The organism is Phormidesmis sp. 146-33 (assembly GCF_052939515.1).
Window position 1 is genome coordinate 1 of sequence record NZ_JBJPHU010000052.1, and the last position, 43,962, is coordinate 43,962.

Genomic DNA, 43,962 nt, shown 5'->3' on the forward strand with positions numbered 1-43,962 from the left:
ACCAGTCCCAAGGTTACGGCCTGCTCACCCGTAAAGACGCGCCCATCAGCAAAGGTTCTCACCGTCTCGTTGGGTAGATTGCGCGACTCAGCCACCGTCTGCACAAATTGAGAATAGCTGATGTCAATCAAGTCTTGCAGAATGATTTTTTCGGGGTCGGTGAGTTCGCGATCGAACGCCAAAATATCTTTATAAGGCCCCGATTTGATCACCTTAAAGGAAACGCCAACCTTTTCTAGCAACCGTTCTAGATTGTTGCCCCGCAAAATTACGCCAATGCTGCCTGTGATCGTTCCTGGATTGGCCACGATATGTTGGGCACCCATGCCGATGTAGACCCCGCCAGACGCGGAAATATTGCCAAAGCTTGCAACGATTTTGACCTTTTCTTGCAACTTTCTCAGCGCACTATAAATCTCCTGCGAGTCGCCCACGGTTCCTCCTGGACTGTCAATTCTCAGCAGCAGGGCAGGAAACTTTCTTTCTTCAACGGTTTTGAGCGCTTCTAAAACACGCTTTCGAGTTGCGCCCGCGATCGCGCCGTTGATTTCAATTCGAGCAATTTGTTTACGAGACCGGGGCTTAAAGAGCCGAAGCATAGGAATTTGCACAATGTAGTGTGGATGACCAAATTCTAGTGTGCCTTATTTGGGGGTGAGGTGTGAGGGATGAGGGATGAGGGATGAGGGATGAGGGATGAGGGATGAGGCTGGTTGACGGCAAACTTCTAATTTTTGTCGCCAGGTTGCTGTCACGGACAGATTCGGCGGTGATGCTTCGCGAAGAGGCTATGAAATGATCAGAGATTTTTTAGCCAGTCCAGAAAGAACCCCTTCGTCAAGCGGAACGATCGCCCTTCAAACCCCAACATTTCTATTTCAGATGGGAGCGATCGTGTTCTGAACCGCAACATTTCTATTTCAAACAGGAACGATCGTGCTCTGAACAAGAAGATTTCAGGTTTGAAGCGGACTGATGGACAAAATTCTTAAAGCGCTGCCGCTCTGTGGTCAGTTCAAGGTGAGTTTAGCGATCACACTTTGCAGGGTTCTACAAAACTACGAGAAATTTGTCAGTCAATCAGCGTGTGGCGTGTGGGGTATTAACTTGAACCTCAAAAATGATTAAGTGCTTCATAGAACTACATAATTAAATACAATAAGCTCAACCCCCTCATCAGCAAATCCCATGCACTTGAAGATTACTGAATCTCGACTTCCCTTTGCGCCTTTGCTGCTGATCGCACCCTTCTTTCTTTGGGGCACGGCAATGGTCGCCATGAAAGGAGTGATTCCGCAGACGACTCCGTTCTTTTTAGCGGGAGTGAGGCTGGTGCCTGCGGGAGTGATGGTGCTGATAGCGGCCACCTGGATGGGACGACCTCAACCCAAAGGCTGGGCAGCGTGGCTGTGGATTTCGCTGTTTGCGATCGTCGATGGCGCACTTTTTCAAGGATTTCTCGCTCAAGGACTGATGAGAACCGGGGCAGGTCTGGGGTCAGTGATGATTGACTCTCAACCGCTGGCCGTTGCCTTGATGGCCCTGTGGCTATTTGGCGAAAAAATCGGCTTGTGGGGCTGGCTGGGGCTGACGATCGGCGTTCTCGGAATCAGTTTGCTGGGGCTACCGGAGGAATGGATTTCGTCAGCCGTGCAGTCGATCGCTCAGGGGCGGTGGGTTCTAGATAACTTCTCAGGAATGAATTTTGTCTTGAATCTATTTGATAACGGACAGTGGCTCATGCTGTTGGCGGCCCTGTCGATGGCAGTCGGAACCGTCTTAGTTCGCTACGTTTGTCGGTACGCCGACCCAGTGAGCGCGACGGGGTGGCACATGATTTTGGGAGGACTGCCGCTCTTTGGGCTATCGAGTCAGCTTGAGTCTGATCAGTGGATTCATTTGAGTAGTGCTAACTGGGCAGCGCTGGCTTATTCAACAATTTTTGGCAGCGCGATCGCCTACGGTTTATTTTTTTACTTTGCTTCTAGCGGCAGTCTGACCAGTTTGAGTTCGCTGACCTTTTTGACTCCCGTGTTTGCCCTGCTGTTTGGCAATCTATTTTTGTCTGAAGTGCTGAGTCCGCTTCAGTGGGTAGGCGTGAGTTTGACGCTGGTGAGCATTTATCTAATCAATCAGCGAGAAGTCTTGACTGAGAAATTAAAGCGATCGTTCTCCGAAGAAGTTTCTCCGGATCAATCAGACGCGCTCAAGAATAGTTCTCTGTCAGCACAACCAGAAACCAGTGAAATCGCGGGAGTACCGTTGGCCGTCGTCGAAACTGAACCCGAAAGATTGCCTTAAGCCTGTGTAGTTAAAATCCCGCAGGGCGTGTTGGGCAATGCGAAACGCACCACCAGTCTCAAAGAGCACCACCTGTAAACTTAATAACCCCAAAGATTACATAGGGTGCATTAAGCTGCTTAAAGCGTACCCTCAGACAGAATCGCTGCGTTTCGCATGACTCAACACACCCTACAGATGACGATTCTATTTAATTTGAGATCGTTGGCGGAAGACTGATCACTAGTTGACGGATTATCATTTCTGTGTAGGTGCCAAACTTTTTGAGGGCACTATATTGATCTGGCGGTTAGGATTGAGCTAGCTAAAAGAACTTCCCCCCCTTTGTTGATACGCTAGTCGCACCCCCCTTTTGGGTCAGCCTATGATTTCTCGTTGCCCTGGTTTTTTATTCATCGCTTGCGCCGTGTGTATGACGGTCGCCTCCAAACCAGCAGCCAGTTTTGCAGGTGAATTGACAACCCCAAAAAACGCGGTTGCCCAGATTTCCCCCAAAGCGCCCCAATTTGCTCAAGCCCCTTCTCAAGACGCTGGTCAGACAGAATTGACGATCGGCGCTCAAGGCCCCCAGGTGAGCAAGCTGCAAAAAACCCTCAAGCTCTTGGGCTACTTTGACGGCGAAATTACGGGCATCTACGAACAAAGTACGGCGGAGGCGGTCAGTAAGTTTCAAAAAGCGACGAGTCTGCCAGAGGCCAAGTTAGCCAAAGCGGATGAGCCTCAAAAATCAGAGAATGCACCAGGATGGATGATACCAGGCGCGATCGGGGGCGCGCTTTTGATGGGCGGAGTCGGCTTGTTAGCCTGGAGGCGCAGAAAACCAGTCGATCGACCTACCCAACCAGAACAGCCATTACCGGACGCTTTAGTTGAATCTTCTGAAGAATTGCACGATCGACCCAGTGAGTCTCCTGTAGACCACTCAGAAAATGGGGTAAGTGATTCGGCTGCGCTCAAGGGGCACTCTAATTCCAACGGTCACGGTCACACGACAGTCACCGTTTCGGAAACCCTTCCACAGCATACAGAACCACCCATGAGTTATGTCACAGAAACACCCAAGGTTTCAGAAACGACTCGGCTGGCGAAAATTAACATCGTCGATGAGTTGATTCGAGACCTTCGGACACCTGATCCGGCCAAACGGCAAAAGGTCATTTGGGAATTGGGTCAACGAGGAGACACGCGCGCAGTCCAGCCGATGGTTGATTTGATGCTTGACTCTGACTCAAAGCAGCGAAGTTTGATTCTCTCAGCGCTCTCAGAAATTGGAACTCGGACACTCAAACCGCTGAGTCGAGCGTTGGCGATTTCGCTCCAGGACGAGAATGCAGACGTTCGGAAAAATGCGATTCGCGACCTGACGCGAGTCTATGACATGGTGGCTCAAATCAGTCATCTGTTACACAAAGCGACCGACGATCCCGATCAAGAGGTTCAGGAGACAGCCCGTTGGGCCCTGGGGCAATTAAATCGAATTCGGACTGTACCAGGAATGGAGAGTCTGCCTGCGCTCAAAAATTCGGTGAGTCCGCCGGAGAGTTTGCCGTAAGAGAGGGATGAGGGATGAGGGATGAGGGATGAGGGATCGCTTCGAGTTACTGCAAGGGTGCGCTACATAGTGGGTTGATTTGAGGATAGGGTGTATCTGTGGGAGAGCTTTAAATCCGGTTAGTTTCATCCTTCATCCCTCATCCCTCATCCCTTCTTCTTATCCCTTCTTCTTGTGTCTCATTTTTTTCAAAAACCGCTCAAAATATTGTTGTTGTCTACCTCGGTTGGTGCGCTGGGGTCGGGGTTAGGTGGGGGTGTCGAGTTGACGCTCAAGAGTGTGGCTCAGGCGTTGGGTCAGCGAGGTCATTCTTTGACGATCGTCGCTCCACAAGGGTCAGTCCTAGAAGGCGTTTCTCTCGTGTCGATCGCTGGCACACTTCAAATCACGGCTCAAACTCAAGGACGCGATGCGCTGGTGACGATTCCTCAAAATTCTGTCCTGGGGAATATGTGGGACTATGCGCGTCAGGTACAGCACGAGTATGATCTCCTGTTTAATTTTGCTTACGATTGGCTGCCGTTTTATTTGACTCCGTTTTTTGAGCGCCCGATCGCTCATCTGGTGAGTATGGGTTCGCTAACGGAGACGATGGATCAGATTATTGAGAAAGTCGCGCTTGAATTTGAAGGAACGATCGGGGTTCACAGTTTGGCTCAGGCCGAGACGTTTCGATTCAAAAATCACTGTCGCAACTTGCAAAACGGCTTTGATTTGTCGCTTTATCAGTTTTGTTCTCAGCCCAAAAATCAGCTTGCCTGGGTCGGTCGGATTGCCTCCGAAAAAGGGCTAGAAGATGCGGTGGCGGCCGCTGAAAGGGTGGGAATTCCGCTCAAAATCTGGGGCGTGATCCAGGATGAAGACTACTGGCAAAAGATATTGATTGACCATCCAGGTGCGCCCGTTGAGTATGGGGGATTTCTCTCAACCCGTGAGCTACAGCAAGTTTTGGGAGAATCGAGAGCTTTGTTAATGACCCCGCGTTGGGTAGAGGCATTTGGCAATGTGGCGATCGAGTCCCTGGCTTGTGGCGTTCCGGTGATTGCCTATCGTCGCGGTGGCCCCTCAGAAATTGTGCGCGATGGTGAAACAGGCTGGCTCGTCGAACCCGATAGCGTGGATGGATTGGTGTCCGCCATCAAGAAAATCGATGCCTTCGATCGTACGCTCTGCCGCCAACAAGCCCAAGCCCACTATTCTCTCGAAGCCTTCGGCGATCGTCTAGAATCCTGGTTTGCCGACCTGATACGCTAAACCAAAAGCCATCCTACAGTCCTCCCTCCTCCCTCCTCCCTCTCCCCATGAAGCCTTGCCAAATTCCACCACCGCTCAAACCGGGTGATCTGCTGCGGGTGATTGCGCCGAGTGGTACGTTACGAGAATTTTCTGCTTTTGAGAAAGGGATTGAAGTGTGGCGCGATCGAGGCTATCAGATTCAATTAACCGATGGGTTTGACGATCGCTGGGGCTATCTCGCTGGCACTGACCAAGCCCGCCGCACTCAGCTAGAAACGGCCCTCAAAGATCCTGATTGTCGTGGCATTCTCTGCGCTAGAGGCGGATATGGTGGGGCGAGACTGCTCGAAAATTGGACGCTGCCGATCAGTAAACCCAAGTGGCTGATTGGCTTCTCAGACATTACAAGCTTGCTGTGGAGTTTCAGTCAGCAGGGAATTTCGGGCATTCATGCTCCCTTGTTGACGACGATCGCCACCGAGCCAGATTGGTCAACTCAACGATTATTTGATTGGCTTGAGAAGGCATGGTTACCCCCCATTCAAGGCACAGGTTGGGGAAACGGACAAGCGACCGGATTGTTGTTGCCCGCAAATTTGACCGTGGCGACCCATCTTTTGAATACGCCCTTACAGCCTGATTTGGCAGGTGTGATTTTAGCGCTAGAAGATGTGAGCGAAGCGCCCTATCGGATTGATCGAATGTTGACCCAGTGGCGATCGAGTGGTGCCTTTCACCAAATTCGCGGCATTGCATTAGGAAGATTTAGCCAATGTGACCCACCTGCTAGCGTTCCGAGCTTTAGCGTTGAAGAAGTGATGCGCGATCGATTAGGGGATTTGGAGATTCCGATCGTTTCCAATCTGCCCTTTGGTCACGATGGCGAAAATGCCGCGCTGCCCGTCGGAATCCCCGCTTTGTTGGATGGCGATCAAGGAATTCTCAGCTTCCCCAACGAAGGCTAAATTAACGTGAATTCCATGCAACTGTTCGCTCTGGTTATCATGCCAAAAATCCTATCTGTAAGTCATCTAACGCTCATTCTTATCACTCCAGATTGATGTATTGATAGGAGCGATCGCCTAACTTTAAGCAAGCAGGAGCTTTCCAACCTCTGTTCTAACCCTGTACTTCCATGAATGCTTGACTCTGGTCTCCCCAAACTGTTTCGGTCTTTTCTCAAGTTTCTCAAGTATGTACTAATTGCGCGTCGCAAATCCCTAATCCTGTTGCTGATTGGAGTCTTTTTGCCCCTGCAATTTTTTGGACAACTGGCAGAAGATGTTTGGGAGCATCAGGGCGGCTTTCCTTGGGATGTACCGATTCTTTTGGCGATTCACTCGACTAGCCAGCCACAACTCGATGCGATCGCGACCTTTCTCACCAAGTTGGGAGTCTTTTGGGGCGTGTTTCCGATTGCGATCGTCACAGGATTGATATTGCTAGTCAAACGACGATGGCACTCATTGGCTTATCTGGTCACGACGCTAACAGGAAGCATTCTGATCAATCGAACTGCAAAAGCACTGCTTCATCAAGTTCGTCCGCGCTTGTGGCAGTCGCCCGCTCCGGAGTTTGATTACGGGTTTCCTAGCGGACATGCGATGTCAAGTATGACGCTGGTTGCCACCCTGGTTATTTTGACCTGGAACACTCGCTGGCGATGGTGGGTGTTAATTGGGGGAGCCGGATTTGTGCTGACGATCGGATGGACTCGTCTCTATCTGGGTGTGCATTATCCCAGTGATGTTTTGGCTGGATGGCTGGTTTCGATCGCTTGGGCAATTGGCGTAAGTTTGTTGATCAGACCGCGATCGACTCAACCTCGACTAGAAGAAACACCTGACAAAGAAAGTACCCGTTAAAAGTGGACTCTGCTAGAAATATGGGATTGCTATAGGCCTACGTTGGTATATCATTTATCCGCAAATCTCTAGTCGCTAGTGATTGACTAAAAATAGTTATATATAAGCAACTAAAGATCTGTAATATTAGATCGCTTATTTAGGTTCAGCGAGGCAATAGAGAATGGTTGTTCCGGGAAGTTGTTCTCCGAGTGTGGCGGCTGGAATGGCTGCTCTGCAAGCTTTCTATAATCTCTCAACGGGGTTGTGGAATACAACAGGTTGGTGGAATTCGGCGAATGTCTTGGAGACGACGATCGACTACGTGGCAATCACTCAGACAATTCCTTATCGGGGCAATGTGTTCAATACCTTTGAGAAAAACAAGCACACTAACTTTCTCAATCCCTGGTTTTATGATGACGAAGGCTGGTGGGCGCTAACTTGGATTAGAGCCTACGATGTAACGGGTCAACGTCGCTATCTAGAGATGTCAAAAACCATCTTTGAGAATATGACCCAAGGCTGGGATGCAACCTGCGGCGGTGGAATCTGGTGGCACAAACGCCGACAATACAAAAATGCGATTACGAATGAATTGTTTTTGTCGATCGCAGCTAAACTCCATCGACGATCATCCAATCAATCCGAAGCAGCCTATTATCTAAACTGGGCACAACGGGAATGGGAATGGTTTAGAAACACCGGAATGATCAACTCTGACGACTTGGTGAATGATGGTTTAGATGATGCTTGCCGGAATAATGGTAAAACAATTTGGACATATAATCAGGGCGTGATTTTGGGTGGGTTAGTAGACTTGTATCACAGCACAAAAGATCCGACCTTGTTGGCTCAGGCAGAAGCGATCGCCGATGCTGCAATTCAAAAGCTGGCACCCAATGGCATCTTACAGGAACCCTGTGAAATCAATCGGGATTGTGGAGCTGATGGGCCGCAGTTTAAGGGGATTTTTATGCGAAATTTGTCTGACCTTTACCAGACGTTACCCAAGCCTGAGTACAAAGATTTTATAACGCAAAATGCGGCGGCGATCTGGTCACGGCGCGATCGTAGCAACCAATTTGGTTTAAGCTGGGCGGGCGAGTTTGATCAGGCGGATGCATCTCGACAAAGTTCTGCGATGGATGCTGTGAATGCGGCAATCTGGCTGGGAACCACGGGAATCTATCAGGCTGAGAATGCAATGTTGTCTGGAGCAAAGCAGGCAGCGATCGAGCCAGGATTTCGGGGGACTGGATATGTTAAAAGTACAGTTAACAACGATTCTGTGACCTTTAATGTCAAAGTTTCTTGTTCTGGAAAGTATGATCTTAAGTTTCGCTATGCGACGATTGAGGGGAATGCATCTCGATATGTTTATGCTAATGGTAAAAAGGTCGTAGATAATCAGATTTTTCCACAAGGTCAGACCTGGAACGAGACCACCGTTTCTAATGTCTGGCTGAATGCTGGCGAGAATACCGTGTCTATTATCTTTAATGCGCTCAAAGGCAGCCAAAATTCATTAACGTTAGATGAAATGCGAATTGAGCCACGATCGTAACGTTTGTTCAATTACCTGGATACTTTGATGTCTAATTCACCTGCACGATCGCTGGCTATTCGTGGTGCTTTTCTAGATTTTATCGATGATCCTTTTTATGTGAATGAGTCAGACTGTGTTCGCTACTTAGCCGATGGGCTGTTAGTTTTAGAAGATGGCTATGTGAAAGAACTGGGAGCTTATCAACAGCTTTGCGATCGCTATTTGGATATTGAAGTGGTTTCCTATGTCGATCGCTTGATTGTGCCTGGGTTTATTGATACTCATCTTCACTTTCCGCAGACCGAAATGATTGCGGCATATGGCGAACAGCTTTTAGGATGGTTAAATCAATATACCTTTCCAGTTGAAGGTAAGTTTAACAATAAGGCCTATGCTCAAAAAGTGGCAAGTTTCTTTTTAGATGAATTGTTGAAGAATGGAACAACAACGGCGCTTGTGTTTGCGGCTGTTTTCCCCGAATCGGTAGAGGCTTTTTTTGAAGAAGCCAGTCAGCGAAATCTGCGGATGATTGCAGGCAAAGTTATGATGGATCGCCATGCACCTGACTACCTGTGTGACACCGCCGAAACCTCTTATCAAGAAAGCAAACAACTGATCGAGAAATGGCACAAAAACGGCCGATTGCTCTACGCGATTACGCCCCGATTTGCGATTACCTCCAGTGATGAACAACTGCGTCTCGCAGGCAAACTGTTAGCAGAGTTTCCTGATGTTTATCTGCACACCCACTTGTCTGAAAATGTCGATGAAGTGGCCTGGGTAAAAGAACTTTTTCCCGATGCTGCGGGCTATCTGGATGTCTACGATCGCGCCGGATTAGTTCACGATCGCTCCGTCTTCGCCCACGGTGTACAGCTTACAGATGAAGAGTTTCGGCGGCTCTCAGAGACCGAAGCAGCGATCGCGTTTTGTCCTACTTCTAACTTATTTTTGGGGAGCGGACTGTTTAGAATTGAGCAAGCAAAATCCGTTGAACATCCGGTCAAGTTGGGGTTGGGCACAGATGTTGGCGGGGGGACTAGCTTTTCGATGCTGCAAACAGCAAATGAAGCTTACAAAATTGCTCAAATGCGCCAACAAAATCTTTCTCCCTTTAAGGCACTGTTTTTGATGACGTTGGGCGGAGCCAGGGCACTATCACTTGATGACAAAATCGGCAATTTTGAAGTTGGAAAAGAGGCAGATTTTACTGTATTGGATGCGCGATCGACTCCAGTTATGGCTTTCCGCAACCCGATCGCAACCGCGACTACACTGGATGAACTCGCCGATAAAGTGTTTAGTCTGGTAATAATGGGAGACGATCGGGCTGTCTGTGCGACCTATGTGGCAGGAGAGCTGGCCTACCAGCGCGTTTAATGCACTGACGGATAACTTTGCCAGTATTAAGAACGTCAATTACGATACGTTTGGAATTGATGCGCTGTAGATCAACACTGTAGATCAATACTGACCATTCATTGAATGTTTTACAAATGCTGCCACGCTTCATCCTCTTTAGGGGTCAGCTTTAGGGGTCAGCCAATCTTCCGCCAAACTGGATTCACTGAATAAGCTAATTTCTAATTGCTTTTGTTCAAGTTCTCTAGATTCGATAGACAGCAAAAAATGTAGTACTTCTTTAAGTGTAGAATCGGATGCTTTTCTATCTCTTTTAATTTTCTATCTCTTTTAATAGTTGCTCTTTGGGGCTGATGCGCATATTAGTTTTTCCAAATAACAATTCAAATATAAAATCAGGAAGACGAAACTATGATTTTAGCCCCACTGTAATGATTGAAGTTTTAACTCTCCAGCGTATCTCTAATTCTTAATCCCCGTGGCCGCCACCCCGCGAATCAGTTGCCGTTGACCTAACAAAAATAAGAGAACAACCGGAATCGTCGCAATCACGACCGCCGCCATCATCAGCGTCCAATTGTTCGTGAACTGTTCTTGAAAGCCCGCCAACGCAAGCTGCACTGTCCGGAGGCTCGATCGCGTCGTAAACACCAGCGGCTTAAACAGATCATTCCACTCGCCAATAAAGGTAAATAGAAATAGTGTCACCAACGCCGGACGAGACAACGGCAGCATAATTCTCCAAAGAATCTGAAACCGATTGGCTCCATCCAACATGGCCGCTTCTTCTAGCTCGATCGGAATCGTCTGAAAATATTGCCGCATCAAAAAGATCCCAAATCCATTTACCGCTGTCGGCAAAATCAAAGCGCCATACGTGTTAATCAAATGCCCCCATTTCAACACCAAAAAAATAGGAATCACCAGAATCTGAAACGGAATGACCAATGTCGTCAAAATGACCAGCAATAAAGCCTGTTTGCCTCGAAATTGCAGCCGCGCCAGCGCATAACCTGCTAACGCCGACGTAATCATCTGAATTGCCGTCACCGCCAGCGCCACAAAGGTCGAATTGGCAAACGTCAGCAAAAAGCCGCCCCGCTCCCACGCTTCTCGATAGTGGTCAAACGTCCAGCCGCCGCCCGTTTTGGTCAACGACATTCCCGCCATCACGCTCAAGGGCAACAGCACCAAGATCGCTCCCAAAACTAGCAGGAACAAACTGAGCCATTGCACACTCAAGGTATTTACACTGAAAGCGGCTCGATCGAAGGAACTTTCTCGCTGCATAAATTTCCTTTGATGGATCGATGAAACGGTTCTTGATAGAAAAATTAAGAAAAGTTCATCATCACAAGCTACACTTAACGCTTGGACGACCCAAATTCACCAGACTGGCATTTTAGCTCTCAACTGCACCATCAGAGCAGAATTTAACGATTCTCAGCCTCATCCCTAACCAGAGACGGTAAAGTGTAGAGTGGGAGCAGACTGGAGTTAAGAACCCCATTTTCCCTAACCCTTACAGTCCCAAAATCGGCTTACCCCGACTTATCCACGACCAGGAGACAATTGTTCTATGCCGCAACTTGAGGCGACCCCAGAGATTGACTTCCACAGCGAGCTTTACAAAGATGCCTACAGCCGCATCAACGCGATCGTCATTGAAGGCGAGCAAGAAGCCCACGAAAATTATCAGCGATTGGCGGACTTTCTGCCCGATGATAAAGATCAACTCTTCGGCTTGGCAAAAATGGAGAACCGCCACAAAAAAGGCTTTGAAGCCTGTGGACGCAACCTCAAAGTCACCCCAGACATGGAATTTGCCCGTCAGTTTTTCTCACAACTCCACGACAATTTTCAAACTGCGGCCGCCCAAGGAAACGTCGTCACCTGCCTGCTGATTCAGTCGTTGATCATTGAATGCTTTGCGATCGCCGCCTACAACATCTACATCCCCGTAGCCGACGACTTTGCCCGCAAAATCACTGAAGGCGTGGTCAAGGACGAATACACCCACCTTAACTATGGTGAAGAATGGCTAAAAGCAAATTTTGAAGCCTCCAAAGCAGAACTCGAAGCCGCCAACAAGCAAAACTTGCCGATCGTCTGGAAGATGCTCAACCAAGTCGAAACCGATGCCAAAGTTCTCGGCATGGAGCGCGAGGCACTTGTCGAAGACTTCATGATTCAATACGGCGAAGCCTTGAGCAACATTGGCTTTACCACCCGTGACATCATGAAAATGTCTGCCTACGGACTCGCAACCGTCTAAAAGAATTCACATGGGATGTGAGGATTGCGATCGCTTCCCTCATCCCTCCTCGCGAATGCAGGGCAAATCCCTCCCTCATCCCTTCCTACTCACCCATCTCAGCCATCCACGGGCTGCTACCATATCTGTCGATGTTTGGTCTAATTGGTCATCTCACAAGTCTAGAACACGCTCAATCGGTTGCAAGAGAGTTAGGGTATCCAGAATACGCTGACCAGGGGTTAGATTTTTGGTGCAGTGCCCCGCCCCAGATTGTTGACAACATTACGGTCACCAGTGCCACCGGACAAAAAATTGAGGGTCGATACGTCGAGTCTTGTTTCTTGCCCGAAATGTTGGCGACTCGTCGGATCAAAGCCGCGACGCGCAAAGTAATCAACGCAATGGCTCACGCCCAAAAGCACGGTATCGACATCACAGCCCTGGGGGGGTTCTCATCGATCATCTTTGAAAACTTCAATTTGCAGCAGATTCGACAAGTCCGCAACGTCATGCTGGAGTTCGATCGCTTCACGACGGGCAACACTCATACCGCCTATATTATCTGCCGTCAGGTCGAGCAAGCCGCCAAACAGCTTGGAATCAATCTATCTGAGGCGACGGTGGCCGTTTGCGGGGCGACGGGTGATATTGGCAGCGCAGTCTGTCGCTGGCTTGATGCTCGAACGGATGTCACTGAGTTGTTGCTGATCGCCCGTAACCAGGAGCGGTTGCAGGAATTGCAGGCCGAACTTGGCCGCGGCAAAATTGTCGGACTAGAAGAAGCTCTGCCCCAAGCGGACATCATCGTTTGGGTCGCCAGTATGCCCAAAGGTGTTGAAATTGATCCAACCGTTCTCAAACAGCCTTGCTTGCTGATCGACGGCGGCTACCCAAAAAATCTGGGCACCAAAATCCAGCATCCTGGCATTACCGTGTTGAATGGTGGCATTGTCGAACACTCCCTCGATATTGACTGGCGAATCATGAGCATTGTCAATATGGATGTGCCTGCTCGTCAACTGTTCGCCTGTTTTGCGGAATCAATGCTGCTGGAATTTGAGAAGTGGCACACTAACTTTTCTTGGGGAAGAAACCGGATCACGATCGAAAAGATGGAGCAAATCGGCGAAGCGTCGGTAAAACACGGGTTTCGACCGTTGTTAATCTAAGAATTACTCTACCCTCTAACAATCTTTTAAGTGAACGGGCGGATCTTGCATCCGTCTATTTTTTTGGTTAAAAGGGGAGAGTTTTAATATCGTCGATCGCTGTCTCCATCTCAAATTCTCTCGACCCTATAATGACTTCAAGAATTCGCAGGCAGAGAATTGATGAGAAAATCTTTGAAGAACCTTTCTGTTCATGAGGGGTGGCTGATCTTTTTGGCGTGTTTTCTTATCTATTTTCTTAGCGAGCGAACGATAACGACGGGTGATCCGGTGCCCAACACCTTGCTTGCCCTCAACTGGTTTATTTATTAAGCACACATTGACCTTTGATAACCTGAGAACCAGCCACTAGGGAATTGGCAAAGCTTAGTTTTCTTGTGGAGGCTTCCAATGGGCATTACACCTCAGCCTATTTGATCGAAACGACGATTCTCACGCTCCTTATTTATTGTGCTCTCTACTTAGTGCTTTGATGAATCAGATTGAGGTCAATGGCATCAACTCAAAGCGCATGAAGGTCACCGGACAGATGTTTGAGGATGCGTATGATCTAGCAATGACAGTGATCAAAAGCATAGAAGCACGAAGTAAAACAATGGGTTATGCTTTAGAACGTTTTGAGTTTAATTTCAGCTATAGCAATCCTAAATGAGTCATGAACAGATTTTTGTCGCTCCGTTCCAGTCCGCTACGCCCCCTAAATCCCCCATTCTGGGGGACTTTGAAACCTGATTGACTGACAGATCTTTTCCAGTAGGTTGGGCTGAACTCGGTGAAACCCAACGTGAGAGAGGCGACTGTTGGGTTTCGCGTTGCTCAACACCAACCTACAAAAAACGGGGGCTTCAGGAGTTTTGTCAGTCAACCAGCTTTGAAACTGGGGAATGGGTTTTGAAATCTAGGAAGTCTCTCGCCTCAAAGTCCCCCAAAGTTGGGAGATTTAGGGGCACGATCAAGTCTGCATTTCACGAGTGATTTGGGATTGCTAGAGCGACTTATTTTCTTTAAATAAACCTTGCAGCAGCAAAAAATATCGATAGAATCATTGCTCACTTGTGACCATTTTCTACTACTTACGAGGTCAGCTTAAAGATAATTATTGAGTCAGATAAAGCGATCGCTCCTTCAACTTTTGAATAGAAGCAGTTTAAAGCATGTCATCCAAAAAAAACGTTCTCCAAGTTTCAGGTACTTTTCTAGCACATGAAGGGTGGCTGATATTCGGTGCTTGCTTCATCATCTATTCTCTGAATGGACGAACTATTAGTGCAGGTGATACGATTCCTAACACCTTGCTTGCCTTCAATTGGTTGATCAACCACACGCTGAACTTTGAGAACTTTAGGAATACCTATTTATTTTTTGTTGCTAACCACTATTTCTTTGCTGAAAACATTCGAGGATCTTTGACGGCCTTTTATCCGATCGGAGCCGCAATTGTTACTTTTCCAATTTACGTTTGCTTCTATATCTACCTACTAATCTCTAAAGGATTTCAGTCAATTGATATTACGAGCGCTGCTTTTGAAGTCGATCGCTTGTTTTTTGAAAAGATGGCTGCTGTGATCGTCGCGTCCCTTTCGGTAGTCATCTTTTACTTAGCATCTAAGCTCAAGTTTGGTAAATCTGTAGCGATCGTTTCCACCTTTGTTTACGCCTTTGCAACAGGAACCTGGATGATTAGCTCTCAAGGACTCTGGCAACATGGGCCAACCAATCTAATAACGCTTGCCGCATTGCTCTGTTTACTAAAAGTAAACCATTCTAAAAAACGAGAAAAGATACTCTTACTCCTTGCAGGCAGTTTCTGCGGTCTTCTGCCTGGAATTCGCCCAACTAATATTGTCTTTCTGCTGGCAATTTTAACCTACGCTCTATTCACCTACCGTAAGCAAAGTTTCTTTCTATTTCTGGGCTTATCCTCTGTCTTGATCAGTGCTATTTGGAATTTTTACCAGTTTGGTAGTTTTGGCGGAGGTTATGGTGGAGCAGGCAGTCTTTATCTGTTTACTCTAAAGCGATTTGCTGAAGGATTTTCTGCACTTCTTGTAAGTCCTAGTAGAGGTCTCCTAGTTTTTTCTCCTATTGTTCTTTACGCAACTCCCGGTCTGGGACAAGTCTTAAAGCTTAAGTCAAACAGAGATGAGAAACTGCTTCTTTACCTTTTCTTAGCTGCACTTGTGCTCTTTATTCAGTACTGCTTCTTTGAAATCTGGTGGGCTGGCTATAGCTATGGCCCACGATTCTTGACGGATACTTTGCCGATCGTTTGCTTTTTAATTAACTATACGATCGTAGCTCACTTAAAATTGCTCAACGAGACTAAACGCAGTTTATTCAACATACAAACCTTCGTCTTCTTATCTGTGCTTTTATTTTCTCTTTTCGTTCAAGTAGTGGGAGCATTTGGGACATCCATGTGGGAGGCGATTCCAATCACAATTGATAGAAGCTACGCCCAATCACAAAGTACCTGGCGATTGTGGGAACTTCGGGATAGTCAAATCGAAAGACATGCTCAAACCTTATTTTTTAGAATTACTAAGCCTGCCAGAAATTTAGACTACATAGCAGGACTGAAAGGATCTATTCTACAAATTAGAGATGAGAAAAAGCAGCCGATTACGACTTCACTATCAGTCGCTCCTGGCACCACTCATGTATTGAAAGCAAAAGTTAAAAATACCGGAAAGTCCACATGGTTAGGTTATGAGACTGGAGCCGGGTTGGGCGAAGTCTATGTGAGGATTCGCTTTTTCGATCAGCAAGGTCAACTCATAAAATCGGGTCAGCTTTATGTCTCTGGAAGACCTCGAAGTCAGAAAACGGCCAACGCTTTGGGAGAAGTCACCTTTCCTCCACAGGCGGGTCTGTACAAAATGATTTTTGATTTAGTAATCACTGGAACAGGTGAAATGAATGACGTTGAAGGACGATCGCTACTAGAAATCCTTGCAAAAGTCGGCACCTAAAGCGCTGTGAGTCGTCAACCCCAAAATGGCTTTGAGCAGGTTAAGCTTTGCACTATCTGATATCCTGAGTATTTTGGAATGCTACTTTTTCAAAATTATGCCTGAAGCACTATTGGAGCCGTTGTTGCGGTGGTTGCGCTTACGAAAAGTAATTTCGCAAATCCCACCCGACGCAGAAATTTTAGATGTGGGTTGCGGTACCAAAGCGGCTTTTTTGAAGACGATCGCCCCTCGCATCAAGCAGGGTGTGGGCATTGATTTCAAAGTGCCTACTATGCAGTCAGGAAATCTTAAAACGGCTCAAATGATGTTGGGCGGCGTTCTACCTTTCGAGGATGCCAGCTTTGATGTAGTCACTATGCTGGCTGTTTTAGAGCATATTGAGCAAGAAAAACCAATTCTGCAAGAAATTCACAGAGTTTTGAGAGACAATGGCAAACTCGTGCTCACGGTTCCCTCAGTTTGGTCACAGCCTGTTTTAGAGTTTTTATCCTACAAACTAAAGATTATTAGTGAAGCAGAAATTAGAGATCACAAGCGATACTACGATCGCCAAAGGCTAAGAAAAGTCTTAGTAGACGACTCTAACTTCAAGGAATTTAAACATCAGTATTTTCAGTTTTGGATGAATAACTTTTGCACCGTTGTCAAGCGATCGTAATAGGTTGAGCAAGCTAAAAACTTAAAACTGGGTTGAGCGTCGGTACAGGTGTTTTTGGGAAGATCTATCACTATGAAACTGTCAGTCATCATTCCTTGTTTCAATGAGTTAGGCACCATTATGCAGGTCGTTGAAGCGGTCAAAGCTGCACCAATTAGAGACCTGGAAGTGATTATTGTGGATGACTTTTCCGCCGACGGTACACGAGAACTTTTGAAATCTCAAGTAGAATCTCAGGTTAATCAAGTGATCTACCATTCTAGAAACCGTGGCAAAGGGGCGGCTTTGAGGACAGGATTTGCAGCCGCAACAGGGGATATTGTCATCGTTCAAGATGCTGACCTTGAGTATGATCCTCAAGAGTTTTCGGTCATGATCCAGCCGATCGTAGAAGGGAAAGCGGATGTGGTGTTTGGTTCACGGTTTGTGGGCAGTCAGCCTCATCGGGTTGTTTACTATTGGCACATGGTTGGAAATCGATTTCTAACGACGCTTTCTAACATGATGACTAATATTAATCTCACTGATATGGAGACTTGCTACAAGGCTTTTCGACGAGAGGTCATCCAGGCGGTTCAAATTGAGGAAAATCGATTTGGGTTTGAGCCAGAAATCACCGCGAAAGTTGCAAAAATGGGTTGCCGAATCTACGAAGTTGGAATTTCTTATTACGGTCGCACCTATAAAGAAGGTAAGAAAATTACTTGGAAGGACGGCATTCGCGCGATCGTTTGTATCTTTAAATACAACTTGTTTTCCTCAAAGGTTTCTTCTATTCAGCAAGCCAGAAGCTTAAGCAGATTTTAGGGATGTTAGGCAAGAACTTACATACTGCCCCTCTTTCTGGGAACTCTATAGGTAATTTTCACACAGGAAATAGAGTGAGTTTCTATTGTGAAGAGACATGCAGAAAAATTCTTTCCTACTCAATAACTTCAGCGCTGCAACATGAAAGACTTTTCAGGAGAAACCGTCTCAGTTTTTAAACTCCAAAAAAGACTCCCTTTGTTTTGGGTCGCAGGTTTGTCCTACTCGATCGTGTGCTTGATTGGGGTTGTAATGTCGTTCTATCCCACGCTGTTCAGTGGGTTTTCTAGAATGCAGACCGATCCAGGGGATACCAGACTGGTTCAATACATTTTAGAACATTCTTTTCAAGTCGTTTTTAATCAGAATTATGCTGGGGAGCTATGGTCTCCTGCGTTTTTCTACCCGCTCAAAAACATGTTAGCCCTCTCCGAAAATATGTGGGGAACGGCTCCGCTCTATTGGTTGTTTCGAGGATTTTTATCTAGTGATATTGCTTATCAGATCTGGATGATCTGCGTGATGTCCCTTTGCTTTTTTTGCTTTGTTGTTCTGTTACGACATTTTCAAATTCATCCCACATTGTCTGCGTTTGGAGGCTTCTTGTTTGCGTTTGGAATGCCGAGAGCCGCCCAAATTGGACACCAGCAGCTACTTCCTCAATTTTTTACACCGCTTGCTTTTTTGTTCCTTTGGGGGTTTGTCAGAAGCCCAACAAATCGACGGTTTATCCTATTCTTATTCTTCACTTATCTTCAAATTCTCGCCAGTATTTATCTAGGCTGGATGTTTTTGTTTAGTGTGTTAATCTTTCTTCCAGTCGTCTTCTTTGTGAGCCAGAAGGCAAGAGTCAATGTATTTGCGTACTTTAAGTCTCATTACCGAACTGCGATCGCTACCCTTCTAATCTGGTTTACTTTACTTTTTCTATTGCTAAACCCTTATCTAAAGATGGGTAAAGTGATGGGAGATCGTCCCTTTTTCTCTGCTTCATTGATGTTGCCTAGGCTCAATTCCTGGATGACTCCTCCAGAAGGAAGCCCCTGGTTCAGGCTCCTGGCTCCTTTGTCCAGAAATCTGCCAAAAATTTCGGAACATCGTCTATTTATGGGCTTGACAATTATTTTATTGACAGGATTTGTTGTTTGTTTAATTTCTACAAAATCAAAGTTTTTAGAACCCGATCGTAGGCTGCTGATCCAATCCTGTTTAATCACAGCTCTGGCAATCTTTGTGCTTTCTCTCAGCTTATTTGACTACTCGCTTTGGGAGTTGGTTCATGCGCTAGTTCCCGGAGCAAAAGCAATGCGAGCCGTCGCCAGAATTTGCCTGCTCTTCTACTTTTATTTACTGATAGCAGTTCTGTTAGGGCTTGATTCTTTTTTGAGAATAGCGATCGCTTCAAAAAAGTCACGACTTGCCTTAATTTGTACGATTTGTTTATTCGGAATGTCAGAACAACTTATTATCAACCCCTACAGCTTTGAAAAAGCACCTTTGCTTCATCGAGAAGCAGAACTACAAGAACTGATGAGTCAAGGCTGTGAAGTTGCTTATGTTTATGATTCAGGCAAAAATCCTGACTGGATTGAGCAAACTTCTGCAATGTGGGCGGGCATGAAAACGAATGTTCCAGTGGTCAATGGCTATTCGGGTTGGAAGCCGCGATCGCACAACTATATGGTCGAAAGGAAAGGATTTCCCGGACTGATCAAATGGTTACAGGGTCGCTTTCAGGGGCAGTTGTGCTACATTTCTGAAACTATTGAACCGCGTCCTTCTGGATGGGTTATGCCCGATCGCCAAGCTGTTAGTTTTTCTAAAACTTTCAAACTGGGTGTGTTTCAACTTCCGCTCTCGCACTCGACTCAAAAATCGGGCTAAATCCCTAAAAGCAATCTCTTTGAGTTACCCGCAAGCAGTCGTTTATCGGGACAATAACTCGTATGATCTCTCGTATGATCTAAAAACCGTAACATTAGTCTTGTGGCTAAGTTCTGTGGCTAACGGTAATTCTGGTGACGAACAGCCTCAACCCCTTGAAGTGACCCCATTTGCAGCATGGCAAACTCCTCCGATCGCAGACCCATTCTTTTAGACTTTGAAAAGCCCCTCGCCGAGCTAGAATCGCGAATTACTCAGATTCGTGAACTTGCAGAAGAAAATGAAGTCGATGTATCTGGTGAGATTCGTCAACTTGAGGAAAGGGCTTTGCAGCTTCGGCAAGAAATCTTTAGCAGTCTGTCGCCTTTGCAGCGAATGCAAGTCGCACGGCACCCTCGTCGCCCTAGCACGCTGGACTACATTCAAGCCATCAGCGATGAATGGATGGAGCTACACGGCGATCGCGGTGGGCATGACGACCCGGCAGTGGTGGGAGGAGTCGCCCGCATCGAAGGCAGACCTGTGCTGATGTTAGGGCAGCAAAAAGGACGCGATACCAAAGACAACATCACCCGCAACTTTGGCATGGCCTCCCCTAGCGGCTATCGCAAAGCCATGCGCCTGATGGAACACGCCGATCGCTTTAAGATGCCAATCCTCACCTTCATCGACACACCTGGAGCTTACCCCGGTATAAGCGCCGAAGAATTGGGACAAGGAGAAGCGATCGCTTACAACCTGCGAGAAATGTTTCGGTTAGAGGTGCCGATCATTTGTACCGTGGTGGGAGAAGGCGGATCAGGTGGCGCGTTGGGGATTGGCGTGGGCGATCGCTTGTTAATGTTTGAGCATTCTGTCTACACCGTGGCTACGCCAGAAGCCTGCGCCGCGATTCTCTGGAAAGACGCTGCCAGAGCTAATCAAGCCGCCGAAGCGCTCAAAATCACCGCAGCCGATCTCAAGAATTTGGGCATTTTAGATGAGATTTTGGCAGAGCCGATCGGCGGGGCCCATTCTGACCCCCTGATGGCCGCTGCCACTCTCAAAGAGGCAATTCTCAGAAACCTGGACGAATTGGATCAACTCACTAACCAACAGCGTCGAGAACTTCGCTATCAAAAGTTTCGCAGCATCGGCGTGTTTGCAGAAACAACGGTCTAAAGAGGGAGTGGGCAACCAAAGACAGTCAAAATTTTGGCAGCTAGAGCTTTCCAATCTGCGCCAGTGATATAATTCACCTTAACAAAGGTTTACATTTCATTCATCTGGGAGGGTTGCTCGCAGTGACGTTTTCGTTTCATTGCGGATTATGATCAGTGAAGGCAGTCAGGTTTGACGCGATATAGAGCAATTTCCAGAGCAATTTCCCTTTGGGGCGATTGCTGCGATTTCCGGTTACTCAACATGCGGAGTTTTTTTAATTAGTGAACCACCCGTTTCTGCATTCCTGCAAACCCCTTGACGGTTGAGTTGTGCCCCTGAACTAGTTTGAGTCTTTAGTGCGCAAAGTCCAGACCCCGTTCAGTTCGCAAGTTCAAAGCCCAATCCTGCTGCGCTACTTGAGCAGATTGGCACTTCCCGGAATGTCTGACCCCGTTTGAGTTATCACGAGTTATCACAAGTATTTCATGACCCTCAATCTAGAACGACGCGCCCTAATTACTGGGGCAAGTAGTGGAATTGGCAAAGCAACTGCCCTGGCGTTTGCAAAAGCTGGCATTCATTTGGCTCTCGTCGGCCGCTCTCAATCGCGCTTAGACGCAGTAGCAGAGCAAGCAAGACAGCTTGGAGTCAAGGTGCAGGTCTACCCGATCGATCTGGCGCAGGTCGCTCAGGTGCGGTCGCAAGTTCAGACGATCTCAGACGAATTCACGCCGCTAGATATCCTCGTCAACAATGCTGGCATGGGCTATACAGGCAACCTGATGGACATGCCGCTGGACGATTGGCAACAGGTTCTCAATCTAAATGTGACCAGCGTTTTGCAGTGCATTCAGGGTGTGCTGCCGGGAATGCGTGAGCGACATCAAGGCACCATTATCAACGTGGCTTCGATCGCCGCGCATCAAACCTTTCCTGATTGGGGAGCCTACTGCGTCAGCAAATTTGGTCTGCTGGCTCTCTCCAAAACACTGGCTGCCGAAGAACGGGCCCACGGCATTCGCGTCGTCACGGTTTCTCCCGGCTCTGTCAATACGCCCATCTGGGATACCGACACGGTGCAGGCAGACTTTGATCGTGCTCAGATGCTAACCCCCGATGTGGTCGCTCAATCGATTCTGTATGCGGCTCTGGTTCCTCAAGAAGCGGTGATCGAAGAATTGATTCTGATGCCCAACGCTGGCACGTTTTAGAGTCCAATCTCTAGCCTCAATTGGATTTGATCTCGACGGCGATCGTGCCGTGACCCTATTTTCTCACAGATTTTTCACTGACCACCTTACCTGGATTCACTATGACTATTGCTTCTCCAAACGGCTCCAACGCTTCTAATTCACCCGCCTCCAAAGGCGTTAAAGGATTGGAACCGAGACCCGATCGCAACACGCTCAACGGACAAGAAGCCAAACTGCACCCGCCATCTGAGGTGAGTAACGACGAAATGATGGAAGCCGTGCGAACCATGCTGCTGGGCGTGGGCGAAGATCCAGAACGTGAAGGACTGCTCAAAACGCCTAAACGAGTAGCCGAAGCGATGCGCTTTCTCACCAGTGGCTATGATCAATCGCTCGAAGATCTGGTCAACGGTGCCATTTTTGATGAGGGGCACAATGAGATGGTGCTGGTGCGAGACATCAACTTTTTTAGCCTCTGTGAGCATCACATGCTGCCGTTTATGGGTCGGGCGCACGTTGCTTACATTCCCAACCAAAAGGTAGTTGGCTTGAGCAAGCTGGCCCGGATTGTAGAAATGTATTCTCGCCGTTTGCAGGTTCAAGAACGGCTAACGAGACAGGTGGCGGAGGCGATTCAAGAAGTTTTGGAGCCGAGAGGTGTGGCGGTTGTCATGGAGGCCACTCACATGTGTATGGTGATGCGTGGCGTTCAAAAACCAGGCTCTTGGACAGTAACCAGTGCGATGGTGGGTGCTTTTCAGGATGATCAAAAGACTCGTGAAGAGTATCTCAATCTGATTCGCCATCAGCCGTCTTTTTGGTAGTTTTTGGGTAGTTTCAGCCGTTTGCTCACGATCGTGGCTCAACGTGAACTTAAAGTCAGTTTTGAGCAACTTTTTCGCCTCGTTTGCAGATCCGGGAACGCCTCCTAAATCCCCCAGAATCAGCAGCTTGGGGGCAGAAGATCTGACCAACGCAGCGAGGGAGCTTAACCAAATTCACGCTGCTCTAAACGGATAGTCAAAAATTCACTCGGTTTTTTAGTTCACGATCGCAAACAAAATTTTGGCTACTGCTTGCGACTTTTTAGCCGATCGAATAGTTTTGCAACTTGCTCCAGGTTTTTATCGCCTGGGGCTTTTTCTATGCCGCTAGACAAGTCAATCCCATCGGGACGGGCGAGACTCAAGGCGTGGATCACATTATCGGGGGTGAGTCCGCCAGCCAGCAGCCAGGGACAACCAGGACGAAAGTTTTGCAGCGCTGACCAATCCAACGTTTCGCCTGTGCCGCCTGGCAGGTTGGGGTGGTAAGCATCCAGCAAGAGCGCATCGACCCAATTTTCATAAAAGTCTGCCTGACTCAAAGCTGCGGACGTTTTGACTCTTAGCGCTTTGATGATTTCGATCGCAGGCAAAGCCATCCGCAACTGATCGCAAAAAGCAGGCGACTCGGTGCCATGAAGCTGGACGCTGGTCAAACGAGCGATCGCAACAACGCTGCAAATTTCCTCAAGCGATGCATCCAAAAAGACTCCCACTCGATCGACCGATTTGCCCGTGACCGGATCGATCGGCAACTGATCCGCAATGGTGCAAATCTGCTCTGGCAAAACGTAGCGCGGGGTGCCCAAAACGCAGATAAACCCTAGCGAAGAAGCGCCCAGATTGGCGATCGCGCTCCCCTGGTCTGGCTGGGTGATGCCACAAATTTTGACTCGTAAACTCATTGAATCGCTCGTTAAGTATTTCTAAATGTTTCAGAGTATTTAAGTTTTGAATCCGGATCAACTTAAAACTCAAAACGCAAAAGTCGAACCCCTATAATCCTCTGTGTTCGTCCCAGTTTATCAATCAGGAGAGAACCTTTAATGAATACTGCTTTATTCGCCGTTGCAACCGCCCGTACGATCGAGTGGTCTCCCGCCGTCGGCATTACCATGAGTCTTTGCTGTTTGTTTGCGGTGGCGATCGGGCGCTATGCGATCCAAAATCGCGGAGTTGGCCCCAAATTACCCCTCAAAGAGCCTGCCCTATTTGAAGGCTTTGGACTCCCCGAACTTCTCGCCACTATGAGCTTTGGACACGTTTTGGGAGCAGGTGTCATTCTCGGCTTGAGCAACGCGGGCGTTCTTTAGAAGGGATGAGGGAGAACTTCGATGATCTGTTCCCCCTTTGGGGGTAATCCGCTGCGCAAGGAGGGAGAACTTCGTTCCGCTTCGCGAGGAGGGATGTAGCCATTCAAGGTGCTATTCATTTTGTGCAGAAATGATTTGTGCGGCAATTAGAGGATGTTTGAAAAGTGCGATCGTGGGTAGCAGACCCTGCGAAATCTCTCTAGATTTCCTGAGCAAAGGTAAGTTCAAACCTCGCGCACTTACAAATAGGTTGCGGCTGGATTTCCGACCGCTTGATCAAGATAAAACTCCTGAATTGATGTGCCAGATAGAACTGCTGTAGTGTTTACCGCCCCTCATCCCTCCTCCTTCCTCCCTCATCCCTTCCTCTCGTCATTTATGCTGGAGGTAGATACCCTACAGACGAGGCAGAGGACAGGTCATGCAGACTGGCAAGCGGGTCGGCACTCTTTTCGGCATTCCGCTTTTAATCGATACATCCTGGTTTTTTGTGCTGATCTTGTTCTCGACCGGATACGCACTGTCCTGGCAGTCTGAATATCCTGGTTGGCAGTCTACGATCGCCTGGGCAACCGGAATCAGTATGGCACTGCTATTTTTTGCTTCTGTGTTGCTGCATGAGTTGGGTCACAGTCTGGTCGCAAAGTCTCAAGGAATTCAAGTTAAGTCAATTACGTTATTCTTTTTTGGCGGGGTTGCCACGATCGAACAAGAACCCAAGACTCCTGGTAAAGCGTTTCAGGTGGCAATTGCTGGCCCGGCGGTCAGTTTAGCTCTCTTCTTACTTCTGAGCTTGCTGGTTTCTCAACTGCCTCAACTGGATAGTCCGCTGCGGGTTTTAGCCAATCAACTGGCAGGTGTCAATCTCGTTCTACTAATCTTCAACATGCTTCCTGGCTTGCCTTTAGATGGGGGTCAAGTTCTCAAAGCAGCGATTTGGAAGCTAACGGGCAGTCAGGCAAAAGGCACTCAATGGGCCGCAAAAGCAGGCAAAACGTTAGGCGGGTTGGCAATTACTCTGGGCGCGATCGAAGTCGCAGGACTCAGCGCTGCCCTCGGCTTACCTTCTCTAGGTGGACTGTGGCTGATTCTCATTGGCTGGTTTATTATTCAGAATGCTAGTTCCTACGATCGGTTGACGCACGTTCAAGAAGCTCTGCTCAAAATCAAAGCGCAAGAGGCGATGACACGAGAATTTCGAGTCGTAGATGCCAACTTAAAGCTGAGACAATTTGCAGATGACTACCTGTTGGAAACAAGTCGCGCTCCGGTCTACTTTGCCGCGTCTGACGGACGATATCGAGGACTGATCGCTGTCGATGCCCTGCAAACCGTCGAGCGTAGCCAATGGGAAACTCAGACGTTACTCAGTATTGTGCAGCCCCTAAACGAAGTGCCGACCGTTCAGGAAGCAACCTCGTTGATTGAGGTAATCCGCTTAATGGAAACGAGTGAGATTCCTCGAATTACCGTTTTGTCACCTGCGGGCGCGGTGTCGGGAGTCATCGATCGAGGTGACATCGTGCGATCCCTAGCTCAAAAAATGAATCTACCCATTTCTGATGCAGCGATCAAGCAGATCAAAGAAGAAGGCAGTTACCCACCCGGATTGCAGCTAGGGGCGATCGCTCAAGCGGCTGAGTTAAAGAAATAAAGCGCTCAAGAAAGTCTCAACCCCTCTAACCCCTAATTCCTAAGAGTTCCTATAATGGTCGGGCGATTGGCTTTCCAGGAGGTTCTAGTCATGCCCAATTCTCAGGTTTATCGGATTCTTTCTCTGAGTGGAGGGGGTGTCCGAGGGTTGATCACTGCTGTCTGGCTTAACCGTTTAGAGCAAAAACTGGGAAGGCCGATCGGACAGCTTTTTGATTTAATTGCAGGCACCTCAACCGGATCGCTGATTGCCTGTGCCTTATCAATGGGGATGAAAACTGAGACGATCGTTAAGATTTACCGCGATCGGGCCCAGGAGATTTTTCCAAATCCAGCGTCTCGCTTGTGGAGTCGGTTTGGTCGTACTTTTGACCAGGGGTTAGATGCTCCTCGCTATGAGAGCAAAGGGCTAGAACTGGTTTTAAGAAGCGTTTTTGGCGATGCTCGATTTGGCGATTTACGAGTGCCGACTTTGGTGACAAGCTACAATCTCGCCAGCCGTGAAGCGCTCGTGTTCAAAACGATTCCCAATGCTGGCTCACAGGTTTTAGCAGACACGTACCGAAAATATAATTCCTTTCCAGTTTGGGAGATTTGCAAAGCCTCCTCGTCTGCACCCGTGTACTTTCCGGCTCACATCACTCAGATTGACGGGCGATCGGTGCCTTTAGTTGACGGCGGCGTGGTGGCTAACAACCCAACTGCCTGTGCGATCGCAGAAGGCGTGAGAATTAATGATGCGCGATCAGGTGATCAAAGAATTTCGCTAGAAAATTTTGTGGTGGCCTCCTTTGGCACAGGTCAAAGCAGCCGTCCAATTACGATCCGAGAATCGCAGGAGTGGGGCGCTCTGGAGTGGGCAATTCCGCTGATCGATGTGCTGTTTGATGGGTCAGCAGACGCGGTTGACTATATTGCTCGTCAGATCTTGCCAGACAATAACTATTTCCGATTTCAAACTCCCCTCGATAAGGCCTACGACGACATTGATCGCGCTGACACCACCAACCTCAATGCCCTGATCGGTGTGGCTCAAGACTATCTCGATCGAGAGGGCGACGCACTCTTAGATAAGCTGATCGTTTCCCTCAATCCCTAGAGACTCTCGTTAGTCTGCCCGTTCGGGAACCCGTACAAGGGAGAAAGTTGCTTTGCGGGTCAACCTTCGGTAAATTAGCACTCAGGAGTCGAGAGTGCTAACTCAACGCTCAAAGTCATGTAGACTTGGATATAGGGAGGAAGAATGAGGGATGAGGGATGAAGTAGATTCGTCGCTCGTAGCTGAATGGCAGTGCAGAGCTAACCACAAGCGAATCAAGCAAAATTCGTAGCTCACTTGATATTATTCATCCCTCATCCCTCCTTGCGAAAGCGGGGCAAAGCCCTCCCTCATCCCTTAACTTGTTCCTCATTTAGATAGTTTGGAGAATTTATATGGCAGCCGTATCTCTGAGCGTGTCCACTGTCAAACCTTTGGGCGATCGCGTCTTCGTTAAGGTCAGTGCCGCAGAAGAAAAGACCGCAGGTGGCATCTTGTTGCCCGACAACGCAAAAGAAAAGCCCCAAGTCGGCGAGATCGTTGCTGTTGGCCCCGGCAAGCGCAGCGATGATGGATCTCGTCAAGAGCCAGAAGTCAAACTGGGTGACAAAGTTCTCTACTCAAAGTACGCCGGAACCGATATCAAACTCGGCACCGAAGAGTATGTTTTGTTGTCCGAAAAAGACATTTTGGCAGTCGTTGACTAGCTTTCGGCTGGTTTATCGCCTCAAAACGCTGACTACTCCCCAATCCCACCCACTCACGAGTAACTGAATCATGGCTAAACGCATTATCTACAACGAAAACGCTCGTCGTGCCCTCGAACGCGGAATGGACATCTTGGCCGAAGCGGTTGCTGTGACCCTTGGCCCCAAAGGCCGCAACGTCGTCCTCGAAAAGAAGTTTGGCGCACCCCAAATCGTTAATGACGGTGTGACGATCGCCAAAGAAATCGAACTCGAAGACCACGTTGAAAACACTGGCGTTGCGCTGATTCGTCAAGCCGCTTCTAAAACCAACGACGCAGCAGGCGATGGCACCACTACTGCAACCGTCTTGGCGCACGCAATGGTCAAAGAAGGGCTTCGCAACGTGGCAGCAGGTGCTAATGCGATCGCTCTCAAACGCGGCATCGACAAAGGAATTGGCTTTCTGGTTGAGCGAATTGCTGAACACGCTCGTCCGGTCGAAGACTCGAAGTCGATCGCTCAAGTCGGTGCCATCTCTGCCGGAAACGACGATGAAGTCGGTCAGATGATCGCCAACGCGATGGATAAAGTCGGCAAAGAGGGTGTAATCTCCCTTGAAGAAGGCAAATCGATGACCACCGAACTCGAAGTCACCGAAGGGATGCGCTTTGACAAAGGCTACATCTCTCCTTACTTTGCAACCGACACCGAACGGATGGAAGCCATTCTGGAAGAGCCTTACATCTTGATCACCGACAAGAAGATCAACCTGGTGCAAGATCTCGTTCCTATCCTGGAGCAAGTGGCTCGTTCCGGTCGTCCTCTCGTCATCATTGCAGAAGACATCGAGAAAGAAGCGCTGGCTACCTTAGTTGTGAACCGTCTACGCGGTGTATTGAACGTGGCTGCTGTCAAAGCTCCTGGGTTTGGCGATCGCCGTAAAGCGATGCTCGAAGACATTGCCGTTCTCACAGGTGGACAACTGATCACCGAAGATGCAGGTCTCAAACTCGATACCGCCAAGTTAGAAAGCCTGGGCAAAGCGCGTCGGATCACGATCACCAAGGATTCGACCACGATCGTTGCTGAAGGGAACGAAGCGCAAGTCAAGTCTCGCGTCGAGCAAATTCGTCGTCAGATGGAAGAAACCGATTCTTCCTATGACAAAGAAAAGCTGCAAGAGCGTCTGGCGAAACTCGCGGGTGGCGTTGCCGTGATCAAAGTGGGCGCAGCGACCGAAACCGAAATGAAGGATCGCAAACTGCGTCTCGAAGATGCGATCAACGCGACCAAAGCAGCCGTCGAAGAAGGCATCGTTCCGGGTGGTGGCACCACATTGGCTCACCTCTCTCCCGAACTCGAAACCTGGGCTAACACCAGCCTCAAGGACGAGGAACTCACAGGCGCGCTGATTGTGGCTCGTTCTCTCTCGGCTCCTCTCAAGCGGATTGCTGAAAACGCAGGTCAAAACGGTGCGGTGATTGCTGAGAAAGTGCGCGAGAAGGAATTCAACGTGGGCTTTAATGCAGCGACCAATGAGTATGTAGACATGTTTGAAGCGGGGATTGTTGACCCTGCAAAAGTGACTCGTTCTGCGTTGCAAAATGCGGCTTCGATCGCGGGCATGGTTCTCACAACTGAGTGCATTGTCGTTGACAAGCCTGAACCCAAAGATGGCGGTGGCGCAGGTGCTGGCGCTGGCATGGGCGGCGGTGGTGACTTCGACTACTAATCGACACCTCTGTTTGAATTGGATTCTAAATTGAGTTGAAAAGGGGCGATCGTTCTTGTGAAACAGGGCGATCGCTTTCTTTTTGGTCGTTTTTTGTTGCGAGTGAGTGCGATCGCTTTCTTTGTAGTCGTTTTTTGTTGTGGGTGGGTGCGATCGTTTATCCTGAAACCAAATACTCTCTTTTACAATCTGCTGATTATGTTGAAGTCACTGAAAATAGAAAACTTCCGAGGCTTTCGATCTTTTGAGCTTCAGCAACTCGGCCGGGTTAATTTGTTGGTTGGTACAAATAACAGTGGGAAAACCTTCATTTTAGAAGCGATTCAACTACTTTGTTTAAGGGCAAATCTCGAACCGCTTGAGAATGTCATGACCAGTCGAGGTGAGGCTTTTCCGATCGATACAAGTAGATCGAGTGGTCGAACAGTACAAAGTCGTGTTCTTGACATCCGCCATCTTTTTTACAACCGTGAAATTGATCTGGATAGCAAACTAGTCATTTCAGGTTTGCGAGATGGCAATGATGAAAACCTAAGTATGGTTATTAAGAGAAGACGCTTGCTTGATGGAAATGATGAGCGCATTAGTGATCGTTTAGAAACATTAGACGACGAACAGACTGAACTTGTTGTTCAATGGTTAAGTGAGCGAGAGAATGAGGAAATCGCAATTAAGAATCGATGGTTTCCACTTTCCACCGATTTGGGTCTGCCTACAGACAATATTCGGCGATCCTCCAAAGACAGTGGTAGTCCACCAATCAACACTCGATTTGTAACTCCTTTCTCACTTCCAGCCGATGAAATGATTGAGATGTTTGAGGATCACGTTGTTTTGAAGCCAGAGGAAGAGATTATCAATAAAGCCCTTAATAACATTGAGCCTAAAATCGAACGAATTGCACCGATAAGTTCTAGAAAAAACACATACTCCAGATTAAATTCGCGGGCTGGTTTTCTTGTAAAACTTTCGGGATCTGATCAGCGTGTACCGATCGGGAGCATGGGCGATGGAATGTGGCGAATGTTAGGACTTGCACTATCGGTTGTCTCTGCAAAAGGAGGCGTTTTACTAGTGGATGAGATCGACACTGGGCTGCATTTCACTGTTATGTCTGATATGTGGAAGCTCATATGGGAAACAGCTAAACGGCTCAACGTTCAAGTTTTTGCAACAACCCATAGTAGTGATTGCTGGACAAGCCTGGCTGAAATTGCAAAGTCCGAAGATGCCAGTGAGCAGGGAATTACAATCCATAGAATTGAACGAGAAAAATCAACCTCTGTTGTATTTGATGAACGTAAAATTGTGGTTGCCGCAAATCGGGAGATTGAGGTGCGTTAGGAATGGCAAGATTGCATAGAAACAAACTCTTGGTCGAAGGAGATCAAGATAAGCGTGTCATTCCTGAACTAATTGAACAAAATGGAATTCATTGGGGAAGTCGTGAAAACCCTACGGTTTACATTGAGGCATATGATGGATATACCCAATTGATTGATCCAATTGAAATATCTACCCAATTAGATTCCTCTGATCTGGTTGCTCTAGGAATTATTGTAGATGCTGATGAGGATGCTGCTCGACGCTGGCAGGCTTTAAGAAACGCTTGTTTTCCCAGTATTTCTGATCTTCCAGAAGAGTTGCCAGAAGCAGGTTTAATTCATCGAGCTTCAAATGGCGTGAATTTCGGAATCTGGATTATGCCAAACAATAGAATCAGCGGAATGTTAGAAACTTTTCTGGCTTTCATGATTCCAGACGATCGAGAAACGCTTTGGCAATATGCTCAAGAAGCTGCTACGGAAGCCAAAAAACGAGGAGCGCCCTACACAGAAACTCAATGTGATAAAGCAAACATTTACTCGTGGTTAGCGTGGCAAGATCCGCCTGGAAGACAACTCCACCAAGCAATTATGCAACGCATTTTGAACCCCAAAATTCTGATGTACAAGCTTTTGTGGAATGGTTTAGAACGTTGTACGGTTTGTAGCATTTTGGTCGAAGGCACGATCGCAGCCCTGACTATTCACGATCGCTTGAATTAAAATTCAAAGGGTCAAAAAGGGCGATCGTTCTTGTGAAAGAGGGCGATCGTCTTTTTTAGCGCCTTCTAGATAAAAGCTCTACCCTAATTCCCAATCTAGAGATTTATAACAGACAATTTTCAGCCCAATCACCTACATTAATGAAGTTAGATAGATCAAGTCAGTCTAAACATAAGTTAGGCGGCATTCACATCTACTCAATAACCACCATAAAGGAGCAACATGAAGAAGAAGCATATCGGTATCACCTCAACGGTCATCGCGGCGGCAAGCTTCATTCTGACGATTGCGTCCGCTCATGCTCAGCCCGATCAACCAAATCCGGCCACCGCCAGTTCTTACGGCATGACCCCCGGCCGACTCGTGGCCAGCTCGGCCGCCGTGCTGGGGCTGGTCGGCGTGGTCATCGGTGGGCTGGCTCTGGTTCGTCCCGCCGGTCGTTTCGGCACCGCCTCCGGGCGACTCGGAGTCATCGTCGCCCTCGCCGCGGGGCTGATCAGCATGGCCGTCGGTGGGCTAGTTGTGGCTACCTCTCCCGGCGGATTCGGTACCGGAGGCGGGCTAGCCGGGGCTATCGTGGCCGTGGTGGCCTGATCGCCACGGCCGTCGGAGGGCTGGCTCTGGCCCGATCCCGCCGCACCGGCTGACACGCCATGGTGCCGGGTCAGTGCCCGTGTTGTGGTTCCTAGGCGTGTTCCGACGGGCGAAGGGGCAGGGATCCGCCCGCGGCGGCTCGCTCGTGGATCGACACTGCCGCCTAACAAGTTGCAGCGGACGGCGCGTTATACTGCACACGATGGCGAGTTCTTTAAGAAGAGGAACAAAAACTATGGCCCACTCGATTCGCTGCAATTGTGGCAAACTCAAGGGCACTCTCCACCGCAATGACTATGTAAATAGATGCGTGTGTTACTGTGCTGATTGCCAAGCCTTCGCCCGTTTTCTAAAACGAGAGAATGAAATACTTGATGAAAGAGGTGGTACTAGCATTATTCAGACCATCCCCGCAAATATCGCATTTGACGAAGGCATTGAAAACCTGACATGTATGCGTCTTACTGCGAATGGCTTGCTGCGATGGTATGCTGTTTGTTGTAATACTCCGATCGGAAATACTCCTCCAAACCTCAGTACATCATTCGTTGGTTTAATTCATAACTGCTTGAGTTCAGACCAAAGTTCGTTAGATAGAGCGTTCGGCTCTGTGCGTATGCACGTAAGTACCAAATATGCCATCGGGGAAGATAAGCCAAAATCAACAGGACTTCTATCTAGCACCTTGCGCATCATTGGCATGGTGCTTAAAGCTCGTCTTGATGGTAGCTATAAACGTACACCATTCTTTGTTCTAGAGTCTGGTGCCCCTATAGTTACCCCGAAAGTGCTCAGCGATCAGGAGTTGAAGGTCGTAATGGATGCCGTGTAACAATCCGCTTGCACACCGATCGTATAGGGTTTCTTTGTTGAGTCCGAGAGTTTACTAGCGGCGGGTGAAGCGGAACGTTATGCGACACAAAGTGAGCTTGTATCATGTCTAAAGGGGAAACGCAGGCAAGAATTATCCATGAGTTTACGAGGATTCGCTTCGTTCATCAAAGAGAACTACTTATGACCACCTATTCAAAGCTCGTTCGCCTCGGTGCCATGGCTTGGATACTCGGCACTGTTCAGTTTTTCGTATTTCACATTGTTGTTGAACTTGCTTGGACTAAGCCATACAGTTGGGCGCATAACAATATCAGCGATCTTGGTAACGTCAATTGTGGAGCATGGGGTGATGACGGAAGATACGTTTGCTCGCCTCTACACGGTTGGATGAACGCCTCGTTTGTGATCCAGGGTGTCTTGCTCATAATCGGCTTGCTGTTGACAAGATCTCGTTGGCGTAGTTTCTTGACGAAAAGCTCTCTCATTTTTATTTTGCTGGCTGGACTTGGATGGGTTTTGGTGGGGATGGCACCAGCGGATTTGGACGAGAGCCTTCACATACTAGGGGCATTGCTCGTCTTCTTTTGTGGAAACCTCGGACTTATTTTCGCTGATAGCTTACTGAGAAAGAACATGTTGCCAACAGTCCGCACCTATTCCCGTCCTTTGGGAGCGATTGGGCTTGTTGCCACGGCTCTATTTCTGGGTCAAATTCACTTTGTTTTCGGGCAGGGCGGTATGGAAAGATTCGCTGTTTTTCCTCTACAAATTTGGAGCGCCTGGATCGGAGTTTACTTATGGCGAACCTTTGAAAAGGAAAATGCAGTTCATCCAAGCGACGATTTAAGGTAACTACTCAGGGTTAAATTGCTATAAGTCAAACAGCCGTCGCATAACAACTGCGTTGCAGCGGCAGAATAAAGAGGGTTGGTGGGAATTCAAGATTACTCACCGCCGCTGAACGCAACCTTTTTACTGCCATGTGCGGATGGGTGGCGTTGTCATACTTTCAGAATATGAAGTCATACATCATTGCTCAGGTTCATATGAGAGCAGAAGCCGATGGCGGGAGGCACTGTGAGTTTCTGGTTGGTTATGCACCGCATCTTGTTGTGCCACCTGATTCTACTTACCTCGGTGTTCGTGTTTTCGAGATTGAAGATTCTGACGGTTATAGAGTTGTTTACCCAGGTAGAACCGCAAAAATACTTTTCCAATTGATGTATTATCCAAGAGTTGATTACTCTGCCTTTGTCAAAGACGCTAAATTCAATATTCAGGAAGGGCCGCACATCGTAGGAACAGGTCGAGTACTCGAACGTAAATAGCAGCAGAACAGAGCGCTGTACCCGAATCTCACAACCTGTACTTCTTCGCTCGTGCCTCACTTGGTCTTGAGATCTTCTTGAAACTCAGCTACATTATAGTGGACACAGACGCTTCGATCGTCCAGGAGTTTTTGAAACTGCATTCCCATCAATTCGCTAGATTTTCCCAAACTGATTTTGTCTTGACGAAAAAGATAAGTACAATCTCCAAGGAACGATCGCGCTCAATTTTGTGGTTGAGAAGCTAATAGGGACTTAATTTTCTTCAACACCTTCTCTTGTTCGCTTTTAAGTTCTTCTAATTGCTCGATCGCATCTTTAAGCTGTTCTTTAGAAGTTTGTTTTCTGCCTTCTAACGATCGTATTGAGAAAGGTTTCAATATCAGTGTGCCCAGCCAGTAGATTAGTTTGATGGGTGCCTGAAGGACAATTAGCCAGAGCCGTTCGGTAAGACGAGCAATTAGATTCAGCAGTCCCCAAAATAGAAAAAATGCCAATACAACGAGTCCCAAGACCCAGAGGGGATGAGCAACCATCCAGGCAGTGATTGGATGAGCTTCGAGCCAGTTTTGAATAGAGAGACCGATCGAGTTTTGCAGGTTTGTCGCGATCGCATCACTTAAATTTGTCAGGGGTGAATTCATAACCTCAGAACTCCTGTTTTTGATGAAAATAGGCGATCGTTCAACACTCTAACTCATTAAACAGCTCACTCACACTTGAGGCAAATAGGAAAGACCTACAGCGCTCAATACCAAAGCGAAAAAACTCTATCGAGTTTACGCTAAAATCAAAGAATCTTCAATCGTATTGACATGCCTGCAAGATATCTTTACCACGATGCAGTCAAAAATGCATTAATTAAAGATGGGTGGACAATTACAGCCGACCCTTATTTGATCAAATATGAAGATGCTGAATTGTATGCTGACTTAGCAGCAGAAAGACCGATTGCTTCGCAGTTCCCTGAAGGGGTAATCGCCGCGCAGAGAGATTCACAAAAAATTGTGGTTGAGGTCAAGAGTTTTGTGGGACGATCGCCAATGTACGATTTTCATGCAGCGCTGGGCCAGTACATTGTCTACCGTAATTTAATTCAACTAACGGAACCTGAATACACACTTTATTTAGCCATTGATGATGTTGTTTACGAGAAGTTTTTTCAACGTAAATCTGTGCAAGCTGTGGTTAATAGCAACCAGCTTTTTTTGCTGGTAATCAACATTGAAGAAGAAGAGATTGTGCAATGGACAAAATAGAACACTATCGCAGAATTATTACAAAAATTTTGACAGACTATCATCAAATGATGAAGCTTTCTGATTCTGATGTAGAAAGTCTGCTTGCTCTGGATGATCAACGCGACCAATATTTGTGGTTTCGATCAGGCTGGGAAGGGAAAAAACATGTTCAATACATTGTGATATATCTTCGTATTAAGAATAACAAGATTTGGGTTGAAGAAGATATGACGGATCTATGTGTTGTAGATGATTTGTTAGAGGCAGGAGTGCCAAAAAGCGATATTGTTTTGGGCTTTCAACCACCGAGTAAGCGATCGTTGACCGAGTTTGCGATCGCATAGACCAGCCACTTCAAATAGAGGGAGGCTCGATCGAACGCCTGAAATTTTACCTGACTCAGAAACAAGTTTGATGAAGTCATCGCCCCGAACTCACTGCACGGGGCAAACGCATCTAAAGCTTAAATTGGGCTTTCGAGTCTGACGAGCTAATGGATCTATTGAGCAGCCGTCGATTACCTCTACTACAACACCGACCAACTTTGACAGTTCGCTCCAACAGAATTACTATACTGCGTGAACCGTGTAGGTCACCTCTAGACTTTCATTTCAGCAAATTTTTCCTATGCTACCCTCTGTTAAAGCTGTTTGTGCTTTGCAATTATGGTTTTGCCCCCTGTCTCACCACGCCCAGATAAGCTACCCCTGAATGATCCTAACTTCTCATGGGATCGGTTCGAGTCGTTCTGCCTTGATTTCATATCTAAACTTCCTGAAACAAAAAACTGTCATCGCTATGGAACGCAAGGAGACCCTCAAAAAGGAATTGATATACTTGCTGATTTAGAAAATGGACAGAAGTGGGCATTTCAGTGCAAGCAATATGAAAAGTATATAGAGAGTAAAGCTAGAAAAGCTATTCAAAAAGCCACATATCATGCTGATCGATATATCTTGTTACTAAGTTGTGAAGCAACTGCTAGAGTGCGAGATGTCGTAAGTAATACTCCAACTTGGGATGTGTGGGACGTACAGGATATTTCTCAAAAAATAAGGAATTTCCCTCAGGAAACTTCTTATAGTCTGATTAATGCTCACTTTGGTTCTGTATGGGGTAAAGAGTTCTTGGGGCTTGCAGAATCTACTGAGTTCATTTCAGTAAATCAATTCAACAACCAAACGTCACTTCTCTTAAGAAAAATACGAGAGGCTTTTGAGAAAGATCTATTGGCTCTAAGGAGTAATTCTGGTCATCCTAATGGCATTGTTCTATCAAAACTAGCCCATTTAGCTGTCGAAGAAGAAGGAGATTTCGATATTGCCATAGAAGCTTTTATGTCTCTTCTTCGTTTAGCTCATGAAGTCAGAGAAAAAGGACTGACAGGTTATGTATCTGGTGAGAAAAGTGCTAGCAAGCTAGTGATTCAACCAGTCAGCGCCACATTGCAGTCTGCAAATATTACTAATTCAGCTATCAAAGTTCTAAAACTATTCGCAAGAACTGATTATGGATTACTAAGACGAGCAAATGAACGTGCGAGGTTGTATTCGCTCATAGGTGATTCCCAGTTTTCTCAACTCTCAAATTACTCTCAGATTCCATATGGATCTTTTGGTGCTGTCAATACCATCTGGAATGCTACATGCTTGGATCTTTATGCTGTAGGCATGAAATTAGAGGCAAAAGAAATAACCAGACTTATGTATGACACTTTATTGGGGTTAGCCTTTGTAGCTCGCACGCAAGGAATTATCCTTCCAGAGCCACCCAAAATGATATATAAGACTATTAGTGGTGAGCGATGGATAGCAGCAGATCAACATAAAGATTTACTTCCAATTGTTTCACTAGCGAATGCAATTGCAACACTACCTATTGAACTGTTTAGCTATGCTCTTGAGTCTTTTAGATACTTCACTGGCATAATGCCTCCTCAAAAGATTAGTGAAAATGATAAGAAGCTTGCAGATGAGCTTGAAGTAATAAAGAGATGGGCTGTCATACCAGGTTTGGCAATGGTGTGCGGTATTTCGCTTAAAACGCAGCAAGATTTGGAAGCCTTTAATAACGAGCTTCAAGCAGTGCACATATCTGGAAATCAGATTAGTGTAAAGCTCGTTGAGTATCTTTTGACGGAACGTACTTTGGCATTGAAGGAGAATGCGTGGCTCGGTTTTGATCCTTTGCTAGTAGTTAACAAATTACTCTCTCTGTCATAAACCATTTGTTTTACAACTTAAAACGCTCAAACGGCTTCAGGCTACGCCTTAGCTCAGATGTTTAGCCATTTTGACGTGTTTAAGCTTTTCCAGGCTCCAACTCACGTAAGCCATCTTATTTGAATGGATAACTTTTTGGAGGATTGGGTGATACATCAGAAGCCGCACTCAAATTTTGACGCAAGCATCCCAAACTCACTGCAAAAATTACTTGACTTTTACAGAGAAATTCTTGTACTCTCACTGGTTAAGTTGCCTTGCGTGAAGTGTTCGGCAACCGGATACCCAAAAACTCTAGTCGTCGCCGCTCAAAGCTGTTGGTCGCAGCAGAGAACGGCTAACCCTCAAGCTGCATAACACCAGCGTGGAGGCTAATGGAGAATCATAGCATTCCTCCTAGTCATCCTGCTTTGTCCTGCTTGTGGGATGGCTAGGTTTTTGGGCCTTCCTGCATCCCAAAATTTAGGAGAAGCCCCAAATGTCTGACAATCTGCGTGATTTTCTGTCTGACGACGAGCCGCCGACTAGTTATGAAAAGGTGAGAATTTTGATCATCGGCTTTCCAGCAGGGGTCACCGAAACGATTCACACGCTGTACAGTCTCAGTTTTGCCGAAGTGAATGATTGGAGTCCGCTATTACCCGCGCCCAGACCGGGAGAAGTAATGAGCATTTTGACGCGCGATCGACATAGGAGGGATGAGGGATGAGGGATGAGGGATGAGGGATGAGGGATGAGGGATGAGGGATGAAATTTTTATTGATTCATCAGTGCCAATAGCGAAAATCTGGTATCGCTGAATCACGGGATGAATCGCCTCATAGCCTTGCAATGCTTAGAACCAAACGTTTCAAAGTCCCCCAAAATGGGGGATTTAGGGGGCGAGAGGATTGGCAATCTTCACAGATTTCTCTCCAATCAGCAACGCCAAGTTCTAATCTTCCTTTCATCCCTCATCCCTCATCCCTAAAAAAATCGCCCCTCCAAGACTTTCATCTCAAACGGGCGAAATAACCATGACGTTTGACCTTTTAGAGACGCAAAAGCTCAAATTTGAGCCTTCACGGTTGCCCGATGCAACACTTAACGAGCGATCGCAACGCTTAACTGACCCACGATCGCATCCGCATTTTTGCGTGCGTCGCCAAACAGCATTTGGGCGTTCTCTTTATAGAACAGTGGGTTTTCCACGCCTGCGTAGCCACTGGCCATACTGCGTTTCATCACAATCACAGTTTTGGCCTTCCAAACTTCCAAGACGGGCATTCCTGCGATCGGGCTTCCCGGATCTTCCATCGCGCTCGGATTCACGGTATCGTTTGCCCCAATCACCAACACCACATCGGTTTCAGGAAAATCTTCGTTAATTTCATCCATTTCTAACACGATGTCATAGGGCACATTCGCCTCAGCCAGCAAGACGTTCATGTGTCCCGGCAGACGACCCGCTACGGGGTGAATCCCAAACCGCACCTTGATGCCTTGATCGCGCAACTCTTTAGTGATTTCAGCGATCGGGTGTTGAGCCTGAGCGACGGCCATTCCGTAACCGGGGACGATGATCACACTTTTAGCGTTTTCCAGCAGTTCCACCGCGCCCTCAGTGGTAATCGATTTGGCTTCACCCACAGGTTCACTGCTTTTTGCCGCACTCGATCCCGTCGCCCCAAACCCACCGAGAATGACACTGATAAACGATCGATTCATCGCCTTACACATGATGTAGCTGAGAATCGCGCCACTGCTGCCGACCAACGCTCCTGTGATGATCAGCAAATCATTTGAGAGCATGAAGCCTGCCGCCGCCGCCGCCCAACCCGAATAGCTGTTGAGCATCGAAATCACCACGGGCATATCTGCACCCCCGATGCCCATCACGAGATGAATTCCCAGGAGACAAGCGATCGCGGTCATCACTAACAACGGCTGCAATCCCGCCCCGTTCATGAATTGGAATCCTAGCCAGCCACAAGCGCCCAACATCGCCAAATTCAAAAAGTGACGCGCCGGAAGCATCAGAGGTTTGCTGCTGAGAATGCCGCGCAGTTTGCCAAAGGCGACGATCGACCCGGTGAAAGTAATCGCTCCAATAAACACCCCAATAAAAATTTCGATCTCGTGAATCGTTGCTTCGACCCCGGTGAGAGACTGCGGACTGAGATAATTTCCGATGCCAACCAGAACGGCTGCCATTCCGACAAAACTGTGCAGCATGGCCACCAGCTCAGGCATTTCGGTCATAGCGACTCGTGCCGCTAAAATCGCTCCGATGATGGCTCCAGGAACGATCGCCCCCGCTAACACACCGTAGCCTGACACATCGTTTCTCAAAGCCGTCGCAATGAACGCAAGCAGCATTCCCAAAATGCCAAACAGGTTGCCTTTTTGAGCGCTTTCCTGATTAGAAAGTCCACCCAGACTGAGAATAAACAAGCCACTCGCCGCAATATAAGCGACCGTTGAAATGCTTTCTGACATGGGGTTTCTCTCTATTTTTGAAACATTTTTAGCATTCGTTGAGTCACCAAAAATCCGCCTGCGATGTTGATGCTGCCGATCAGAATGGCGATCGCCCCCAAAATCGTCGTCGCAGAGGTCAGTGGGCCAGAAATTTGCAGCATTCCACCGATAATAATGATGCCGCTGATTGCATTGGTCACACTCATCAAAGGTGTATGCAGCGCGGGTTTCACATTCCAGATCACCTGCCAGCCAATAAAACAAGCCAGCACAAACACTGTGAAGTGGGATAGAAACGAGGGCGGCGCACTGATGCCAATTCCGACCAAAACAGCCCCGATCAGAACTGGCCAAATCCAGGTGTTCTTTTTCTTAGGCTGGGCCGGCTGAACGGCAGACATTTCTTTAGGAGCAGGTTTCGCGGTTTCTACAGGCGCAGGTGGCTTTGGCGGGGGATAGGTGATTTCGCCTTCATGAACGACTAATGCACCGCGCACCACTTCATCATTGAGATCCACTCGATAATTGTCATTTCTGCCCATATCGTCGAGCAGGTGACACAAATTTTTGCCGTAAAGCTGACTGGCTTGGTTGGCCATGCGACTCGGCAGATCGGTCAAGCCAACGATCGTCACTCCGCTGTAGCGATAAATTTCTCCCGGCTTGGTGACTTCACAGTTTCCACCCTGCTCGGCTGCCATATCCACGATCACAGAGCCTTCTTTCATGCTCTCGACCATCGCAGTCGTGATCAATTTTGGCGCAGGTCTCCCTGGAATCAACGCCGTCGTAATAATGATGTCTACTTCTTGGGCTTGAGCGGCAAATAAATCCATCTCAGCTTTGATAAATTCGGGACTCATCACCTTGGCATAGCCGCCCGCTCCGTTGCCGTCTTCCTCAAAATCCAGTTCGAGAAACTCAGCACCCAAACTTTCAACCTGTTCTTTCACGACAGGACGAGTATCAAACGCCCGAACGATCGCCCCCAATCCTCGTGCCGTCCCGATCGCTGCCAACCCAGCCACCCCAGCCCCAATCACCATCACCTTCGCAGGAGGCACTTTCCCGGCTGCCGTAATCTGTCCTGTAAAAAATCGCCCAAACTGATTTGCCGCCTCGACGACCGCTCGATATCCCGCAATGTTGGCCATCGAACTCAAGGCATCCAGCTTTTGGGCCCGACTAATCCGAGGCACCGCATCCATCGCGATAGCCGTTGCCTTCCGATCCGCCAGCTTTTGCAACAAATCTGGGTTTTGTGCTGCCCAAATGAAGCTAATTAATGTTCCGCCTTCGCGCAGCAATTCGGTTTCATGCTTGTTCAAAATCGGGTGGTATCCGGGTGCGCGCACCTTCAGCACCAAATCTGACTCATTCCACAGCGTCTCAGCGTCAGAAATAATCCGACAATCTGCTTGTTTGTAAGCCTCATCAGGAAAATTTGCACAGTCTCCAGCGCCCGATTCGACCAACACTTCAAAGCCGTACTTTTGCAGAATTTTGGCGGTGTCTGGAGTCGCTGCAACCCGACATTCACCCGCAAAAATTTCTTTTGGAATGCCGATTTTTTTATGGAGTTTTGTTTCAGATATTGACTGATGATCAGATTCAGCTTCTTTTTCGATGGCGATCGTCATGAACCTCTCCTTAAATGAACCAGGGAATCTGCCAAGCTGTCTGCGATCGTTGCTTTCAACCGTTTCTCTTAACCGATAGAAACCACGTTCTTGTTCTTTACAATGAACGAGACTAAGGGACGAAATCCGTTCTTTCAGACGCTCCAATGCTGCCGAGACGCGAGGGCAAGTTTACAGAATCTAGAGAAATCATAGACACATTCAGCATCCTGACTGAGTTCTCTAGAATCAATTCTTATCGTTAACCTGGCTTAAAATTCGGTTTCGTAAGAAATAGAAACTAGAGTCGTAATAGAGCTTCAAACAGTACGAAACTTTTGGAACAATTGGTCATAAATCTGCGCTTACTTTGAAAATATTTCAACTTAAATACATAGATATTCACAAATTAGATATTTATAAAGTTTTTTGATTGCACACAGAAAGTTTGTTTATTCTTTAGAGTTCTAAAAAATCGAGCAATATAGACCCAAACTCCTAGCCTTTTGTCAACTGGATTAAGATATATTTTTTTGTCTTTAAACTAACTCCGTAGATTCCCTGAATGGTGGCTACAGTCCTCACGTATCACTTCATCGCTTCATAACCAAATCCCAGCTTCATTAAAAGCCTGCATGAAGATGCAAGGTCAGGGAGAAAGACATCGGGAAATTGCCGTAGAAGTGATGTAGGTTAATTCACTGATCGAACTAACCCGCTCGCGATCGCCCTTTCCACTTCCCCAGGCAAGGCAAGAAATCGGTTTTTAGAAGCAAAACTACTTCTCTTTGATTCCGAATTCACGATTCACAGCCTGTAGATAGATAGAGTGTCCCTGAAGATTTTCAAGAAGATAGTCCCCAGATTCACTTGAGTCGGATGTGGTAGAAGCTTGCGGAACCCCGACTTGTGTTCCTTAGCCCCGGATGGCGGGAACACTACGACAAAGCAGCTAAAGCAACCGACTGCCCATTTCACCTAGAGCACCCGAAACGAACATGATGCCAGCAACTTCCTTCTACGCTGATGCAGACTACGAAACCTCCCCCAATGAGTTTCGTCCCCCGTCCTATGCTCAGGGCTTTGAAGCAGGTTTCGCCGATCGCGATACAGAACCTGACCTGATCGATTTGGAAATAGAATACGCGGACAGAGTTCGCACTCCAACTCGACGGACGACTGACCTGGTGCGACTATACCTGCAAGAAATTGGTCGCGTTCGGTTGCTGGGGCGAGATGAAGAAGTTTCAGAAGCGCAGAGAGTGCAACGCTACATGCGGCTGCTAGAGGAGCGCAACGAAGCGGCAACCAAGGGTATTGTCCCGATTCAGCGCTATGTGTCCTTGATTGAGGCGCGCGATCGTCTCGCGTCGAGTCTGGGGCATCGTCCCTCTCTAGAGCGTTGGGCGGCGGCAGCCGAGGTGACGGTTCCTGATCTTAAGCCAATCCTGGCAGAAGGTAAGCAGCATTGGGCCAAGCTGGTTGACCTCCCCGTTGAAGAGTTAGAAGACATTCAAAATCAAGGACTGTCTGCAAAAGAGCACATGATCAAGGCCAATTTGCGTCTGGTCGTGTCAGTTGCCAAGAAATACCAAAACCGAGGGCTGGAACTCCTGGATCTGATTCAAGAAGGCACGTTGGGCTTAGAGCGAGCGGTTGAGAAGTTTGATCCCACTAAGGGATACCGCTTTAGCACTTATGCGTACTGGTGGATTCGTCAGGGCATCACACGAGCGATCGCCACTCAAAGCCGAACCATCCGCCTCCCCGTCCACATCACCGAAAAGCTGAACAAAATCAAGAAGGCGCAGCGCAAAATCTCGCAAGAAAAAGGACGCACCGCCAGCATTGAGGACATCGCCACTGAGTTGGAGATGGAGCCAGCCCAAGTGCGAGAAGTCTTGATCCGAGTGCCGCGATCGGTTTCTCTTGAAACCAAAGTCGGCAAAGAGAAAGATACCGAGCTAGGCGATTTGCTCGAAACCGAAGAAGTGTCGCCCGAAGAAACCTTGATGCGTGAGTCGCTGCGCCGTGATTTGCTACAACTGCTGGCAGATCTGACCGATCGCGAACGAGACGTGATTCAAATGCGCTTTGGTTTGGGGAGTGACGGACATCCCTACTCGCTGGCAGAAATCGGTCGAGCCTTAGACCTCTCTCGTGAGCGGGTGCGCCAAATCGAAGCTAAGGCCTTACAAAAACTTCGTCAGCCCAAACGCCGTAATCGGGTGCGTGACTACCTGGAGTCTCTCAGCTAGTCGAGTTTCAAAGGTTCAATCTCTAAGCGTTAATGGTAGGGACGTGGCGATCGCGTCTCTATTTTTTGTCTAGTATTTGTAGAAACGCTGGCTTGCTCGAATTAGCATTTGAAAAGAAATTTAGGCGTTGCTGAACAAAGGGATGAATCAAGTGAGTACGGGTATTGACCAATACTTT

General features: G+C 47.7%; 41 protein-coding genes. 33 read left to right on the forward strand and 8 right to left on the reverse strand.

The annotated features are described in order from the left end of the window. The coding region (sppA, locus tag ACJ2PR_RS20020; protein WP_446878283.1) for a signal peptide peptidase SppA at positions 1–599 on the reverse strand (599 nt) is incomplete at its 3' end. Between the two features lie 589 nt (positions 600–1,188). Here sppA and ACJ2PR_RS20025 point away from each other — a divergent pair. The 7 genes from ACJ2PR_RS20025 (at position 1,189) to guaD (ending at position 9,862) form a co-directional block, all read left to right on the forward strand. After that, positions 1,189–2,301 carry a DMT family transporter gene (locus ACJ2PR_RS20025; RefSeq protein WP_446878284.1) on the forward strand — a complete coding sequence of 371 codons (1,113 nt, stop codon included), beginning with the start codon at positions 1,189–1,191 and terminating at the stop codon, positions 2,299–2,301. Between the two features lie 364 nt (positions 2,302–2,665). Beyond that, positions 2,666–3,853: a HEAT repeat domain-containing protein gene (locus ACJ2PR_RS20030; protein ID WP_446878285.1), complete on the forward strand. Its 1,188-nt coding sequence runs from the start codon at positions 2,666–2,668 to the stop codon at positions 3,851–3,853. A gap of 174 nt (positions 3,854–4,027) precedes the next feature. After that, positions 4,028–5,107, forward strand: coding sequence for a glycosyltransferase family 4 protein (locus ACJ2PR_RS20035; protein ID WP_446878286.1), 1,080 nt, complete (start codon positions 4,028–4,030; stop codon positions 5,105–5,107). Between the two features lie 47 nt (positions 5,108–5,154). After that, positions 5,155–6,054, forward strand: a complete 900-nt coding sequence (locus ACJ2PR_RS20040) for a S66 peptidase family protein (protein WP_446878287.1) — start codon at positions 5,155–5,157, stop codon at positions 6,052–6,054. Positions 6,055–6,228: 174 nt separating this feature from the next. Further along, entirely contained in the window at positions 6,229–6,954 is a 726-nt protein-coding gene (locus ACJ2PR_RS20045) for a phosphatase PAP2 family protein (protein ID WP_446878288.1), read from the forward strand. Positions 6,955–7,117: 163 nt separating this feature from the next. After that, positions 7,118–8,500: a glycoside hydrolase family 76 protein gene (locus ACJ2PR_RS20050; protein WP_446878290.1), complete on the forward strand. Its 1,383-nt coding sequence runs from the start codon at positions 7,118–7,120 to the stop codon at positions 8,498–8,500. A 27-nt stretch (positions 8,501–8,527) separates the two neighbouring features. Further along, on the forward strand, positions 8,528–9,862 hold the full coding sequence (gene guaD, locus ACJ2PR_RS20055; RefSeq protein ID WP_446878291.1) for a guanine deaminase: 1,335 nt from the start codon (positions 8,528–8,530) through the stop codon (positions 9,860–9,862). 444 nt (positions 9,863–10,306) lie between these two features. Here guaD and ACJ2PR_RS20060 read toward each other — a convergent pair whose 3' ends face one another. Further along, on the reverse strand, positions 10,307–11,134 hold the full coding sequence (locus tag ACJ2PR_RS20060) for a carbohydrate ABC transporter permease (protein ID WP_446878292.1): 828 nt from the start codon (positions 11,132–11,134) through the stop codon (positions 10,307–10,309). Between the two features lie 289 nt (positions 11,135–11,423). On the opposite strand from ACJ2PR_RS20060, the gene ACJ2PR_RS20065 reads away from it, so the two are divergent. From ACJ2PR_RS20065 to folE, 10 genes are all read left to right on the forward strand, one after another. After that, a complete protein-coding gene (locus tag ACJ2PR_RS20065) occupies positions 11,424–12,119 on the forward strand; it encodes an aldehyde oxygenase (deformylating) (protein WP_446878293.1) in 696 nt (231 codons plus the stop codon). Between the two features lie 131 nt (positions 12,120–12,250). Then, positions 12,251–13,270, forward strand: coding sequence for a long-chain acyl-[acyl-carrier-protein] reductase (locus tag ACJ2PR_RS20070; protein WP_446869583.1), 1,020 nt, complete (start codon positions 12,251–12,253; stop codon positions 13,268–13,270). 472 nt (positions 13,271–13,742) lie between these two features. Continuing rightward, a complete protein-coding gene (locus ACJ2PR_RS20075) occupies positions 13,743–13,922 on the forward strand; it encodes a hypothetical protein (protein ID WP_446869585.1) in 180 nt (59 codons plus the stop codon). Between the two features lie 886 nt (positions 13,923–14,808). Next, a complete protein-coding gene (locus ACJ2PR_RS20080; protein WP_446878294.1) occupies positions 14,809–16,242 on the forward strand; it encodes a hypothetical protein in 1,434 nt (477 codons plus the stop codon). A 97-nt stretch (positions 16,243–16,339) separates the two neighbouring features. Next, entirely contained in the window at positions 16,340–16,903 is a 564-nt protein-coding gene (locus tag ACJ2PR_RS20085; protein ID WP_446857172.1) for a methyltransferase domain-containing protein, read from the forward strand. Between the two features lie 72 nt (positions 16,904–16,975). Continuing rightward, positions 16,976–17,710, forward strand: a complete 735-nt coding sequence (locus ACJ2PR_RS20090) for a glycosyltransferase family 2 protein (protein WP_446857173.1) — start codon at positions 16,976–16,978, stop codon at positions 17,708–17,710. A gap of 141 nt (positions 17,711–17,851) precedes the next feature. After that, entirely contained in the window at positions 17,852–19,594 is a 1,743-nt protein-coding gene (locus ACJ2PR_RS20095) for a hypothetical protein (RefSeq protein WP_446878296.1), read from the forward strand. Positions 19,595–19,771: 177 nt separating this feature from the next. After that, the gene (locus ACJ2PR_RS20100; protein WP_446857175.1) at positions 19,772–20,755 is read left to right on the forward strand and encodes an acetyl-CoA carboxylase carboxyltransferase subunit alpha; all 984 of its coding nucleotides are present in this window, start codon (positions 19,772–19,774) and stop codon (positions 20,753–20,755) included. Positions 20,756–21,222: 467 nt separating this feature from the next. After that, on the forward strand, positions 21,223–21,948 hold the full coding sequence (locus ACJ2PR_RS20105) for an SDR family oxidoreductase (RefSeq protein ID WP_446857176.1): 726 nt from the start codon (positions 21,223–21,225) through the stop codon (positions 21,946–21,948). Positions 21,949–22,049: 101 nt separating this feature from the next. After that, positions 22,050–22,754, forward strand: coding sequence for a GTP cyclohydrolase I FolE (folE, locus tag ACJ2PR_RS20110; RefSeq protein ID WP_446870345.1), 705 nt, complete (start codon positions 22,050–22,052; stop codon positions 22,752–22,754). Positions 22,755–22,999: 245 nt separating this feature from the next. Here the strand turns inward: folE and ACJ2PR_RS20115 are convergent, their stop codons facing one another. Beyond that, positions 23,000–23,659 (reverse strand): phosphoribosylanthranilate isomerase, encoded by a 660-nt coding sequence (locus ACJ2PR_RS20115; protein ID WP_446878297.1) that lies wholly within the window; start codon positions 23,657–23,659, stop codon positions 23,000–23,002. Positions 23,660–23,800: 141 nt separating this feature from the next. On the opposite strand from ACJ2PR_RS20115, the gene psaK reads away from it, so the two are divergent. The 11 genes from psaK to ACJ2PR_RS20170 all read left to right on the forward strand — a co-directional run bounded on the left by psaK (position 23,801) and on the right by ACJ2PR_RS20170 (position 33,984). Next, positions 23,801–24,067, forward strand: coding sequence for a photosystem I reaction center subunit PsaK (gene psaK, locus ACJ2PR_RS20120; RefSeq protein WP_446857179.1), 267 nt, complete (start codon positions 23,801–23,803; stop codon positions 24,065–24,067). Positions 24,068–24,488: 421 nt separating this feature from the next. Continuing rightward, positions 24,489–25,721, forward strand: coding sequence for a site-2 protease family protein (locus ACJ2PR_RS20125; protein ID WP_446878298.1), 1,233 nt, complete (start codon positions 24,489–24,491; stop codon positions 25,719–25,721). 90 nt (positions 25,722–25,811) lie between these two features. Next, positions 25,812–26,819 (forward strand): CBASS cGAMP-activated phospholipase, encoded by a 1,008-nt coding sequence (locus tag ACJ2PR_RS20130; RefSeq protein WP_446870348.1) that lies wholly within the window; start codon positions 25,812–25,814, stop codon positions 26,817–26,819. A gap of 335 nt (positions 26,820–27,154) precedes the next feature. Next, positions 27,155–27,466, forward strand: a complete 312-nt coding sequence (gene groES / locus ACJ2PR_RS20135) for a co-chaperone GroES (protein WP_446857182.1) — start codon at positions 27,155–27,157, stop codon at positions 27,464–27,466. Between the two features lie 70 nt (positions 27,467–27,536). Beyond that, on the forward strand, positions 27,537–29,180 hold the full coding sequence (gene groL / locus ACJ2PR_RS20140) for a chaperonin GroEL (protein ID WP_446870349.1): 1,644 nt from the start codon (positions 27,537–27,539) through the stop codon (positions 29,178–29,180). A 57-nt stretch (positions 29,181–29,237) separates the two neighbouring features. After that, positions 29,238–30,524, forward strand: coding sequence for an AAA family ATPase (locus tag ACJ2PR_RS20145; protein ID WP_446878299.1), 1,287 nt, complete (start codon positions 29,238–29,240; stop codon positions 30,522–30,524). 2 nt (positions 30,525–30,526) lie between these two features. Then, the gene (locus tag ACJ2PR_RS20150) at positions 30,527–31,228 is read left to right on the forward strand and encodes a DUF3226 domain-containing protein (RefSeq protein WP_446878300.1); all 702 of its coding nucleotides are present in this window, start codon (positions 30,527–30,529) and stop codon (positions 31,226–31,228) included. 222 nt (positions 31,229–31,450) lie between these two features. Beyond that, positions 31,451–31,822: a DUF6223 family protein gene (locus tag ACJ2PR_RS20155; protein WP_446878301.1), complete on the forward strand. Its 372-nt coding sequence runs from the start codon at positions 31,451–31,453 to the stop codon at positions 31,820–31,822. Positions 31,823–32,057: 235 nt separating this feature from the next. Next, complete coding sequence (locus tag ACJ2PR_RS20160; RefSeq protein ID WP_446870353.1) at positions 32,058–32,654, forward strand: DUF6151 family protein; 597 nt, start codon at positions 32,058–32,060, stop codon at positions 32,652–32,654. 182 nt (positions 32,655–32,836) lie between these two features. Then, positions 32,837–33,508: a DUF998 domain-containing protein gene (locus ACJ2PR_RS20165; RefSeq protein WP_446870354.1), complete on the forward strand. Its 672-nt coding sequence runs from the start codon at positions 32,837–32,839 to the stop codon at positions 33,506–33,508. 164 nt (positions 33,509–33,672) lie between these two features. Next, a complete protein-coding gene (locus ACJ2PR_RS20170; RefSeq protein WP_446870355.1) occupies positions 33,673–33,984 on the forward strand; it encodes a hypothetical protein in 312 nt (103 codons plus the stop codon). A 56-nt stretch (positions 33,985–34,040) separates the two neighbouring features. On the opposite strand, the gene ACJ2PR_RS20175 is transcribed toward ACJ2PR_RS20170, so the two are convergent. Together ACJ2PR_RS20175 and ACJ2PR_RS20180 are read right to left on the reverse strand one after the other, a co-directional pair. After that, on the reverse strand, positions 34,041–34,133 hold the full coding sequence (locus ACJ2PR_RS20175) for a hypothetical protein (protein WP_446878309.1): 93 nt from the start codon (positions 34,131–34,133) through the stop codon (positions 34,041–34,043). 75 nt (positions 34,134–34,208) lie between these two features. Continuing rightward, entirely contained in the window at positions 34,209–34,628 is a 420-nt protein-coding gene (locus ACJ2PR_RS20180) for a hypothetical protein (RefSeq protein WP_446878302.1), read from the reverse strand. Positions 34,629–34,799: 171 nt separating this feature from the next. Between ACJ2PR_RS20180 and ACJ2PR_RS20185 the strand changes: the two genes are divergently transcribed. Next, positions 34,800–35,243, forward strand: coding sequence for a XisH family protein (locus ACJ2PR_RS20185; protein ID WP_446878303.1), 444 nt, complete (start codon positions 34,800–34,802; stop codon positions 35,241–35,243). Continuing rightward, a complete protein-coding gene (locus tag ACJ2PR_RS20190; RefSeq protein ID WP_446878304.1) occupies positions 35,231–35,569 on the forward strand; it encodes a XisI protein in 339 nt (112 codons plus the stop codon). Before ACJ2PR_RS20185 ends, ACJ2PR_RS20190 begins: the two co-directional genes overlap by 13 nt. On the opposite strand, the gene ACJ2PR_RS20195 is transcribed toward ACJ2PR_RS20190, so the two are convergent. Next, on the reverse strand, positions 35,524–35,649 hold the full coding sequence (locus ACJ2PR_RS20195; protein ID WP_446857192.1) for a hypothetical protein: 126 nt from the start codon (positions 35,647–35,649) through the stop codon (positions 35,524–35,526). The two genes, ACJ2PR_RS20190 and ACJ2PR_RS20195, sit on opposite strands and share 46 nt — an antisense overlap. A 241-nt stretch (positions 35,650–35,890) precedes the next feature. Between ACJ2PR_RS20195 and ACJ2PR_RS20200 the strand changes: the two genes are divergently transcribed. Then, positions 35,891–37,447, forward strand: coding sequence for a restriction endonuclease (locus ACJ2PR_RS20200; RefSeq protein ID WP_446857193.1), 1,557 nt, complete (start codon positions 35,891–35,893; stop codon positions 37,445–37,447). 478 nt (positions 37,448–37,925) lie between these two features. After that, positions 37,926–38,156: a hypothetical protein gene (locus ACJ2PR_RS20205; protein ID WP_446878305.1), complete on the forward strand. Its 231-nt coding sequence runs from the start codon at positions 37,926–37,928 to the stop codon at positions 38,154–38,156. A 374-nt stretch (positions 38,157–38,530) separates the two neighbouring features. Here ACJ2PR_RS20205 and pntB read toward each other — a convergent pair whose 3' ends face one another. Further along, entirely contained in the window at positions 38,531–39,925 is a 1,395-nt protein-coding gene (pntB, locus tag ACJ2PR_RS20210) for a Re/Si-specific NAD(P)(+) transhydrogenase subunit beta (protein ID WP_446878307.1), read from the reverse strand. An 11-nt stretch (positions 39,926–39,936) separates the two neighbouring features. Then, positions 39,937–41,547: a Re/Si-specific NAD(P)(+) transhydrogenase subunit alpha gene (gene pntA, locus ACJ2PR_RS20215; RefSeq protein WP_446878308.1), complete on the reverse strand. Its 1,611-nt coding sequence runs from the start codon at positions 41,545–41,547 to the stop codon at positions 39,937–39,939. A gap of 977 nt (positions 41,548–42,524) precedes the next feature. On the opposite strand from pntA, the gene sigC reads away from it, so the two are divergent. After that, on the forward strand, positions 42,525–43,784 hold the full coding sequence (gene sigC, locus ACJ2PR_RS20220; RefSeq protein WP_446875186.1) for an RNA polymerase sigma factor SigC: 1,260 nt from the start codon (positions 42,525–42,527) through the stop codon (positions 43,782–43,784). Positions 43,785–43,962: the final 178 nt, after the last annotated feature.

Bases quoted from the DNA above. Each gene is read 5' to 3' on its own strand.
- ACJ2PR_RS20025 (WP_446878284.1), top strand. From the start codon at position 1,189: ATGCACTTGAAGATTACTGAATCTCGACTTCCCTTTGCGCCTTTGCTG.
- ACJ2PR_RS20030 (WP_446878285.1), top strand. From the start codon at position 2,666: ATGATTTCTCGTTGCCCTGGTTTTTTATTCATCGCTTGCGCCGTGTGT.
- ACJ2PR_RS20040 (WP_446878287.1), top strand. From the start codon at position 5,155: ATGAAGCCTTGCCAAATTCCACCACCGCTCAAACCGGGTGATCTGCTG.
- ACJ2PR_RS20045 (WP_446878288.1), top strand. From the start codon at position 6,229: ATGCTTGACTCTGGTCTCCCCAAACTGTTTCGGTCTTTTCTCAAGTTT.
- ACJ2PR_RS20050 (WP_446878290.1), top strand. From the start codon at position 7,118: ATGGTTGTTCCGGGAAGTTGTTCTCCGAGTGTGGCGGCTGGAATGGCT.
- guaD (WP_446878291.1), top strand. From the start codon at position 8,528: ATGTCTAATTCACCTGCACGATCGCTGGCTATTCGTGGTGCTTTTCTA.
- ACJ2PR_RS20060 (WP_446878292.1), bottom strand. From the start codon at position 11,134: ATGCAGCGAGAAAGTTCCTTCGATCGAGCCGCTTTCAGTGTAAATACC.
- ACJ2PR_RS20065 (WP_446878293.1), top strand. From the start codon at position 11,424: ATGCCGCAACTTGAGGCGACCCCAGAGATTGACTTCCACAGCGAGCTT.
- ACJ2PR_RS20070 (WP_446869583.1), top strand. From the start codon at position 12,251: ATGTTTGGTCTAATTGGTCATCTCACAAGTCTAGAACACGCTCAATCG.
- ACJ2PR_RS20075 (WP_446869585.1), top strand. From the start codon at position 13,743: ATGAATCAGATTGAGGTCAATGGCATCAACTCAAAGCGCATGAAGGTC.
- ACJ2PR_RS20085 (WP_446857172.1), top strand. From the start codon at position 16,340: ATGCCTGAAGCACTATTGGAGCCGTTGTTGCGGTGGTTGCGCTTACGA.
- ACJ2PR_RS20090 (WP_446857173.1), top strand. From the start codon at position 16,976: ATGAAACTGTCAGTCATCATTCCTTGTTTCAATGAGTTAGGCACCATT.
- ACJ2PR_RS20095 (WP_446878296.1), top strand. From the start codon at position 17,852: ATGAAAGACTTTTCAGGAGAAACCGTCTCAGTTTTTAAACTCCAAAAA.
- ACJ2PR_RS20100 (WP_446857175.1), top strand. From the start codon at position 19,772: ATGGCAAACTCCTCCGATCGCAGACCCATTCTTTTAGACTTTGAAAAG.
- ACJ2PR_RS20105 (WP_446857176.1), top strand. From the start codon at position 21,223: ATGACCCTCAATCTAGAACGACGCGCCCTAATTACTGGGGCAAGTAGT.
- folE (WP_446870345.1), top strand. From the start codon at position 22,050: ATGACTATTGCTTCTCCAAACGGCTCCAACGCTTCTAATTCACCCGCC.
- ACJ2PR_RS20115 (WP_446878297.1), bottom strand. From the start codon at position 23,659: ATGAGTTTACGAGTCAAAATTTGTGGCATCACCCAGCCAGACCAGGGG.
- psaK (WP_446857179.1), top strand. From the start codon at position 23,801: ATGAATACTGCTTTATTCGCCGTTGCAACCGCCCGTACGATCGAGTGG.
- ACJ2PR_RS20125 (WP_446878298.1), top strand. From the start codon at position 24,489: ATGCAGACTGGCAAGCGGGTCGGCACTCTTTTCGGCATTCCGCTTTTA.
- ACJ2PR_RS20130 (WP_446870348.1), top strand. From the start codon at position 25,812: ATGCCCAATTCTCAGGTTTATCGGATTCTTTCTCTGAGTGGAGGGGGT.
- groES (WP_446857182.1), top strand. From the start codon at position 27,155: ATGGCAGCCGTATCTCTGAGCGTGTCCACTGTCAAACCTTTGGGCGAT.
- groL (WP_446870349.1), top strand. From the start codon at position 27,537: ATGGCTAAACGCATTATCTACAACGAAAACGCTCGTCGTGCCCTCGAA.
- ACJ2PR_RS20150 (WP_446878300.1), top strand. From the start codon at position 30,527: ATGGCAAGATTGCATAGAAACAAACTCTTGGTCGAAGGAGATCAAGAT.
- ACJ2PR_RS20155 (WP_446878301.1), top strand. From the start codon at position 31,451: ATGAAGAAGAAGCATATCGGTATCACCTCAACGGTCATCGCGGCGGCA.
- ACJ2PR_RS20160 (WP_446870353.1), top strand. From the start codon at position 32,058: ATGGCCCACTCGATTCGCTGCAATTGTGGCAAACTCAAGGGCACTCTC.
- ACJ2PR_RS20165 (WP_446870354.1), top strand. From the start codon at position 32,837: ATGACCACCTATTCAAAGCTCGTTCGCCTCGGTGCCATGGCTTGGATA.
- ACJ2PR_RS20170 (WP_446870355.1), top strand. From the start codon at position 33,673: ATGAAGTCATACATCATTGCTCAGGTTCATATGAGAGCAGAAGCCGAT.
- ACJ2PR_RS20175 (WP_446878309.1), bottom strand. From the start codon at position 34,133: ATGGGAATGCAGTTTCAAAAACTCCTGGACGATCGAAGCGTCTGTGTC.
- ACJ2PR_RS20180 (WP_446878302.1), bottom strand. From the start codon at position 34,628: ATGAATTCACCCCTGACAAATTTAAGTGATGCGATCGCGACAAACCTG.
- ACJ2PR_RS20185 (WP_446878303.1), top strand. From the start codon at position 34,800: ATGCCTGCAAGATATCTTTACCACGATGCAGTCAAAAATGCATTAATT.
- ACJ2PR_RS20190 (WP_446878304.1), top strand. From the start codon at position 35,231: ATGGACAAAATAGAACACTATCGCAGAATTATTACAAAAATTTTGACA.
- ACJ2PR_RS20195 (WP_446857192.1), bottom strand. From the start codon at position 35,649: ATGACTTCATCAAACTTGTTTCTGAGTCAGGTAAAATTTCAGGCGTTC.
- ACJ2PR_RS20200 (WP_446857193.1), top strand. From the start codon at position 35,891: ATGGTTTTGCCCCCTGTCTCACCACGCCCAGATAAGCTACCCCTGAAT.
- ACJ2PR_RS20205 (WP_446878305.1), top strand. From the start codon at position 37,926: ATGTCTGACAATCTGCGTGATTTTCTGTCTGACGACGAGCCGCCGACT.
- pntB (WP_446878307.1), bottom strand. From the start codon at position 39,925: ATGTCAGAAAGCATTTCAACGGTCGCTTATATTGCGGCGAGTGGCTTG.
- pntA (WP_446878308.1), bottom strand. From the start codon at position 41,547: ATGACGATCGCCATCGAAAAAGAAGCTGAATCTGATCATCAGTCAATA.
- sigC (WP_446875186.1), top strand. From the start codon at position 42,525: ATGATGCCAGCAACTTCCTTCTACGCTGATGCAGACTACGAAACCTCC.